This window comes from Dongia sp. (assembly GCF_041910485.1).
Classification (GTDB): Bacteria; Pseudomonadota; Alphaproteobacteria; order Dongiales; family Dongiaceae; genus Dongia.
Genome location: NZ_JAYRQR010000033.1, coordinates 1 through 49,609, shown reverse-complemented (window position 1 = coordinate 49,609; position 49,609 = coordinate 1). Strand labels below are relative to the sequence as shown.

The 49,609-nt window shown below is 62.8% G+C and carries 46 protein-coding genes and 1 pseudogene; 27 read left to right on the top strand and 20 right to left on the bottom strand.

What is annotated here, in order from left to right:
* A pseudogene (locus ACE3PP_RS10080) lies at window positions 1-281 on the bottom strand (hypothetical protein); the annotation flags it as partial.
* Between the two features lie 73 nt (window positions 282-354).
* On the opposite strand from ACE3PP_RS10080, the gene tsaD reads away from it, so the two are divergent.
* From tsaD to acs, 6 genes are all read left to right on the top strand, one after another.
* On the top strand, window positions 355-1,416 hold the full coding sequence (gene tsaD, locus ACE3PP_RS10075) for a tRNA (adenosine(37)-N6)-threonylcarbamoyltransferase complex transferase subunit TsaD (RefSeq protein WP_374381379.1): 1,062 nt from the start codon (window positions 355-357) through the stop codon (window positions 1,414-1,416).
* 24 nt (window positions 1,417-1,440) lie between these two features.
* Window positions 1,441-1,731: a YciI family protein gene (locus tag ACE3PP_RS10070; protein WP_374381376.1), complete on the top strand. Its 291-nt coding sequence runs from the start codon at window positions 1,441-1,443 to the stop codon at window positions 1,729-1,731.
* Window positions 1,728-2,141 carry an EVE domain-containing protein gene (locus ACE3PP_RS10065; RefSeq protein ID WP_374381374.1) on the top strand — a complete coding sequence of 138 codons (414 nt, stop codon included), beginning with the start codon at window positions 1,728-1,730 and terminating at the stop codon, window positions 2,139-2,141. Before ACE3PP_RS10070 ends, ACE3PP_RS10065 begins: the two co-directional genes overlap by 4 nt.
* 98 nt (window positions 2,142-2,239) lie before the next feature.
* On the top strand, window positions 2,240-3,622 hold the full coding sequence (creD, locus tag ACE3PP_RS10060; protein ID WP_374381371.1) for a cell envelope integrity protein CreD: 1,383 nt from the start codon (window positions 2,240-2,242) through the stop codon (window positions 3,620-3,622).
* Between the two features lie 137 nt (window positions 3,623-3,759).
* A complete protein-coding gene (locus tag ACE3PP_RS10055) occupies window positions 3,760-5,835 on the top strand; it encodes a methyl-accepting chemotaxis protein (protein WP_374381368.1) in 2,076 nt (691 codons plus the stop codon).
* 233 nt (window positions 5,836-6,068) lie between these two features.
* A complete protein-coding gene (gene acs, locus ACE3PP_RS10050; protein ID WP_374381365.1) occupies window positions 6,069-8,006 on the top strand; it encodes an acetate--CoA ligase in 1,938 nt (645 codons plus the stop codon).
* A 52-nt stretch (window positions 8,007-8,058) separates the two neighbouring features.
* Here the strand turns inward: acs and ACE3PP_RS10045 are convergent, their stop codons facing one another.
* The 6 genes from ACE3PP_RS10045 to rlmH form a co-directional block, all read right to left on the bottom strand.
* The gene (locus ACE3PP_RS10045) at window positions 8,059-8,547 is read right to left on the bottom strand and encodes an RNA pyrophosphohydrolase (protein WP_374381362.1); all 489 of its coding nucleotides are present in this window, start codon (window positions 8,545-8,547) and stop codon (window positions 8,059-8,061) included.
* An 11-nt stretch (window positions 8,548-8,558) separates the two neighbouring features.
* Complete coding sequence (locus ACE3PP_RS10040) at window positions 8,559-9,668, bottom strand: divergent polysaccharide deacetylase family protein (RefSeq protein WP_374381359.1); 1,110 nt, start codon at window positions 9,666-9,668, stop codon at window positions 8,559-8,561.
* 29 nt (window positions 9,669-9,697) lie between these two features.
* Window positions 9,698-11,125 (bottom strand): S41 family peptidase, encoded by a 1,428-nt coding sequence (locus tag ACE3PP_RS10035; RefSeq protein WP_374381357.1) that lies wholly within the window; start codon window positions 11,123-11,125, stop codon window positions 9,698-9,700.
* Between the two features lie 15 nt (window positions 11,126-11,140).
* Window positions 11,141-12,472: a murein hydrolase activator EnvC gene (locus ACE3PP_RS10030; RefSeq protein ID WP_374381354.1), complete on the bottom strand. Its 1,332-nt coding sequence runs from the start codon at window positions 12,470-12,472 to the stop codon at window positions 11,141-11,143.
* Window positions 12,473-12,474: 2 nt separating this feature from the next.
* Entirely contained in the window at window positions 12,475-14,040 is a 1,566-nt protein-coding gene (gene gpmI / locus ACE3PP_RS10025; protein ID WP_374381351.1) for a 2,3-bisphosphoglycerate-independent phosphoglycerate mutase, read from the bottom strand.
* A gap of 279 nt (window positions 14,041-14,319) precedes the next feature.
* Window positions 14,320-14,790: a 23S rRNA (pseudouridine(1915)-N(3))-methyltransferase RlmH gene (gene rlmH, locus ACE3PP_RS10020; RefSeq protein WP_374381348.1), complete on the bottom strand. Its 471-nt coding sequence runs from the start codon at window positions 14,788-14,790 to the stop codon at window positions 14,320-14,322.
* Between the two features lie 122 nt (window positions 14,791-14,912).
* On the opposite strand from rlmH, the gene ACE3PP_RS10015 reads away from it, so the two are divergent.
* Window positions 14,913-15,602 (top strand): DUF2272 domain-containing protein, encoded by a 690-nt coding sequence (locus tag ACE3PP_RS10015; protein WP_374381345.1) that lies wholly within the window; start codon window positions 14,913-14,915, stop codon window positions 15,600-15,602.
* Window positions 15,603-15,613: 11 nt separating this feature from the next.
* Here ACE3PP_RS10015 and ACE3PP_RS10010 read toward each other — a convergent pair whose 3' ends face one another.
* A complete protein-coding gene (locus ACE3PP_RS10010) occupies window positions 15,614-17,155 on the bottom strand; it encodes a DHA2 family efflux MFS transporter permease subunit (RefSeq protein WP_374381342.1) in 1,542 nt (513 codons plus the stop codon).
* Between the two features lie 27 nt (window positions 17,156-17,182).
* The gene (locus tag ACE3PP_RS10005; protein ID WP_374381339.1) at window positions 17,183-18,283 is read right to left on the bottom strand and encodes an HlyD family secretion protein; all 1,101 of its coding nucleotides are present in this window, start codon (window positions 18,281-18,283) and stop codon (window positions 17,183-17,185) included.
* A gap of 186 nt (window positions 18,284-18,469) precedes the next feature.
* Here ACE3PP_RS10005 and ACE3PP_RS10000 point away from each other — a divergent pair, with 186 nt between their 5' ends.
* Window positions 18,470-19,165 carry a TetR/AcrR family transcriptional regulator gene (locus tag ACE3PP_RS10000; RefSeq protein WP_374381336.1) on the top strand — a complete coding sequence of 232 codons (696 nt, stop codon included), beginning with the start codon at window positions 18,470-18,472 and terminating at the stop codon, window positions 19,163-19,165.
* Here ACE3PP_RS10000 and ACE3PP_RS09995 read toward each other — a convergent pair.
* On the bottom strand, window positions 19,162-19,659 hold the full coding sequence (locus ACE3PP_RS09995) for a PAS domain-containing protein (protein WP_374381333.1): 498 nt from the start codon (window positions 19,657-19,659) through the stop codon (window positions 19,162-19,164). The genes ACE3PP_RS10000 and ACE3PP_RS09995 overlap by 4 nt on opposite strands.
* 268 nt (window positions 19,660-19,927) lie before the next feature.
* On the opposite strand from ACE3PP_RS09995, the gene ACE3PP_RS09990 reads away from it, so the two are divergent.
* The gene (locus ACE3PP_RS09990) at window positions 19,928-22,036 is read left to right on the top strand and encodes a methyl-accepting chemotaxis protein (RefSeq protein ID WP_374381330.1); all 2,109 of its coding nucleotides are present in this window, start codon (window positions 19,928-19,930) and stop codon (window positions 22,034-22,036) included.
* Between the two features lie 72 nt (window positions 22,037-22,108).
* Here the strand turns inward: ACE3PP_RS09990 and ACE3PP_RS09985 are convergent, their stop codons facing one another.
* Complete coding sequence (locus ACE3PP_RS09985) at window positions 22,109-23,278, bottom strand: MFS transporter (protein ID WP_374381327.1); 1,170 nt, start codon at window positions 23,276-23,278, stop codon at window positions 22,109-22,111.
* A gap of 266 nt (window positions 23,279-23,544) precedes the next feature.
* Between ACE3PP_RS09985 and ACE3PP_RS09980 the strand changes: the two genes are divergently transcribed.
* A complete protein-coding gene (locus ACE3PP_RS09980; protein WP_374381324.1) occupies window positions 23,545-24,333 on the top strand; it encodes a substrate-binding periplasmic protein in 789 nt (262 codons plus the stop codon).
* A gap of 26 nt (window positions 24,334-24,359) precedes the next feature.
* On the opposite strand, the gene ACE3PP_RS09975 is transcribed toward ACE3PP_RS09980, so the two are convergent.
* Entirely contained in the window at window positions 24,360-24,875 is a 516-nt protein-coding gene (locus ACE3PP_RS09975; RefSeq protein ID WP_374381321.1) for a PAS domain-containing protein, read from the bottom strand.
* 783 nt (window positions 24,876-25,658) lie between these two features.
* Here ACE3PP_RS09975 and ACE3PP_RS09970 point away from each other — a divergent pair.
* Both ACE3PP_RS09970 and ACE3PP_RS09965 read left to right on the top strand, forming a co-directional pair.
* Window positions 25,659-25,925, top strand: coding sequence for a hypothetical protein (locus tag ACE3PP_RS09970; RefSeq protein ID WP_374381319.1), 267 nt, complete (start codon window positions 25,659-25,661; stop codon window positions 25,923-25,925).
* A 78-nt stretch (window positions 25,926-26,003) separates the two neighbouring features.
* Window positions 26,004-26,654 carry a histidine phosphatase family protein gene (locus tag ACE3PP_RS09965; protein WP_374381316.1) on the top strand — a complete coding sequence of 217 codons (651 nt, stop codon included), beginning with the start codon at window positions 26,004-26,006 and terminating at the stop codon, window positions 26,652-26,654.
* A gap of 6 nt (window positions 26,655-26,660) precedes the next feature.
* Here ACE3PP_RS09965 and ACE3PP_RS09960 read toward each other — a convergent pair whose 3' ends face one another.
* The 3 genes from ACE3PP_RS09960 to betI all read right to left on the bottom strand — a co-directional run bounded on the left by ACE3PP_RS09960 (window position 26,661) and on the right by betI (window position 29,528).
* The gene (locus ACE3PP_RS09960; protein ID WP_320501002.1) at window positions 26,661-27,557 is read right to left on the bottom strand and encodes a LysR family transcriptional regulator; all 897 of its coding nucleotides are present in this window, start codon (window positions 27,555-27,557) and stop codon (window positions 26,661-26,663) included.
* Window positions 27,558-27,659: 102 nt separating this feature from the next.
* A complete protein-coding gene (gene trxB, locus ACE3PP_RS09955; protein WP_374381387.1) occupies window positions 27,660-28,628 on the bottom strand; it encodes a thioredoxin-disulfide reductase in 969 nt (322 codons plus the stop codon).
* Window positions 28,629-28,943: 315 nt separating this feature from the next.
* Entirely contained in the window at window positions 28,944-29,528 is a 585-nt protein-coding gene (gene betI / locus ACE3PP_RS09950; protein WP_374381313.1) for a transcriptional regulator BetI, read from the bottom strand.
* A 237-nt stretch (window positions 29,529-29,765) separates the two neighbouring features.
* Between betI and ACE3PP_RS09945 the strand changes: the two genes are divergently transcribed.
* The 8 genes from ACE3PP_RS09945 (at window position 29,766) to ACE3PP_RS09910 (ending at window position 36,579) form a co-directional block, all read left to right on the top strand.
* Window positions 29,766-30,554 carry an SDR family NAD(P)-dependent oxidoreductase gene (locus ACE3PP_RS09945; protein ID WP_374381310.1) on the top strand — a complete coding sequence of 263 codons (789 nt, stop codon included), beginning with the start codon at window positions 29,766-29,768 and terminating at the stop codon, window positions 30,552-30,554.
* Window positions 30,555-30,567: 13 nt separating this feature from the next.
* Window positions 30,568-31,536 (top strand): thiamine pyrophosphate-dependent dehydrogenase E1 component subunit alpha, encoded by a 969-nt coding sequence (locus ACE3PP_RS09940; protein WP_374381307.1) that lies wholly within the window; start codon window positions 30,568-30,570, stop codon window positions 31,534-31,536.
* Window positions 31,537-31,538: 2 nt separating this feature from the next.
* Window positions 31,539-32,555 (top strand): alpha-ketoacid dehydrogenase subunit beta, encoded by a 1,017-nt coding sequence (locus ACE3PP_RS09935; protein WP_374381304.1) that lies wholly within the window; start codon window positions 31,539-31,541, stop codon window positions 32,553-32,555.
* A gap of 10 nt (window positions 32,556-32,565) precedes the next feature.
* On the top strand, window positions 32,566-33,669 hold the full coding sequence (locus ACE3PP_RS09930) for an acetoin dehydrogenase dihydrolipoyllysine-residue acetyltransferase subunit (protein ID WP_374381301.1): 1,104 nt from the start codon (window positions 32,566-32,568) through the stop codon (window positions 33,667-33,669).
* Entirely contained in the window at window positions 33,666-34,442 is a 777-nt protein-coding gene (locus ACE3PP_RS09925) for an SDR family NAD(P)-dependent oxidoreductase (RefSeq protein ID WP_374381298.1), read from the top strand. Before ACE3PP_RS09930 ends, ACE3PP_RS09925 begins: the two co-directional genes overlap by 4 nt.
* 48 nt (window positions 34,443-34,490) lie before the next feature.
* Window positions 34,491-35,600 (top strand): extracellular solute-binding protein, encoded by a 1,110-nt coding sequence (locus ACE3PP_RS09920; protein ID WP_374381295.1) that lies wholly within the window; start codon window positions 34,491-34,493, stop codon window positions 35,598-35,600.
* Between the two features lie 110 nt (window positions 35,601-35,710).
* Window positions 35,711-35,890 (top strand): arylamine N-acetyltransferase, encoded by a 180-nt coding sequence (locus tag ACE3PP_RS09915; protein ID WP_374381384.1) that lies wholly within the window; start codon window positions 35,711-35,713, stop codon window positions 35,888-35,890.
* A gap of 182 nt (window positions 35,891-36,072) precedes the next feature.
* Window positions 36,073-36,579 (top strand): Lrp/AsnC family transcriptional regulator, encoded by a 507-nt coding sequence (locus ACE3PP_RS09910; protein ID WP_374381293.1) that lies wholly within the window; start codon window positions 36,073-36,075, stop codon window positions 36,577-36,579.
* A 13-nt stretch (window positions 36,580-36,592) separates the two neighbouring features.
* On the opposite strand, the gene ACE3PP_RS09905 is transcribed toward ACE3PP_RS09910, so the two are convergent.
* Window positions 36,593-36,871: a hypothetical protein gene (locus ACE3PP_RS09905; protein ID WP_374381290.1), complete on the bottom strand. Its 279-nt coding sequence runs from the start codon at window positions 36,869-36,871 to the stop codon at window positions 36,593-36,595.
* Window positions 36,872-37,009: 138 nt separating this feature from the next.
* Between ACE3PP_RS09905 and ACE3PP_RS09900 the strand changes: the two genes are divergently transcribed.
* Window positions 37,010-37,603 (top strand): dimethylsulfonioproprionate lyase family protein, encoded by a 594-nt coding sequence (locus ACE3PP_RS09900; RefSeq protein WP_374381287.1) that lies wholly within the window; start codon window positions 37,010-37,012, stop codon window positions 37,601-37,603.
* Here the strand turns inward: ACE3PP_RS09900 and ACE3PP_RS09895 are convergent.
* From ACE3PP_RS09895 to ACE3PP_RS09880, 4 genes are read right to left on the bottom strand one after another with little or no spacing between them, the layout of a single operon-like run.
* Window positions 37,600-39,678, bottom strand: coding sequence for a hypothetical protein (locus ACE3PP_RS09895; protein WP_374381284.1), 2,079 nt, complete (start codon window positions 39,676-39,678; stop codon window positions 37,600-37,602). The two genes, ACE3PP_RS09900 and ACE3PP_RS09895, sit on opposite strands and share 4 nt — an antisense overlap.
* Window positions 39,678-42,449, bottom strand: coding sequence for a DUF4159 domain-containing protein (locus ACE3PP_RS09890; RefSeq protein WP_374381282.1), 2,772 nt, complete (start codon window positions 42,447-42,449; stop codon window positions 39,678-39,680). The genes ACE3PP_RS09895 and ACE3PP_RS09890 overlap by 1 nt, the downstream gene beginning before the upstream one ends.
* On the bottom strand, window positions 42,446-43,375 hold the full coding sequence (locus tag ACE3PP_RS09885) for a DUF58 domain-containing protein (RefSeq protein WP_374381279.1): 930 nt from the start codon (window positions 43,373-43,375) through the stop codon (window positions 42,446-42,448). Before ACE3PP_RS09885 ends, ACE3PP_RS09890 begins: the two co-directional genes overlap by 4 nt.
* Window positions 43,376-43,385: 10 nt before the next feature.
* Window positions 43,386-44,387, bottom strand: a complete 1,002-nt coding sequence (locus ACE3PP_RS09880) for an AAA family ATPase (RefSeq protein WP_374381381.1) — start codon at window positions 44,385-44,387, stop codon at window positions 43,386-43,388.
* 119 nt (window positions 44,388-44,506) lie between these two features.
* Here ACE3PP_RS09880 and ACE3PP_RS09875 point away from each other — a divergent pair, with 119 nt between their 5' ends.
* From ACE3PP_RS09875 to ACE3PP_RS09850, 6 genes are all read left to right on the top strand, one after another.
* Window positions 44,507-45,031: a DUF1285 domain-containing protein gene (locus tag ACE3PP_RS09875; protein ID WP_374381277.1), complete on the top strand. Its 525-nt coding sequence runs from the start codon at window positions 44,507-44,509 to the stop codon at window positions 45,029-45,031.
* The gene (locus ACE3PP_RS09870; protein WP_374381274.1) at window positions 45,031-45,666 is read left to right on the top strand and encodes a CoA pyrophosphatase; all 636 of its coding nucleotides are present in this window, start codon (window positions 45,031-45,033) and stop codon (window positions 45,664-45,666) included. The genes ACE3PP_RS09875 and ACE3PP_RS09870 overlap by 1 nt, the downstream gene beginning before the upstream one ends.
* A complete protein-coding gene (locus ACE3PP_RS09865) occupies window positions 45,666-45,935 on the top strand; it encodes a DUF6111 family protein (protein ID WP_374381272.1) in 270 nt (89 codons plus the stop codon). Before ACE3PP_RS09870 ends, ACE3PP_RS09865 begins: the two co-directional genes overlap by 1 nt.
* A 116-nt stretch (window positions 45,936-46,051) precedes the next feature.
* Window positions 46,052-47,626, top strand: a complete 1,575-nt coding sequence (locus ACE3PP_RS09860; protein WP_374381269.1) for an ABC transporter ATP-binding protein — start codon at window positions 46,052-46,054, stop codon at window positions 47,624-47,626.
* Window positions 47,616-48,692 carry an ABC transporter permease gene (locus tag ACE3PP_RS09855; protein ID WP_374381266.1) on the top strand — a complete coding sequence of 359 codons (1,077 nt, stop codon included), beginning with the start codon at window positions 47,616-47,618 and terminating at the stop codon, window positions 48,690-48,692. Before ACE3PP_RS09860 ends, ACE3PP_RS09855 begins: the two co-directional genes overlap by 11 nt.
* Window positions 48,692-49,609: ABC transporter permease (locus ACE3PP_RS09850; protein ID WP_374381263.1), on the top strand; the 918-nt coding region annotated here is incomplete at its 3' end. The genes ACE3PP_RS09855 and ACE3PP_RS09850, both read left to right, overlap by 1 nt.

Below are 49,609 nucleotides of genomic sequence, written 5' to 3'. Positions count from 1 at the left end.
TCGATCTCCTTGGTGAACAGCCCCTTGCCGCCGATCTCCGACAGCGCCCGGTCCTGGATCCGGTCACCCGTCGTCTTGATGATGACGATCTCTACGGCTCCCGGAGCGGCCAGCGCCGGATGGGCGGCGGCTAGGCCCGCCTTCACCATTTCGGCCTGGGCAAGCGCCAGGGGCGATCCGCGGGTGCCGATCCTGACCGAGGCGGCTGATCCCGGGGCGGCCGATTCCGGGGCGGATTTTTCGCCGCCCGATTGGTTGATCCCTGGTTCCGAACCGGCCATAACTACCTCGCTTTTGCTGGCGCCCTTTCCTAGCTTCCGGGGCGCCTGAATGCAAAGCCGGAATAGGCGGAAAATGGTCGTTTTGGGTATCGAATCATCCTGCGATGAAACGGCGGCGGCGCTCGTGGCCGACGATCGGCGCATCCTGGCCGATACGATTTTCGCACAAATTGCCGAACACACGCCCTTCGGCGGCGTGGTGCCGGAAATTGCGGCGCGGGCTCATCTCGACCATCTCGATGAAACCATTGCCGCCGCCATGCGCCAGGCGGACATGAAATTCGCCGATGTCGATGCGGTCGCCGTGACCGGTGGGCCGGGGCTCATCGGCGGTGTCATCGTCGGCGTCATGATGGCCAAGGCCATTGCGCTTGCGCACAAGAAACCATTCATTGCCGTCAACCATCTGGAAGGTCACGCCCTGACGGCCCGGCTGACGGACGATGTGGCCTTCCCCTATCTGCTGCTGCTCGTCTCCGGCGGACATTGCCAATTGCTGGTGGTCGAGGATGTGGGCCGGTATCAGCGCCTCGGCGCCACCATCGACGACGCTGCCGGCGAGGCATTCGACAAGGCGGCGAAGTTGATGGGCCTGGGTTTCCCCGGTGGACCAGCCGTTGCCGCCGCCGCCGCCCAGGCGACGAACCCGGTCCGCGATCTGCCGCGCCCGATGAAAGGGCGGGACGATTGCAATTTCTCCTTCAGCGGCCTCAAGACCGCCCTGCGGCAGCGGGTCGAGGCGATGCGGGCCGCGGATGCGTTTGACGATGCGACCCGCGCCAATCTCGCTGCCGGATTCCAGGCCGCCGTCGTCGATTGCTTGATCGACCGCACACGGCATGCGCTGGAGATTGCCCGCGCGGCTCATCCGCGTTTGAGTGCGCTTGTCGTTGCCGGCGGCGTCGCCGCCAACCAGCATCTGCGCGGCGCGCTGCAGCAGCTGGCGACGCGGTACGATCTGCCGATCGTGGCACCGCCGCCGCGCCTGTGTACCGACAATGCAGCAATGATCGCCTGGGCCGGCATCGAGCGCCTGCGGCGCGGCGAAACTAGCGGTTTCGACTATGCACCACGGCCGCGCTGGCCGTTGGATTCCACGGCGCCGGCCCTTGCCGGGGCCGGTGTCAAAGCTTGAACCACGAGAACAAGGAAACGCGACATGGCCTTTATGATCTACTGCCTCGACAAGCCCAACAATGTGGAAACCCGCCTCGCCAACCGACCGGCACATGTCGAGCATCTTACCAAGCATGAGAGCGACCTCATCTCCGCCGGACCGCTGCTCACCGACGATGGGCAGACGATGATCGGCAGCCTCCTGGTGGTTGATTTCGCCGAACGGTCCGAGGTCGACGCCTTCCTGGCCGCCGATCCTTATACCAAGGCGGGGCTGTTCCAATCGGTGACGGTAAAGCCCTATCGCAACGTCTTCCCGCGGACAGCGAAATGAATCATTGGCTGGTGAAGTCAGAGCCCTTCAAATATTCCTGGGACCAACTGGTCAAGGACGGCAAGACCTTCTGGAATGGTGTCCGCAATTACCAGGCCGCGGGCAACATGAAGGCGATGAAGAAGGGCGATCAGATCTTCTTCTATCATTCCAATGAAGGTCTGGCGGTCGTCGGCATCTGCGAAGTGGCCAAGGAATATTACCCCGACCACACGGATGAGACCGGCAAGTTCGGCATGGTGGACGTGAAGCCGGTGCGGCCATTGAAGTCGCCCGTGACGCTGGCCGACATCAAGGCGACGCCCGAGCTCGCGGATATCTCGCTCATCCGGCAATCGCGCCTGTCGGTCATGCCGATCACGCCGGCGCATTGGAAGCTGATCTGCAAGATGGGCGGCATCAAGCCCTGATATCCTGAAACGGCCCCGATTCTGCCACCTTGCAGTCGCGGGCCGGCCGCGATCCGGATCGACAAAACCCCTGTTGGACACTGCAACAGGGGTTTTTCATGACCGATACGACAGACATGCCTGCAACCGGACCTTGGCGTCAGCGCTGGCGCGGCTCCGGCTTCGAGGCGGCAAAACGCATCCTTTTTCTCAGCTTTCTCATCCTGGCAATGATGATCCCCCTCGGGATGGTCGAGGGCGTCGTCCAGGAACGCAGCGCCCGCAAGATGGAAGTGGGGGCCGAGGTCGGCGAGCAATGGGGACCCGTCCAGGCCGTGAGCGGCCCGGTCCTGGTCATTCCTTATGATGAACTGGAAATGCGTCCCAATAGCGATGGGACCCAGGCACTGACACGTACCAGGCATTTCGCCACCTTCCTTCCCGCCGAGACGAAGATCGACGCGGCAACCAAGGTCGAAAAGCGGCACAAGAGCATCTACGAAGTCCTGGTCTATGGTGCCGCCATCAAAATGTCGGGACGCTTCGATGCCCCCGATTTCGCCCGCTGGAACATCCCCGAGGCACAGGTGCATTGGGACGAGGCCAGCCTCGCCTTGCTGCTGCCCGGTGCGCGCGCGCTGCTATCCATCGACCTTACGGTGGATGGGAAGGGGCTGGCGGTCGATGCCGGCCTGCTGCCGCAGCATCCGCGTGGCCAGGGCCTGCGTGCCGACCTCAAGCTCGTCGCTGCCAAGCCAATCGATTTCACCATCGACCTCACCCTCAACGGCCGTGATCAGTTGAGCCTGTGGCCGCTGGGCGGACAAAGCGAAATCGCGATTGCCAGCGATTGGCCACACCCCAACTTCATCGGCTCGCCCTTGCCCAAGGAACGCGAGATCCGCAAGGACGGATTCAGCGGCCATTGGTCGATCAATCATCTGGCAACCGGTATTCCGCTCGCTTGGCGGGACGGGGAGTTCAGCCTCGATACCGGCGTGCTCAACGTGGTCGGCGTGGCGCTGACGGAACCGGGCGACGTGCATCAACAGACCGACCGCATCGTCAAATACGGCATGCTGGTCGTGGCCCTGACCTTCGGCACCATCTTCGTCATGGGGCTGCTGAAGCGCGACCGCGTACACCTCGTCCAGTATCTGCTGATCGGCGCGGCGATCGCACTCTTCTATCTATTGTTGTTGTCGCTTGCCGAGCAGATGCCCTTTGGGTTTGCCTATCTCATCGCCAGCCTGGTCGATATAGCGATTGTGGCAATCTATGCCGGCGCCACCATCCGCCGCGCAGTGGGGCTGCTCACCGGCATCGTGCTCGCTGCCTTGCATGGCTATATGTACGTGCTGCTGCAGATGGAAAGCTACGCACTGCTCTCAGGCACGATCGGGCTCTTGGTGATCCTCATCCTCACCATGGTCGCGACGCGCAAGGTCGATTGGTACGCCATTGGCGACGAACCAGGGCTGGTACCCGTCAAAACGGACTGACCGAGGTCAGCCATCGGTCAATGGGGGGCGCCGACCAAAATCGGCGCCCTTTCTCTTTTTGCCGCGGAGTTAACGAAATCGAGAGAAATCGCCCATAGAAATAATCATACGAATTCCTAAAATGCCGGGGATATTGAATGTTTCGTGCATCGATTTCGCGCCTGCTGATCACGCTGCAGATCGTCATCTTGGGTGGTCTGTTGCTGGCCATGGCCATATTCGCTGTCAATGCGTGGCAGGACTATTCGGCTGCGAGTTATGCCCTGCAAGCGGTGAATACCGACAAGGCCGTCTTCCAGGCCATCATCGACGAGCGCGGCCAGATCAGCCCCATTCAAACCGGCATCCAGACCAAAGATGACGTAAAGCCGATCATCGACAAGAATTTCTCCAAGGCGGAGGAGAGCCTGCAGGCCGCGCTCGCCTCTGTGCAGGGGCTGAAACTCGAAGGTAAGGATAAATTCCTGGCCGATGTGGATAGCGCCGTGAAAGCCATGAAAGCGCTTGAGCCGACCCTTCTTGAACAGGCAGCCTTGCCCAAGGATCAGCGCGACCTGAAGAAGACGATGGATTGGCGTGAAGCCGTCTACGGTTCGGTCGACGCCTTGGTTGCGATGTCGACAGCAATGGGCAACCTCGTGCGGACGCAGGATCCCTTCCTTGCCGAGATGGTTCAGGTGCGCCGCTTGGGCTGGTTCCTGCGTGACAAATACGGCCCGCAATGCACGCTGCTTCGCCCCTTCGTTGCCAAAAGCGAAGCCTTGCCAGCAGAAAAGCTCGAGGCATGGCATGCCGGCATTGGCATGTACAAAGGTGGCTGGATTGTCCTGGATGAGTTGCTGGCGCGCCCCGAAACGCTGCCCAAGATTCGCGAAGTGGTCGAAAATGCCCGCGGCTTGATTGACAGTGCCCAGAAGCAAATGAACGAGCTCGTCGCCAAGTTTGACGGCAGCGGCAATCCGGCGATGGAGGCGCAGGCATTCAGCGACCTTTGCAATGGTCCGTTCAGCGCCACGCTTGAGATCAGCCACGAGGCCTTCCGGCAGGCTATCGCGTTCGTCGAGGCCAAGCGCACCCTGGCGCTCACTTATTTGATCATTGCCGTTGTTGGCTTGGGTGTTGCGCTTGTGCTGGCCTTTATCGGCATCTGGTCGGTTCTCAACCGTTTCTCGCGGCCGATCCAAACCTTGATGATTGCCGTGGGTCGTCTGACCGACCGCAATTTCTCCGAACCGGTTCCGGCTCCGCGTCAACCTGACGAACTTGGCAAGCTGTCGAACGCCTTGGAGAGCTTGCGCCTCAGCGCCCAGGAGGCTGAGCGCCTCGAAGGTGAGGCCAAAGCCCGTTCCGCAGCGGAACTGGAAAAGGCGCGCGAATTGCAGGAACTCTGCCGTCAGTTCGAGGCGCAGGTGACACAATCCTTGGTGACCATCGGTCAATCGACCGACACCTTGCGGGAGACGGCCGACACGATGCGCGCGACCGCTTCCGATTCCAGCACGCAGGCCCAGGCGGTCGCCAACGCCGCCAATCAGGCGGCTGGAAATGTGCAGACCGTCGCTGCGGCGACGGAGGAACTATCGGCCTCGATCGCGGAAATTTCCCAGCGCGTATCGACCAGTGCCGATGGATCGAAAGCTGCCGTCAGCAAGGCCGAGGAAACCAACCGTACCTTCGATGCGCTGGCTAAGTCGGCGCAGAGAATCGGCGATGTTCTGGGGCTGATCAGCGAGATTGCCGCGCAGACCAATCTGCTGGCACTCAACGCCACGATCGAAGCGGCCCGTGCCGGCGATGCCGGCAAGGGTTTTGCCGTCGTGGCGTCGGAAGTGAAAAACCTCGCCGGTCAGACATCAAAAGCGACACAGGAAATCTCGGAGCTGGTGAACGAGATTCAATCGACCACCAATCAGGCGGTGACAGCCATTCGCGATATCACGGTATCGATCAACGCCATCAGCGAAGGTGCGACCGCAATCGCCGCCGCCGTCGAGGAACAGGGGGCGGCGACCGGCGAGATCGCCAGTTCGGTCCAGCAAGCCGCGCAGGGGACGCAAGAGGTGACGCATACGATTGCCGTTGTGGCGGAATCGAGCCAGCGGACAGGTTCGGCGGCGAACGATGTCACCCAGTCGCTGGAAGGCATGCTGCGTGAGCAGACCAATCTGCGGCAGGCGGTCGAGAAATTCCTGGCCACCGTGCAGGCGCGCTAGCAACCGCGTCGCAATCGCGATTTGGGGTTTGCGCAGGTCCGACCCTCCTTTTGTAGGGATTTCATTTCAAGCCCAACCGGGGTGCTATCCACCCGGTTGGGCTTTACTGCATTGCGGCAATGTCTTGTAACGGCTGTGCGAACCGACAATAATCGTCATTGATAACAGGTGCACCGCGAAGCCGGGCACTTGATAAATAAGTCAAATTTACGGGTTTGGGAGGCCCGACGCGCATGAGCGAATTTCAGGTTTTCGACGTTCCCCCCGCGGCTGCGTCGCGCGCCCTGGTCAATGCGGCGCAATACGAGGCCATGTACAAGAAGTCGGTCGAGGACAATGCCGGTTTCTGGGGCGAGCAGGGGCGTCGCATCGACTGGATCAAACCCTATACTCAGGTGAAGGATGTCGACTATACGGGCGACGTCCGCATTCGCTGGTATTACGACGGCACGCTCAACGTGGCGGCGAACTGCATCGACCGGCACCTGCCCAAGCGGGCCAACCAGACCGCGATCATCTGGGAAGGCGACGACCCTTCTGAATCGAAGCACATCACCTATGCCGAGCTTGCCGAGCAGGTCGGTCGCATGGCCAACGTGCTGAAGGCGAAGGGCGTCAAAAAAGGCGACCGCGTCACCATCTACATGCCGATGATCCCCGAGGCCGCCTATGCGATGCTGGCCTGCGCGCGGATCGGTGCCATCCATTCCATCGTCTTCGGCGGCTTCTCGCCGGACAGTCTGGCCGGCCGTATCGTCGATTGCGATTCCAAGGTCATCATCACCGCCGATGAAGGTTTGCGCGGCGGGCGCAAGGTGCCGCTCAAGGCCAATGTCGACGCGGCGCTGAAGCAATGCCCGGATGTGACGACCTGCATCGTGGTAAAGCGGACCGGCGGCGGAATCGAAATGAAGGCCGGCCGCGACTGCTGGTATCACGACGAGGCGGCGAAAGTGTCGCCCGACTGCAAGCCGGAGGAGATGAACGCCGAGGATCCGCTGTTCATCCTCTACACCTCCGGCTCGACCGGCAAGCCCAAGGGCGTGCTGCACACGACCGGCGGCTATCTGGTCTACGCCTCCTTCACCCATCAATATGTCTTCGACTACCACGAAGGCGATATCTACTGGTGCACGGCGGATGTGGGTTGGGTGACAGGCCATTCCTACATCGTCTACGGGCCGCTCGCCAACGGCGCCACCACGCTGATGTTCGAGGGCATCCCGAACTATCCCGATGCCTCGCGCTTCTGGGAAGTGTGCGACAAGCACAAGGTCAACATTTTCTACACCGCACCCACCGCCATCCGCGCCCTGATGCGCGAGGGCGAAGCGCCGGTGCAGAAGTGCAAGCTCAACTCATTGCGCCTCCTGGGTTCGGTCGGCGAGCCGATCAACCCAGAAGCCTGGCTCTGGTATCACCGCGTCGTCGGCAAGCATCATTGCCCGATCGTCGATACCTGGTGGCAGACCGAAACGGGCGGCATTCTGATCTCGCCCTTGCCCGGCGCCACTAGGCTGAAGCCCGGCTCAGCCACGCGGCCGCTGCCCGGCATCATCCCGGAGATCGTCGATGCCAACGGCAACGTTCTGGAAGGGGCTTGCGAGGGCAATCTCTGCATCGCCGATTCGTGGCCGGGGCAGATGCGCACCGTCTATGGCGATCACAAGCGCTTCGCCGAGACCTATTTCAGCGCCTATAAGGGCAAATACTTCACCGGCGACGGTTGCCGCCGCGATGAGGACGGCTATTACTGGATCACCGGCCGCGTCGACGACGTGATCAACGTCTCCGGCCATCGCATGGGCACGGCCGAGGTCGAAAGCGCGCTGGTGGCGCACCCGAAAGTCGCCGAGGCCGCCGTGGTTGGCTATCCGCACGACATCAAGGGCCAGGGCATCTACGCCTATGTCACCCTGAAGTCCGGCGTCACGCCGACCGAGGAACTGCGCAAGGAACTGGTGATGTGGGTGCGCAAGGAGATCGGCCCGATCGCGGCGCCGGACCTCATCCAATGGGCGCCGGGCCTGCCGAAGACCCGGTCGGGCAAGATCATGCGCCGCATCTTGCGCAAGATCGCCGAGAACGAGTATGGCGCTCTTGGCGACACCTCGACGCTGGCCGACCCCAACGTGGTAACGGATCTGGTCGACAATCGCATGAACCGCTGAAAAGCCGGTCTTTGATGAGCGGGATGCCCGGCCTTGTGCCGGGCATTTTCGTTCAGCCGACCAGATGCGCGAAAGCCTTCACCACCTGCTCATAGAGCGGGCGTTTGAAGGCGACGATGAGGTCCGGGGTCCGGCGCAGCTCGGCCCAGCGCCAGTCGCTGAATTCCGGATGCTCGCCATTGATGTTGATCTCGCTGTCATTGCCGGTGAAGCGGAAGGCGAACCATTTCTGCTTCTGCCCGCGATAGCGCCCCTTCCAGATATGCGGCACGATCTCCCGCGGCAGGTCGTAGCGCAGCCAGTCGGCGGTTTCCTCCAGCAGCACGGCGGATTTGACGCCGGTTTCCTCATAGAGCTCACGCCAGGCGGCGGCGAGCGGTTCCTCGCCCTTGTCGATCCCGCCCTGCGGCATCTGCCAGGCCGGTTCCGGGCTGTCGAGGCGCTGGGCCACGAAAACCTCGTCTCGGCCGTTGAGCAACACGATGCCAACGCCCTTGCGGTAAGGAAGCTGGTCGATCTCGGCGTCCGTCATGCTGCTCATGGGGCAGGGCCTTATTTCTGCTGCAGGAAAGCGCTCGCCGGGACGAGCGCCATGCCGCGATCCTTGGCGGCACCGGCAAGCGTCGTCAAGGCCGCAAGCGAGGCGGGATAGGATGGAATGACGGCGAGTGCCCGTCCTTGCGCGCGCGCATTGCCGAGCAGCGCCTCGATCTCGGCAGCGAGCGTCTGCCGGGAGGCGTCCTGCGGAAAGGCACGATCGATGCGTGTCAGCAGCGGCGCGTCGCTGATCCCGGCGGCCAAGGCGGGGAGACTTGGCTCCGGCACTGTCGCCACGAAACCGAGGCCCCGCTGGCCGATCTCGGAGAGGATCGGACGCAACGCATCGGCATCGCCGAGGAACCGGTCGCCGAACTGCGTCGCCACCCCGGCCACCCCGTCGGACTCCTTCAACAGTTCGGCCAGGCGGCGGAGATTTTCCTCCTTGTTGAGCGCGGTCAGGAGACCCAGCGGGCCCGGATCGTCCTGCGGATAGTTGCGTGGCTCCAGCGGCAAATCGAGCAGCACCTCGTGGCCATAGGCATGGGCGGCATCGATCCAGGCCGGGAGCTCCGCGGCATAGGGGCTGAAACTCAGGCTGATTTCCGGCGGCAGGTCGGCGATGGCTGCTGCCGTGATGCCGCGGTTGAGGCCGAGCCCCACCACCAGCACGCCGACCCGGGGCTTCTCACCCAGGAACAAAGCAGGCCGTGCGAAACGTTTCACCGGCGGCTGGTCGAACTCGCCGACCGGCAGCCGTAGAGAGCGTGGCGGCGGCCGCTTCGCGATAAGTTGCGCGGGGCTCATCGGCGTCAGCACCAGGGGCTTGACCGGTGCCGACGGTGCGTCGCTCGGTGCCGCGACCATGCTCTGCAGATCGCCGCCATTCTCGGGCGTGCTGCTGTCGAGGGGTGCTGGCGTGGTCCCCAGATGGATCATTTGCCCGCCTTGGGCGAGCATTGATCCCAATTGTCCGGTCGCCTGCAAATAGATGGCACTGCCGGCGCCGATCAGCACCAGCAGCACGAAAAAGATGAAGCCCGGCCCGCCGATCCAGGACCCGCGCCGGTCAGCGACCGGTGCGAAGGGATCGTCGGGGCCGGGCTCATCTCGTGTCGCGCGCATGTCGCGCGTCAACCCGTCCGGGGTGCGGCCTAGTTGGCCGTCGCCGATTTCCCTTGGATGAGGGCGAGGCCGCGCAACAGGTCGAGCCCGCGCGCCAGCTGGAAATCTTCGTCGGGCCGCGCAATCTGCTCACGCTCCGAACCGACGAAGGGGGTGGTGTCTTCCTTCTTCGCACCGTCCTTCTTGGTATCGGTCGCGTCCGCCTGCGGGGCCGGCGTCTCTTCCTTCTTGCCTTCCTGAGGCTCGCCCCCGTTGGATTCCCCATTGCCGGGGTTGGCAAGGGCACCTTTGAGGTCAGCTTCATGCGGCCGGTTCTCGGCGCCGAGCTTCTCGATCTTGGCCTGTTCGACCTTGATATCGGGGTCGATGCCGGTTGCCTGGATCGACCGGCCCGACGGCGTGTAATAGCGCGCGGTGGTGAGGCGCATCGCGCCGTGGCCCGGAATGGCCATGATCGACTGCACCGAACCCTTGCCGAACGACTTCGTACCGATGAGGACAGCCCGGGCATGGTCCTGCAGTGCGCCCGCGACGATTTCCGAGGCCGAGGCCGAGCCGCCGTTGATGAGGACGATCATCGGCTTGTCGCCGATGATGTCGCCGCTTTCGGCATTCCAGCGCTGCGCGTCGTTGGGGTCGCGGCCGCGCGTCGAGACGATTTCGCCCTTTTCCAGGAAATCGTCGGAAACCGCGATGGCCTGATCGAGCAAGCCGCCCGGATTGTTGCGCAGGTCCAGCACCAGGCCGGCCAACTCGCCCTTGGTCGCTTTCTTCAACTGGTCGACCGCGTCGCGCAGGCCGCTGTCGGTCTTTTCGCTGAACGAGGTGATGCGGACATAGCCGATATTGCCGTCCTCAAGCTCCCAGCGCACGGACTTCAGCTGAATGACGGCGCGCTTCAGCGAAACGTCGAACGGGTCCTGGTCGCCACGCAGCACGGTGAGGGTAACGCTGCTGCCAACCTCGCCGCGCATCTTCTCGACCGCTTCATTGAGCGAGAGGCCCTGCACCGGCTGGCCGTCGATCTGGGCGATGAGGTCGCCGGGCTGCATGCCGGCCTTGGCGGCGGGCGTGTCGTCCATCGGCGTCACCACTTTGATGAGCCCGTCCTGCATGGTCACTTCGATGCCGAGGCCGCCGAACTCGCCCTTCGTCTGCACCTGCATGTCCTGGTATTCTTTGGCATTCATATAGCTCGAATGCGGATCGAGCGAGGTCAGCATGCCGTTGATGGCGGCTTCGACCAACTGGTCGTCCTTCACCGGTTCCACATAGGCGGCGCGCACGCGCTCGAACACTTCGCCGAACAGATTGAGCTGTTCATAGGTGTTGACCGGCGGGCTGTCCGTCGTGGTGGCGGTCGATTCCGCCTGCACGAGATGCGGCGCGAAGGCCAGGGTGCCGATGAGCATGCCGGCCGCGAGTGCGGTGGCGACGAGGAGCGATTGGCGGAACATGTGCTTGGATGACCTTCAGTTGCTGTTTTTATCGAAAATCGGCGCCGGATCGAATGGCTGGCCGTTATGGCGCAGTTCTACATAAAGCCGAGGCCGCCCATCTCCCATACCGCCCGCGGCTCCATCGGTGCCCGATTCGGCCGCTTGCGTCGTTTCCAATTTTCCGGCTGCGCCCATGCGACCGATCGGTTCGCCGGCTTTCAGCCACTGGCCGACCTCGACCACCACCCGGTCCAGGCCCGCCAAAATCGTATGATACCCACCCGCATGCTCGATGATCAATATTTGGCCATAGCCGCGGAAAGGGCCTTCGAACACAATCTGGCCATCAAATGTGGCCACAATTTGGGCGCCGGGCCGGGTTTCGACCTCGATTCCCTTCATGCTGCCGGCCGTATCGGTCGGCGCACCGAATTTGGTTACCAGCTTGCCGCTGACCGGGGCTGTCAGCCTGCTGATTTTCTTGGGGAAAGGTGCCAAATCGGCCGGTTTCTTGAAGCTTCGCTTCTTTTCGGCTGCTGCCGGGTCCAGGGCCGCAACCTGGGTCTCGGACCCACCCCCGGACTGGGCAGACTCGGCATCGGCCCCCGCCGTTTCATCGCCCTCAGTCGGGTTTTCCGCCTCGGTCTGTTCCAGGCGCGAGATCAGATCCTGCAGATTCTTTGCCTGGTCGGCCAGGCGCTGCAGCCGCTGTTTGGCGGCCTCGGTCTCCGCCAGGGTCGACTGGCGCAAGCCTGACTTCTTGGCGACAAGATCGGAAAGCCGCTTATTGTCCCCGGCCAATTTGGCCAGCGCCGCCGTGAGGTCGTCGCGCCGCCGCGCCATCTCCTGGCGCAGTTCCTTGATCTCGTTGAGCTCGCTTTGCAGGGCGCGGGCGCGGGCGTCGAGGACCGGTGTCGTGAGGCTGAGGAGCCTCGCCGACCGCGCCATGTCGATGGGCTTCTCGGGCGCAAAGAACAGCGCTTGGCGTGGCATGGTGGATAAGCGCTGCAAGGCGACGAGGGTTGCAGCCAGATCGCCGCGCCCCCTGGTCAGCGCTTGTTCCTTGTCGTGCTCGGATTCCGCAAGCGTTGCCAGCGTATTCTCGATCTCCGTCACCTCACGCTCACGCCGCTGCACATCGGCGGCGGCGGAGATGAGGGCCGTCTGCAGGTCGGAGACTTCCCGGTCGAGAGCCGCCGCCGTCTTCTCCAGCTCGGCGGCTTTCTTCTGGCCGGATTCCAGTTCCTTTTGGACATTCTCCAATTCGCCCGGTTGCGGGGTTTCCGCTTCCTGCGCACGGACGGCATGCGCCGTCCCCGCCGCGATGAGCAGCGCGGCGCCAAGCCGGAGAATGCTACGGCTCACGTTCAATGCGCGGCCGCACCGGCTTGCGGCACAGCGTCCGCCACCAGCGAATGGCCGGTCATTTCCTTGGGCTGCGTAATACCCAGGAGGGCGAGAATGGTCGGCGCCACATCGGCCAGTCGCCCGTCATTGAGCTTGTGTGCCCATTCCGGTGCGTTGACCAGGATGAACGGCACGCGGTTGAGGGTATGCGCGGTGTGCGGCTCGCCGGTCACCGGGTCCTTCATCATCTCGCAATTGCCGTGGTCGGCGGTGATGAGGAGCGCGCCGCCTTGTGCGACCGTGGCATCGCGCACGCGGCCCAGGCATTCATCGACGACTTCGACGGCCTTGATCGCCGCCTGCAAATTGCCGCTGTGCCCGACCATGTCGCCATTGGCGTAGTTGACGACGATGAGGTCGAACGCATCTGATTTGATCGCCTCGACCAGCTTGTCGGTCAGTTCATAGGCCGACATTTCCGGCTGCAAATCATAGGTCGCGACCTTGGGGCTCGGCACCAGGATGCGTTCTTCGCCGGGAAAGAGTGCTTCCTCGCCGCCATTGAAGAAGAAGGTCACGTGCGCATATTTCTCGGTCTCCGCCATGCGCAGTTGCTTCATGCCATGATCGGCGATGATCTCGCCCAATGTCCGCGTCAGTTCGACGGGCGGGAACAGGCACGGCATCAGCTTGGCGAGCTCGGCCGAATATTCGACCATGCCCAGGATCGCGGCAAAGCTCGTCACTTTCCGTCTCGGAAAATCCTTGAAAGCCGGATCGATGAGCGTGGTCAGCAATTGCCGCGCGCGGTCGGCGCGGAAATTGGCCATCAGCAGCCCGTCGCCGTTTCGGAAGCCCGGGAAATTGCCGATGAGGGTCGGCTTGATGAACTCGTCCGTTTCGCCGCGCGCATAGCCTTCGTCGATGGCGGCCTGCGCTGTGGCAACGCGCGGTGCCTCGCCGTGAAAGGCATCATAGGCCAGCGTCACGCGGTCCCAGCGTTTGTCGCGATCCATCGCGTAATAGCGTCCGCCCAGCGTGCCGATGCGCACATTCGGAAGATGCGCGATCTTCGCCTCGAAATCGGCGACGAAGCCCTTGGCGCTTTGCGGCGGCGTATCGCGCCCATCAAGGAAGCCGTGCACGACGACGCCGATGCCGGCGGCCGACAGAATCTTGCACAATGCCACCATATGGTCCTGGTGCGAATGCACCCCACCCGGCGACAGCAAGCCCATCAACTGCACGTCGCCTTTACTGGCGCGCATCTTGGCGACGAATTTTTCCAGTTCCGGAATCTTGGCGATTGATCCGTCGGCGATGGCGCGGTCGATGCGCGGCAAATCCTGCATCACCACGCGCCCAGCGCCGAGGTTCATATGGCCGACCTCGGAATTCCCCATTTGCCCTTCAGGGAGGCCGACATAGAGCTCCGAGGCGTCGACCAGGCTCCAGGGGTAGGTGCTGGTCATCTGGTCCCAGTTCGGCGTGTCGGCGAGGACCACGGCATTGTCTTCATGCGCGTGCCGATGCCCCCAACCATCCAGAATGCACAGGATCACGGGCTTCGGGCGTTTGTCGGTCATCGGGCAGGGGCTCGTCACTGAAAGCGTTGCATCACCAAGAGATGTAACCCGAACCGGCCTGTTTCGCCAGTGCGTTGACGGTGGCAGGAGGCTCGGATGGGTGGATATTTGTCAATTATTTCAGTTGATTGAGCTCCCGCAAACCCCTCATTCGTCATCCCCGGGCTTGGCCCGGGGATCAGGGGCGACTGGGCTCTGTTCTTCAGTTGTGGGCTGATGCCCGGCTCAAGCCCGGGCATGACGAATGGGACGGGGCATGGAGGATGCGGGAAAGGCCGCTCAATCCCGATGATAGGGATGCCCGGCAATGATCGTCTGGGCACGGTAGATCTGCTCCATCAGCAGGACCCGGACCAGCATGTGCGGCCAGGTCATGGCGCCGAACGACAGCAAGAGCCCGGCCTTGTCGCGGATCGTAGGGGAAAGGCCGTCGGCACCGCCGATGATGAAAGTCAGCTCGCTATAGCCCTGGTTGCCCAGCGCCGTGATCCTCTTGGCAAAATCGCGGCTCGCCAAATTCTGTCCGCGCTCATCGAGTGCGATGATGACGCGACTGGCAGCCCCCTTGGCCTGCAGGGCCTTTTCAATGAGGTCCGCTTCCGCCGCCATCAGCTCAGCACCGGCAAGGCCCTTTTTGGCCTCAAGCTCGACGATTTCGACCGGCCAGGGCAGGCGCTTCACATAGGTCTCGACCAGCGATTTCTCTGGGCCGGCCTTGGCACGGCCGAGAGCGATGAGGCGGATCTTCATAAGATGGGCGGCTTTCCGGGCGGTGGAAGGAGCGCGATGCGTACCGCTATAGTGCGACGGTTGCTCTTGAAGCTCAATGTGCCTACTGATCCCAACCGCCTGACCGAATGACAATGCGCCCCTTGCGATATCTACTGCCGCTTCTTCTCTCGCTGCTAGTGACCGCCTGTGCCGCTTCGCTGCCGCCACGGGTCCTGGCGCCACCGCAGGAGGTGCGCGGCAACATCCTGCGCCTTGCCGTCCAGGAGTGGCATGCGTTCGGTAGCCAGGTGATCTACCGCGCGGCGGACGGCCACGAAATCATCGATCCGGTTGGGCTCTGGGAAGATGACAGGGCCGGCTCCGCGCGCGTCGCTGAATACTGGCGGGCGGTCGGCACGGATTGGACGGGCTATGACGGCGACAAGCCTTGGTCGGCTGCGTTCATATCCTGGATCATGGCGAAGGCGGGCGTGCCGGATGGGGAAATGCCGCCGACGGCGACACACGCCCACTATCTGCGCTCGGCCATCGACAGTGCCGGCAAGGGTCATTGGCGGCCGCATCCGCCGGCCGACTATACGCCACGACCGGGTGATCTCATCTGCGCGACCCGGGCCGGGCAGAAGATCGACCGCTACGATCAGGTTCCAACCGGTGCGACGCTCCATTGCGATATCGTCGTTTCGGTCTCATCAAACGAACTGGAATCGATCGGCGGCAATGTGCGCAATTCGGTGACGCGCTCGAAACGGCTGCTCGGGGCCGATGGCCGGCTCGACACGAACCGCGACCGCCCCTGGTTTCTGGTGCTGGAAAACCTTTATCCCTGAAATCGGCGCGATCAGTGATCGGCCGCGGCCGGTGCGCCACGCGGGCGCTTCAGGATCGGCACCAGGATGATGGCGCTGAGGAAGATCGCGCTCAGCAGATATTGCGCGTCGGCCATCGTCAGCACTTCCGCCTGCACATAGACCGTGTTGGCCAGCATTTTGATGGCTGCATTATCGGTCATGCCGCCCATCATGCCGGCGATGCCGTGGCGGGCGTTCTCCAGGAAGCTCTGCACGACCGGATTCCCGGACGGCATGTTCTCGACCAGCCGTGTCCAATGCAGCGCCATGCGGTCATTCAATACCGTGTTGATGGCGGCAAGGCCGATGGCGCCGCCCAGATTGCGCATCAGATTGTAAAGGCCGCTCGCATTCTTGATGCGCTCCGGCGGCAGCGTGCCGAGGGCTGCGGCATTGATCGGGATGAACAGGAACATCAGCGCGAAACCGCGGCAGGCCTGCGGAATGAAGAATTCCCAGAAGCCCCAATCCGCCGTCATCAGCGATTGCAGATGTGTGCCGAGGCCGAACATGCCGAGTCCGAAGGCCAGCATCAGGCGCGGATCCAGGACACTGGCCAGGCGGCCGGCAATCGGCGCCGACATGAACTGGAAGGTGCCGGTCACGAACATGACGATGCCGATGTCGAGTGCCGTGTAATCGCGCACCCGCCCCAGGAACAGCGGCATCAGATAGGTCGACCCATAGAGGCCGATGCCGATGATGAAGCTGAAGGTCGAGCCGATCAGGAAGTTTCTGTTGGCAAAGGCACGGATGTCGACGATCGGCTGGCGATAGGAAAGAACGCGCCAGACGAAAAAGATGCCGGCGACGGCCGCGATGATGGCGAAGGTGAAGATCGTGTCGTCGTCGAACCAATCGTCGCGCGGGCCTTCTTCCAGCACGAATTCCAGGCTGCCGAGGAAAAGCGCCATCAGTGTCAGGCCCAGATAGTCGAAGCCCGGCAGCAGCGACCAATCCGGCTTGTCGAAATCGACCAGGGTCCAGACCGCCACGGTGACGATGGCGCCGGGCAGCAGGTTGGCGAGGAACAGCCAATGCCAACTCGAAATCTCGGTGATATAGCCGCCCAAGGTCGGCCCCAGGGTCGGCGCCATGGTGGCGACGAGGCCCATCAGCACCGACAGCATGTTGCGCTTCGAGGGCGGAAAGACCGTGTAGCAGGCCGCGAACACGGTGGGGATCATCGCGCCGCCGATAAAGCCCTGCAGGGCCCGGAATATGATCATCGAATTGATATCCCAGGCCAGCGCGCACAGCATGCTGGTGAGGGTGAATCCCGCCGCCGACACCGTGAAAAGAATGCGTGTCGACAGGAGGCGCGTCAGGAATCCGGACAGCGGAATCATCACCACTTCGGCGATGAGATACGAGGTCTGCACCCAGCTCGCTTCATCCGAACTGGCAGCGAGGCCCGCCTGGATGTCGGCGATCGAACTCGATACGATCTGGATGTCCAGGATCGCCATGAACATGCCGACGACCATGATCATGAAGCCGATCCAGTCGCGCCTCGTCAGCGGCCTTTCCATGATTCTGCGGGTCCGGCGTTTCGGCGCTTATTCCGGCTGCTTGGCCTTCGGTGCGGCGTTGGCCGCACCGAAGAGCCAGCCACCGGCCTGCGCCAGCGTGGGGGCCGCGACGCTGCCGGTATCGACTGCCACCTCGACCGAAAGGCCGGGGCGCAGCAGACCGTGTAGGGGCGAATTTTCCGGCAGGGCGATGCGCACGGGCACGCGCTGCACGATCTTGGTGAAGTTGCCGGTGGCGTTTTCCGCCGGCAGCAGGCTGAACTCGGCGCCCGAGGCCGGCGAGAAGCTGTCGATCGTGCCGGTCAGTTCCTGGCCCGGATAGGCGTCGATCTCGACCTTCACCTTCTGGCCCGGCTGCATGTGGCCGATCTGCGTCTCCTTGAAGTTGGCGACGACATGGACGTCGTTGGGAACCAGCGACAGAAGCTGCGTGCCGGGGCTCACGAACTGGCCGACGCGGACGGCCCGGTTGCCGATGACGCCGTCGATCGGCGCGCGGATGACGGTCTTTTCCAGATCGTTCTGCGCCAGCATCAAGGCGGCCTTCGCTTCGGCCAGCTTGGCGACCGCTTCGGCACGGTTGGCATTGAGGACGCCGATCTGCGCGCGTTCGGCCACCAGCTCGGCGTTGATGCGGCTCGATTCGGCTTCGGCTTTCAGCTTGTCGGCGGTGGCGTCGTCCATTTCCTGCGTGCCGATGATCTTGCCTGAGACCAGCTTCTTGTAGCGGTCGTACATTTGCTTGGCACGGTTGAGCTCGGCGCCGGCCGAGCCTTGCGCCGCCACCATCTGCGCGATGCGGGCGTTCTGATAGGTGATCTGGCTGTCGATCGTGGCGAGGCTCGCCTCGGCGCCGGCGACATTGGCTTCCGACTGCGCGACCTTGGCGCGGAAGTCGGAATCCTCGATGGTGATCAGCACGTCGCCCGCACGGATGGCCTGATTGTCACCGACGGCCACGGTCGCCACATAGCCCTCGATGCGGGGGCTGATGATCGAGATGTCGCCTTCGACATAGGCATTGTCGGTCGATTCGATGAAGCGCGCCGTCTGCCACCAATACCAGCCGCCCGACACCGCGGCGAGGGCGGCGAGGCTGACGACGGATCGCAGGATGAGCTTGCGCATGGGGTGATTCCTCATTCAAATTCGTGCCGGAAGGGGCCCGGAAAGGCCCTTTTCGACCGCCGGAATCGCCCCTTTTCAAGTGTTGAACTAGACTGTCCAGTTCAATTTTCATTGAAAATGGCTTGCCCTAGATTATCTGTCAAGGGTAAACTGAACCGATCAGTTTAGTTTTTGAGAATGAGCCGCATGACCAGCCAAATTGCCACACTCGCCGAAACTGATCCCGCCGGAAGCTGCTTCCAGCACCCGCGCGACCCAGAGACCGGCGAGGAGCTGCCGCAAAAAGCGGCCCAGGTCATGGAGGCGGGCTCCAAGCTCTTCACCGAGCATGGTTTTGCCGCCGTCAGCATGGATCAGGTGGCCAAGGCGGCCGGTGTGTCGAAGGCCACGGTCTATGCCCATTTCCAAAGCAAGGAGCAGCTGTTCATCGCCATCGTGCGGGCAGCCTGCCTCTCCTATGCCGAGAACGTCATGCCGGAGGTGCGTGACGCCCCCGACATGCGCGCGGCTTTGACCCGCATCGGCTATTCGATCGCCGGCTTCCTCACCGCCCCGCGTACATTGGCCGTCTACCGCGTCATCGTGGCGGAAGGTCCCCGTTTTCCCGAGCTGGCGCGGAGCTATTACGATATCGGGCCGCGCACTTTCAAACGCCTGCTCGCCAACTATCTCTTGGAGGCCCAGCAAAAGGGGCTGCTGAAAATTGAGAACGCGCGGCTGGCGTCCGATCAATTCTGCTCGATGGTGCGCGGTCCTCTTTACATGCCATTCCTGCTAGGTCTTGGCGACGATCCGGAAACGCTCCGGACCGATACTGTCGTCGAGGGCGCTGTCGAGGTGTTTCTGCGTGCCTATGGTCCCGATGTGAGGCCAGCGGCTTAGACTTGCTGCCGCAAGGTGTCCGGATCTAGGACCTTGAAGAAACTGTCAATCTTCTGACCATCCCGAGACAGCGGTGCGATCAACCTGACATAGGACCAAAGGCTGCCGTCGAGGTTGACATAGGTCCTTTCCGCGAGGCTCGGCAGGCCGAGCCGCGCAACCGTGAGCGCCGCGTCGACGACGTGACGAGCGTCGGCCGGCTCGAAGAAATCATCCGTCGTCCGGCCCTTCAATTCTCCACCATATTTCGCGCAGACTGCGGTTCCCGCCAGCCTTACCCTGAGCCTTAGCGGTGCTTCCTCGAGGTCAAGCAGCATCACGTAGGGCAGAAGACCCTTTGGCAGGGCGATCGGGTCGATCGAACGGGGCGCACGCGACCCGCGCGCTTGCAGCCATGTTTCGAGGGCGTCGGCAAGCGCCGGGTATTTGTTGATGTCGGTAAGCGCGATATCTCGGTGCTGACGCACGGATCGGCCGAATTCATACAGAGACATTGGGGGATCACTTTATAAGTTGACTCCACGATACGCTCACGGTTTCCGGCTGGATCAAGTTCTGGGACACATGATGGTGATATCTTCAAAGGAAAGAGCCTGTCGGTCCCAAATGCATCCAGCGGCGCTTTCAGGCTAGTGGTGTGTCGGCTTAGCGTTGAAATATGTCGAAAGATAAGTGGGCGGCTGTCAGGAATAAACTCTGTTAATCATTTGCGGCTAGCGTCGTGACCCGACTTGCAATTGCAACCGGAAGGTCTGTGAACTGATGATCGAGTGGCTGGCGCACGTTCATATCCGCACTTGGCTGCTGCTGGGATTCAGCAGCGTTTCCGCGCTGCTTGTCTTCGTGATCGCCGTCAATTTCTGGCAGGTGCGCAGCAGCGCCGACATCACCCAGCGCATGGTAGCGGAACGGCTGCCGACGACGATCGGCGGGAATGCTCTGGTCGGCAATGTCCAGAATTCACTGACGGCCTTGCGCGACTGGATGCTGACCGGCAACGAGACCTTCAAGAGTGACAGAGCCGACGTCTGGGTGCAGATCAAGGCCAACGTCAAGCAGGTCGACGCGCTGGCCGCCACTTGGCAGAACGCCGCCGACCGCAATGACTGGGACGCCGTCAAGAAACTGCTGGTGAGTTTTGCCGAGGCGCAAGGCAAGGTCGAAGCGCTGGCCAACAGCCAGGACGAACAGCCGGCCTTGAAGCTGATGAATGAGCAGGGCGAGAAGCTCATTCAAACCATCGTCAAGAGCGTCTCCGGCATGATGAATGAGGAATTCGCGCAAGCCGCCACGGAAGAGCGCAAGGAATTGCTCATCGCCCTTTCCGATTTGCGCAACGCCTTCTCGCTCGCACAAGCATCCTTGCGTGCCCTGGTGATGACGGGCAACGAGCAATTCCAGAAGGAGTTCGACAAGAATTTCAAAGTGACGGGGAGCCGCCTCAAGACCATCGAGAAGATGCAGGCACTCTTCACCGTCGGGCAGAAATCGGCCTTCAATACGCTGAAGTCCAACTACGACAAGTTCACGCCCCTGCCGGCGCAGATGATCGAGATCCGCAAGTCGCCATCCTGGAATCTGGCGCAGGAACAGCTCAACGGCACTGTGACGCCGCAGGCCAACCAGATTCTCGATCTTCTTTCGGGCCCGCGTGGCGAAGATGGTGTCCGGCGCGGTGGCCTTGTCGACCGGCAGCTGACTTTGCTGTCCGAGGACGGCAGCAGCGCGCTCAATTCGGCGCGCAATCTTGAGATCGTCATGCTGGTGCTGCTCGTGGTGGGCCTCGGCGCTGGTTCCGGCATCGCCTTCTGGGTCATCCGCGTCACCTCGCGCCCCATCGCGCGCATGACGAAGGTGATGGAAGAATTGTCGACCGGCAATCTTGAGGTCGCGGTGCCGGATACCGAACTCAGGAACGAGATTGGGGCCATGGCGCAGGCCGTCAGCGTCTTCAAGGACGGCATGATCCAGGCGCGCGACCTTGCAGCCCGGGAAACGGCGGCACAGGAGCGGCGGGAGGCACGTGCCAAGCGCATCAACAGCCTGACCCACGATTTCGAGGCCGCGGTGAGCGGTGTCCTGGAGACCGTCGCCAGCGCCGCCGAACGCATGCAGGGTACCGCCAACTCGATGACCGAAACGGCGAGCGACACCTCGGCCCGGGCTGGTGCCGTGGCGACGGCTTCGGCTGAAGCGACGACCAACGTGCAGACGGTGGCATCGGCCACAGAAGAATTGAATGCGTCGGTCGCCGAGATCTCGCGCCAAGTCAATGAATGTTCGCGCATCGCCAGTGACGCGGCGACCCAAGCCGAAGCCACGAATAAGCTGGTCGAAGGACTTTACGCGGCAGCCGACAAGATCGGTGCCGTCGTGCAGCTTATCAACGACATCGCCGGGCAGACCAATCTTCTGGCCCTCAACGCGACCATCGAAGCGGCGCGCGCGGGGGACGCCGGCAAAGGCTTTGCGGTGGTGGCAAGCGAGGTGAAGAACCTTGCTACCCAGACAGGCAATGCGACCGACGAGATCGCCGGCCAGATTCAGGCCGTGCAGAGCGCCACTTCGGAAGCGGTAGGCGCCATCCGTTCAATCGCCGGAACCGTTTCAAGCATCAACGAGATCGTCGGTACCATTGCTTCGGCGGTGGTGGAACAAGGTGCCGCGACCCAGGAAATCGCGCGCAATGTCCAGGAAGCTGCGGACGGGACCAACCAGGTCAACTCCAACATTTCCGGGGTCAATCAAGCGGCGGACATGACCGGCGTCGCGGCGCAGCAGGTGCTGAGCGCCGCCAAGGAGCTGACGCAAAAGTCGGATGAGCTGCGCCGCTATGTGCAGGACTTCCTGGAAGGCGTGAAGAGCGCCTGACCCAACTGACCAGATCCACTGCGTCCGCAGAATGAATTCTGGGGCGGAAACGAAGAGTCTTTCGGTTTGCGCCTAGGCGACGACCCGCCCGGCTTGGCGGTAGCTGCGTACTGCCTGCGCGGCGATGAAAACCACGAAGACTGCGAACAGTACGGCGGGGAAACCGTGCGGTCCGAAGAGATCCATGGCGGCGCCGCAAATGACGGAGCCGAGCAGGGCGCCAAATCCCCACATGGTGGAAAAGGCCGAGGTGCCGGCAATGAGATCGGGGCCGCGAAAGCGGTCGCCGAGTTCGGAGAGACCGACCGTGTAAATGCCAAAGCCGGCGGCACCGCTGACCAATATGAGCGGCCAGACGAAGATCGTGGTGATGGCAAACGGGAGCAGCGCGAGACACAGTGCTGCAACCAGGAAGCAGCCGATCATCGTCTTGCGCTTCGAGGTATGATCGGCGATCCAGCCGATCGGAATCTGGAAGAAGACGTTGCCTAAGGAAAGGGCGGTGATGGTGAGGGCGGCAACTCTCTCGCTCATGCCCATCTGCGCGCCGTAGACAGCGAGAAGGGCCAGCATGCCGCCGTCGAACATCGCGTGGACGCCGATGGCGACCAGCAACAGCGGCGCCTTCGCAAAGAAGGCGAAGATCGAGACGTGCGGGTCGTCTTCATTGCCGCCGGTGGCATCGGTCGACACGCGTGAAATCGGGATCGTCGCCAGGCACAGGACGACCGCCCCGATGATGAAGGGCAGATAGCTGCCGATACCGGTCCAGGCGACGATGATGGGGCCGACACCGAAGGTCGCTGAAATGCAGGTCGCATAGATGCCGACGACGCGCCCGCGGGCGCGACCCGATGCATTGGCGAGCACCCAGGCTTCACTCAAGGCAAAGAGGGTGGCGACGAAGACGCCCTGCGCCAAGCGGAGCGGAAACCAAGCGAGCAGACTGGGGAAAGTGGGATAGAGCAGGAAGACGGTCGCGGTGGCGAGGGCCATAACGATGGCGACGGGCTTGGCGCCGAAGCTGTGCGACAGCTTCGGGATGATCAGGCCGGCGATGAGAATACCGACCGGTGCCATCGCGGCGTTGAGGCTATTCACAGTCTCGCTGACGCCCCAACTGCGCATGGTAAGGGCGAGAAGGGGGAACATCTCTCCCAGCGAAAAGGCGAAGACGCACACGGCCGCGCAGGCGGCGATAAGATTGCGCCAGTTGATATTGTCTTCCGTATGGGTGTTCACGCGATGCTGCCCCTTTGATGTCGGGCGCACAGTGCCTGAAGCGTGAATCCGGTGCCAGCGCGATCCGCGCAATGCTACCCAGACTTGGCAGCAGCGCTCGCAATGCAATCACGGGCTGAGAAATCAGGTCATCTGGGGCTTATCTTGCACTGCACTGAGGCGCCAAACGCGATTGGCGCTGCACCCTGCGACGGGAAATTGCTACAATCGCGCGTCAATCCGATGGGGGTAAGATGATCGAGCGTCAATCCCGGGGCAGACATTGCGTGGCAAGTCTGCCTCTCATGCTTGCCTGCGTCGTTGCTATCGGTGCCGCTCTCGGTCCTGCGCCGGCGCGTGCCGCCTGTGCCAAGCTAATCGCGTCGGGCAATCCGGAATATCCACCCTATCTGTGGCGCGACAGCAGCGACGGCGCACACCTGGTCGGTGCCAATGCCGCCTTGATGCGGAAATTGTCCGAGCGAATCGGCTTGCCGATCGAAATGCGCTATATCGGCTCGTGGGCGCGCGTGCAGGAGGAGATGCGCAGCGGCCGCATCGATCTCATCGCAGGTGCGTTTCTGACCCGCGAACGGCTCGATTATATGGACTATGTCCATCCCATCATCGCGACGACACGTTCGGTGGTGATAACCGCACCGGGTGCCTCGTTCGGCTACAAGGAATGGTCGGATTTGGTGGGCAAGAAAGGCGTCACCGTCGTCAACAACAGTTTCGGCGAAGCCTTTGATCGATTTGCCGAGCAGAGTCTGACGATCGAGGAAGTGGCCAAGCTCGACAACGCGCTGCAGATGGTGGCGCACCATCGGGTCGACTATCTGGTCTATGAGGATGCACCAGCCCGTGCCTTTGCGGCGAGGCTCGGTATTACCGATCTCAAGGAAGCGGAAAACGCGATCAGCAACGAGGATCTCTATCTGACGCTGTCGCACAAATCCGCCTGCAACAGCGGCGCGTTGCGCGGAAAGCTCGCCAAGGCCATGCAGGATCTTGCTGCCGAAAAGACGATGGATGAGCTGATTGCCGCCGCCATCAAGGATTGGCAGCTGCACTGAGAATTTCTGGCGGAATTGAAAGCCGGTCAGCGCAATCTGGCGATCGGCAAGATATCGAGCGTGATGTCTTGGCCGAGTTGGAAATCTTCCAGCACGATGCATTTTGAAAGAGCCCCCTCGGTATCCAGCAGGGGACAAATGACGTATTCCGTCCGCAGGGCGCGCTTGCCCTGGATCTCGTATTCCGCGATGCCGGCGCCGGGCTGCCGATGATCCCGCACCTGCCGATAGAATGAGAGCAGATCGTCTTCGGCAAATTTGTCGAGTTCAATCTCATCGAGATAGCGTCCGGTGATCTCCAGTCCCGTGAAGCGGACGACCTCGGTTCCCACCAGCCGGTAGAACACGCGCAAAGGCTCAGGCGTCAGATCCACCAGCATCAGGTAGGGTAGCAGCGGCTTTAAGTCGGCCGGTTCGATTTGGGTGCGGAAGGGCACGCCTTCCCCGGCAAGTCGTCGCCAATAGTCCAGCAATTGGCGGAGACGTGGGGAGGTCAGGCTGGAATCGATCTGCGTGCCGACGAGACGGAACCAACTGCCCATGATGTTGCGAGTGTACCCGGATCCTGGCGCCCCACCAGTGCAGAGCCGAAGGACAGCGTCCGGAAATTCAGACAGGGATAAAGTCCCCAGCCGGCTCGGGGCGATCCGACCGAAAGTGTCCAAGATGCCGGCCCAAAAGAAAATCGCCGGGCCACAAGGGCCCGGCAAGTTAAACAGGGAGGCTTTACGTCTGGGAGACGTAGGGTCCGAAGACCCCATCCGGGCATCGCGCCCGAATTCAATGTGAAGCTATCGCTTCGAAACTCGTTACCGGATCACTCTGTCAGCCAAATATGGCGCCATCGTGACCATTTCAACCACCCCGGGGATTAATCGGACCCCTGTCTCTTTTGTGCAACAGTGTGGCTGACCGGCACGGGCGCAGAATAGAGGATTTGCCCGAGCCCACCAGAGTCAAATTCACAGACGGGTTATGCAGCGACTGCATATCGCTTGATATCAAATATTTCAAATAGTTATCATCAATGCTGCATCGCGGAATGTGAGCTCGTGCGAATCTGTCGCAGGCCCCGTGATTGCACCTTTCGCGGGTTTCTGACAGCGCAAGCACTGTTGCACCGGGATTTCTCTAGCGAGTCGGCAGGGTTTGCAAGGCGCGACGTGCATGTCGCGAAAGGGCAGAAATGCCTGAAATTGCTGCATTGCGGTGCCGCTTTTGCGGGCGCGATAACGCGTGCTTGCGGTAACCCTGGCATTGCCAGCGGATCGCCCAATCCTATCTTTAGAGGGCGCCAATACCTGACATCGCGGGAGCTGCTTTCAATGATCTACCTTGTCGCCCTCGTCTTTCCGCCGCTGGCGCTCTTGCTGTATGGGAAAATTTTCCAGGCCATTCTCAACCTCCTCATCTATGTCCTGGCCTGGGTTGTGTTCATCTTCAGCCTTTTCCTTGGCGGATCGCCAGGCTTCGTCCTGTGGATGATCGCGGCGCTGCATGCGATTCTCGTCGTCAACGATGCGCGCAAGAATGCGCGGGCCGCCGCCTTGCTGGCCGGCGGGCGGTCGCCATCCACTATTTCGGAGATCTGACCCCGAAGTGTCAGGCAGCGGTCACATCGTTCGGCTAGGAACACGGGCTTAAGCGAGCCCGATTTTTCCGAGATGTCCATGCGTTCGACTTCCATTTGGGTACGACGCTGCCTGCCCCGTACTTGGCAAATCGCTCTCTTGCGCAGTATCGCCGGCATTGCCGGTGTCCTCGCTCTGGCCTGCGCTGCAATGGCCATCGATGAAGAGTTGGATGAAGCACAGGCTATTCGCGCTCTGCAGGAGGGCGGGCATATCGTCTATCTGCGGCACGCGGCCCGCAGCGGCGGGCCGCGCGAGAACCTTGATCGATGGTCCAGCGCCGCCCAGTTCGCCGATTGCAGCCATCAGCGCAATCTGACACCGGAGGGCCAGGACCAGGCGCGGCAGCTCGGCGACTTTTGGCGACGCCTGCATATTCCCGTCGAGCGGGTGATCGCCAGCGCGCAGTGCCGCACGCGCGATACGGCGATCCTTGCCTTCGGTGCCGCGGAAACCGACCCGCGGCTGTTCGACCTCGATTTCGTGCGTCGTTTGTTGGCGGAGCCGGCACCGGCCGGCAAGAACAGGATCGTTGTCGGGAGCGATGCCCAACTTCGCGAACTCACCGGGGTTGAACTCGGATATGCCGAGGCAGCGTTGGTGAAGGGCGACGGTAAGGGCGGTATCAGCGTGGTGGCGCGCCTCGAACTCGACGATTGGGCGGATGCGGCCGAACCCGGTTGGTGGTGAGCCGCTTCAGCTCTGCATCTTGCTTTCGGCGACTTTCCTCAACAGGAAGTCACGGAAGACCTGGATGCGCTTTGAATTGCGAAGCTCTTCCGGATAGACGAAATAGGCGTCGATGCGCGGACCCTGGAGTTCGGGGAGGACGCGCACGAGGCTGGTCCCTTCCGTGATCATGAATTCCGGCAGGCTCGCGAGCCCCAGGCCCGACTGCACCGCACGCAGGATCGCGTAGACCGAATTGACGCGCAGAATCGGCCGGCGCGGCTTGTCCTTGCGGGTGCCGGCACGCAGCAGCCAATCGATATCCTCGACCGGCGGGCGCATGTCGTTGCCGTAGACGATGACCCGATGCTGGTCGATATCTTCTGGTACTTTCGGAATGCCGTGGCGCTTCAGATAGGAAGGCGCGGCATAGATGTTGAGATGCACCGTCATCAGATGGCGCTGGATGAGTTCCGGCTGGCGTGGCGGTGCCATGCGGATGGCGACATCGGCCTCGCGCATCGAAAGATCGAGCTCGCGGTCCTCCAGCACCAGATCCACCTCGACATCCGGATAGAGGTCGATGAATTCGAGCAGGACGGGGGTGAGCCAGGATGAGCCGAAAGCCTGCGTCGCCGTCACCTTTAGCTGGCCTTTGGGGCGGTCCTTCGATTCAGCCAATTGCGCTTCGGCCATCGCGAGCTTCGAGAACACTTCATGAGCGGTGCGATAGAGCAATTCGCCCTGTTCGGTGAGGATGAGGCCGCGGGCATGGCGGTGGAAGAGGGCGACGTTGAGGCTCTCCTCGAGCGAGGAGATCTGGCGCGAAACAGCCGACTGGCTGAGGTTCAGCACCTCACCGGCATGGGTGAAGGAGCCGGCCTCGGCCACGGCGTGGAAAATTCTGAGCTTGTCCCAATCCATCGACATCTGATTTCACCGGTGGCGGTTGTCCGCAATGTCCGGTGTCCCCTTTCAAAGCTATGTCAGCGGCCCCCCGGCCGCTGTCTGGCAGCCGCCTTCGCCCTATTCGGCAGCTTGTGCAGTCTCATGTTCGTGGGCGGCGATGAAGCGTTCGGCTTCGAGCGCCGCCATGCAGCCCATGCCGGCGGCCGTCACGGCCTGGCGGAAGACCTTGTCCTTCACATCGCCTGCGGCAAAGACGCCTGGGATGTTGGTCGCCGTGCTGTCCGGCTTGGTGATGAGATAGCCTTCGCCATCCAATTCCAGTTTGCCCTTGAAGAGCGAGGTCGCCGGCGAATGGCCGATCGCGACGAAGAAACCGTCGGCGGGGATGGTCGAGACCTCGCCGTTGACGATGTTCTTCACCTTGACTCCCGTCACGCCGACGGGATCGCTGGTGCCGACCACTTCCTCGACCACCGAATTCCAGACGACCTCAATCTTCGGGTTGCGGAACAGGCGGTCCTGCATGATCTTCTCGGCGCGCAAATGGTCGCGGCGATGCACCAGCGTCACCTTGCTGGCGTGATTGGTGAGATAGATCGCTTCCTCGACCGCGGTATTGCCGCCGCCGACGATGACGACCTCCTTCTCGCGGAAGAAGAAGCCGTCGCAGGTGGCGCAAGCCGAGACGCCGAAACCCTGGAACTTCTTTTCCGATTCAAGGCCCAGCCAGCGCGCCTGCGCACCGGTCGCGATGATGAGCGTGTCGGCGACATAGGTATCGCCGGAATCGCCCACGGCACGGAACGGGCGGCGCGAGAAATCGACCTCAAGGATCGTGTCGAAAATGGTCTGGGTGCCGACATGCTCGGCCTGTTTCTGCATCTGCTCCATCAGCCACGGGCCCTGGATGACGTCGGCAAAGCCCGGATAGTTCTCGACATCGGTGGTGATGGTGAGCTGCCCGCCCGGCTGGATGCCCTGGACCAGGATTGGTTTCAGGTTCGCACGCGCGGCGTAGATCGCGGCGGTATAGCCGGCCGGGCCGGAGCCGATGATGAGGACTTTCGTCTTGATTTCCTGGGTCATGGCGCGCGTTCCTTGGGCAAAATCGACGGCAAAACCGACTTTCGCCATATGTCAGGCGCCAGACTCGGGTTTCTTGCCGGTAGATGACCTTAGAATAGGGGGTGGCCCCCTCGATTCCAAGCCATGCGTGGGCGTCATGGGGCAAAAACAGGGCCGCTAAGCTGCGGAAATTCCCCCGAAATCAGCTATGTCATTGGTGGATAAGGGCGCGTTGGATTGCCAGCATTTTATCGATTTCAGAAATCGATCCGGCCGATGCGGTCATGTGCCTCTGGCGGTGCTTGTGTCGTCTTCGCCGGGCGGTCGCGACCGCATTCAGGCGGCTCGCTGCGCCAGCAACGCCGCGAGGGTCTGGTTCACTAGGGCAAGGGCCGCAGGCTTTTCCGGATAGTTGCCGGTGACACCCATGCGGGTCCACATGCCGTCCATCAGCATGCTGATGATTGCCGCGATTTCTGCGGCATGCGCCGCATCGGTAAGTTGCTTCAATTCATGCATCAGATTGCTGTGCATGCGGGCGTTCTGAATCCGGATCAGCCGGCTGAAGCGGTGCGAGAAGGTCGCTTGCGCGCAATACGAAACCCAGTATTTCGCGCGTTCCGCCAAGTAGATCGACTCATCGAAGTTCCCGGCAAAGATGATGCCGAGCCGCTCCTGTGGCGTCCGGCATTGCCGCAGGCGTTCGGCGACATCTTCCGAGATCATGCGGTTGCCGAAGCGCACGGCGGCTTCCAGCAACTCGTCCTTGTCGGCGAAGTAATGGTGCAGCAGGCCGCGCGACATGCCGAGGCGCTCGGCGACCTTGGCAAGGGTCAGGCCGTGGAAGCCTTCCTCGGCCAGGATGTCGAAGGCCGCACGCTGCATGTCGCGGCGACGGACGTCCCGGATGCGCGTCTTCATGGCAAATCCTCTCCGCCCCTATGCGGCTTTTGATCGGTCGCTATGCCGATGGCGCCGTTTCCCACGCAGGGATAGGCCCGTCAAGGGCACTCGATGCCTGCAGCCAATAAATTGGCTTAATGCCAAAAAATTGGCAGGCAGCCAATTTTTTATTGACAGCCAGGGTGGGGCGCCAGCATCCTCACCCCCACGAACGGGCCGGCTACAGAGCCCGGAAAGCCAAATACGGGGACGGATATGAGTCGGCTGAAGGACAAGATCGCCCTCGTCACGGGTGGCGCGTCGGGAATCGGGCGCGAAACCGCGCGGCTGTTCGCGGCCGAAGGCGCCTCGGTGATCATCGGCGATCTCGATGTGGCCAAAGGCAAATCCGTCGCTGCCAATCTTGGCGGTCGCTTCTTGAAACTCGACGTTACCAGCGAGACCGATTGGGCCACCGTCGGCGATGAACTGAACGGCGCCTATGGCCGCCTCGATATTCTGGTGAACTCGGCCGGCATTGCCTGCAATGGCGACACGATCGACGGACCCGTCGATATCTGGCATCGCACGATGGCGGTCAATGCCACCGGCACGTTCCTTGGCTGCCGCGCGGCAGTCGCCATGATGCGCGAGAAGGGGAATAGCGGCGCGATCGTCAATATCTGTTCCTTCTACGGCAATATCGCCGGCGATGACGTGATCGCCTATGCCGCCAGCAAAGGCGCCGTCCGGCAGCTGACCAAGGGTGTCGCCTTGGCGTGCGCGGCCGCCGGTCTGCCGATCCGCTGCAACTCGGTGCATCCGACCTTCGTCGATTCGGAACTGATCCAGGGCTTCGCTGATGCAATCGGCGGCCGCGAAGCGATGCTTGCCGCCCTCACCCCACTCATTCCCATGCGGCGGCTGGCACGACCTGAAGATGTGGCGCGGGCGATCCTGTTCCTTGCCTCCGATGAGGCGGCGATGACGAACGGCGCCGGTCTCCCGGTCGACGGTGCGATGCTCGCCGGGATCGTGGCGCCGGTCGTCGCGGCCGCTAGCTGAAAAGGCGCATGCCATGCAGATGAACCGCGAAACGCTGCGCGCCGCCTATCGGCAAATGCGTACCATTCGTACCTTCGAGGAAAATGTCGACCGCGCCTTTTCGAATGGCGAGATCCCGGGCTTCGTCCATCTCTATAGCGGGCAGGAAGCGATTGCCGTTGGTGTGTGCCAGCATCTCGACGACCGCGACTATATCGGCTCGACCCACCGCGGCCACGGCCATTGCATCGCCAAGGGCTGCGATGTCGAAGGCATGATGCTGGAAATCTTCGGCAAGGCGGATGGCCTGTGCGGTGGCAAGGGCGGATCGATGCATATCGCCGACCTCGATCGCGGCATGCTGGGTGCCAATGCCATCGTCGGCGGCAGTCCGCCGCTCGCCGTTGGCGCGGCGCTCACGGCCAAGACATTGGGTACGGACCGGATCGCGGTCTCCTTCACCGGTGATGGCGGATCGAACCAGGGCACCATGTTCGAAGCCATGAACATGGCCGTGGTGCTGAAGCTGCCGGTGGTGTTCGTGGTCGAAAATAACGGCTATGGCGAGGCAACCGGCGTCGAATACGCCGTCGGCACCAAGGATATCGCGGCACGCGCCGCCGGCTTCGGCATGCCGGCGATGACGGTCGATGGGCTCGACTATTTCGCGGTTCATGCTGCGATGGAAGAGGCGGTCGCGCGAGCACGGTCCGGTGCCGGCCCAACCTTCATCTTGGCGCGCTGTGTGCGTCATCACGGCCATTACTGCGGCGATCCGCAGACCTACCGATCCAAGCAGGAACTGGAAAAGGTGCGGGCGGAAAGCGATCCGCTTATGGCCTTCCGTCGCCGTGTCACGGAAGCCGCTTTGCTGGACGCGGCCGAGCTCGATGCCATCGATGCGGAGATCGATGCCGCGATTGTCGCTGCGGTAACGGCGGCACGTGCCGCCGCGGAACCGGCGCCTGCTGCCCTCCTCAGCGACGTTTATGTGAGTTATTGACCATGCCGCGCAAATCCTACCGACAGGCGATCAATGAAGCGCTCCACGCCGAAATGCGACGCGATCCGCGCATCGTCGTCATGGGTGAAGATGTGGCGGGCGGCGCCGGCGGCACCGGCATTGATGACGCCTATGGTGGTATCATGGGGGTCACCAAGGGACTAGTGGGTGCCTTCGGCCGCGGCCGCGTGATTGATACGCCGATCACCGAGAGCGCCATCATGGGCATGGCGGCGGGTGCGGCCGTCACCGGCTTGCGCCCGGTCGCCGAATTGATGTTTGTAGATTTCATTGGTGTCTGCTTCGACCAGATATTCAACCAGGCCGCCAAGTTCCGCTATATGTTCGGCGGCAAGGCGAAGACACCGCTGGTGATCCGCGCCATGTTCGGGGCGGGCTTCAACGCCGGCGCCCAGCATTCGCAATGCCTCTATTCCTTCTTCACACATATTCCGGGTCTCAAGGTCGTCATTCCGTCGACGCCGTACGATGCCAAGGGCCTGCTGATCGAAGCGATCCGCGACGACGACCCCGTCATCTTCTTGGAGCATACGAAACTCTACGATCTCGAAGGTGATGTCCCTGATGCGGCCTATACCATTCCCTTCGGTGAGGCAGCGATCCTGCGTGAAGGTGGCGACGTGACCATCGTTGCCATCGCGCGCATGGTGCAGGTGGCGCTCGAAGCTGCGCACCATATGGCATCCGCCGGCATCCAGGCGACCGTGATCGATCCGCGCACCACCTCGCCGCTCGATGAGGACACGATCCTCGACAGTGTTGCCGAAACCGGGCACCTGGTCGTGGTCGACGAAGCCAATCCCCGCTGCAGCATCGCCAGCGAAATCGCTGCGATCGTTGCCGAGAAGGGGTTTGCCGATCTGAAGGCGCCGGTTCAGCGGGTGACCGCGCCGCATACGCCGGTACCCTTCGCCGCAAATCTCGAGGCGCTCTATATCCCGGATGCGGGCCGCGTAGAACAGGCCGTGCGCGCCACGCTGGCGCGTGCTGTTGCTTAAGGAATTCACCATGTCGCAGATCACCCCCGTCACTATGCCCACCTGGGGCCTTTCCATGGAGGAAGGCACGCTGGTCAAATGGCTGGTGCCGGAAGGATCGAAAATCGCCATCGGCACCGAGATTGCCGAAATCGAGACCACCAAGATCACCAATGTGCTGGAAGCACAGGAAGCCGGAATCTTGCGACGTCATGTCATCGGCGAGGGAGAAACGCGCAATTGCGGCGCGCTTATTGCCGTCATCGCGCCAGCCGCGACCGATGATGCAGCGATTGACGCCTTCATTGCCGAAGCGGCCATTGCCGGCGCTGCGGATGTCGTGCCCGTCCGGCCACAGCCGCAGATGGTCGATATTGGCGGGGGCGCCGCCCTGCGCTATTTCAAGCTGGGCGACGGTGGTGTGCCCGCCGTACTGCTGCATGGCTTCGGCGGCGATCTCGACAATTGGCAGCTCAATCATCCGATTTTGGCGGCAGACCGCGCGGCCTTTGCGATCGATCTGCCGGGCCACGGCGAAAGCACCAAAGAGCTGACGCGCGGTGATCTCGGCGATCTGGCTGCTTTGGTGACGTCCGGCATCGATGCGCTGGGCCTGGAGCGTTTTCATCTTATCGGCCATTCGCTGGGTGCCGCCGTTGCACTGGCGCTGGCATCCGCGGCGCCACAGCGGATTGCCACTCTGTCGTTGATCGCGCCCTATGCCGTCGGTGTGCCGATCGAGCCGAGCTATGCGCCGGACTTCATCGCAGCGCGCAAGACGCGCGACCTTCAGAAGGTGCTGGCACGCCTATTTGCCGATCCATCGCGCATGAGCCGCGACATGGTCGAGGGCGTTGCGCGCGCCAAACGTCTCGACGGCGCCGAGGCAGCACTGTCGGCTATTGCTGCTACGAATTTCACGGGCACGATGGCGCGTATCGATATTGCCACTTTGGCAGCAGAGATTCCGGTGGCCGTGATCTGGGGCGAAAGAGATGCGGTCATACCGCCGCCGGCCAAGGATATCGCCGGTGTCGCCATGCACTATCTCAGCGACATCGGACATATGCCGCATCTTGAGGCGGCGGAAGCGGTGAATGCAATTCTCTCTGCACAAATGGGAGACGCCAAATGAGCGCTCGCTTGGCGGGTCGTGCCGCCTACGTCACCGGCGGCGGCCAGGGCATCGGCCAGGGTATTGCGCTGGCATTGGCTGCGGAAGGTGCTGCGGTATTGGTCGGCGATATCGACCTCGCGGCGGCGGAGGCATGCGCAGCCGACATCCGCGGCAAGGGTGGCAGGGCCGAAGCGATGCGGGTCGACGTCACCAAGGCGGCGGATACCGAGGCGCTCGTAGCGCGGACGGAAGCGGCCTTTGGCGGCATCGATATCGCCGTGCATTGCGCCGGCATCGTCAGCGTCTGTGAGGTCGCGGATCTTGCGGAAACCGAATGGGATCGCGTCATGAACGTCAATGCCAAGGGCGTATTCCTAGGCTGCAAGGCGGCTGTCCCGGCGCTGCGCCGACGCGGCTTCGGGCGCATCATCAATATCGCGTCGGTCTCCGGGAAAGATGGTTATCAGGGCCTCGCCCACTACAGCGCATCGAAATATGCCGTCATCGGCTTCACGAATTCGCTCGCCAAGGAAGTGGCACAGCAAAACATCACGGCGAACGCCATCTGCCCAGGAATCGTGCGGACGGCGATGTGGGACATCCTTGCGGACGAATACAAGGCGAGCGGCGAGACGCGCGAGCAATCGTGGCAGCGCCAAGTCCTGGCCTTTGTGCCGCAGGGTCGCCCGCAGACGCCGGCAGAGATCGGCGATCTCGCGGTCTATCTCACGCTGGCACCCAGTGTCACGGGGCAGGCGATCAATATAGACGGCGGTCTTACCTCACATTGATTTTTAGGATCACAAGAGCCGTACATGGCCAACAGGGAGGGTATGGGAATGAAGAAGATCATCAAGTCACTGACCGGGGCGGCACTTGCCGCCGCGTTGTCGGTGGGAGTGACAGGTGCGGCGCACGCCGATGAAGAACCGGTACTCTACGTCTATAACTGGGCCGATTACATCGGCAAGGACGCACTCGCCAATTTCGAAAAAGAAACCGGCATCAAGGTGGTGCTGAGCATCTTCGACAGCTATGAGACGCTGGACAGCAAGCTGCTGACCGGTGGCAGCGGCTACGACATCGTCTTTCCAGACAATACGCTGGCCTACCATCACATCAAGGCGGGTCTCTATTACCCGCTGGATAAGGCACAACTCACCAATTACGGCAATCTCGATCCGTCGATCGTAAAGCTCTATGCCGAGGTCGATCCCGGCAACCAGTTTGTCGTCCCCTATATGTGGTGGACGAACGGCTTGGCTTTCGACGTCAACAAGATCAAGGAACGCATGCCGGATGCGCCGATCGACAGCCTCGACTTGATCTTCAAGCCGGAAGTCGCCGCGAAGTTCAAGGATTGCGGCATCATGCTGCTCGACTCACCGGTCGATGTCATGGGCCTGGCGCTGCGCTATATCGGCAAGGACCCCAACAGCAATGACGAGGCGGATCTGAAGGCCGCCGCCGACATGCTGTTGAAGATTCGCCCGCTGGTGAAGCAGTTCGAGAATTCCGGCCTCGTCAATATGCTGGCGACCGGGGAAGCCTGCCTCACCACCAACTGGTCCGGATCTACCGTGCAATCGCTTAACGCGATCAAGGAGGCCGGCTCGCCGGTCAAGCTTGATTATGTGGTGCCGAAGGAAGGGGCCAATATCGGCTTCGACGGTATGGCGATCCCGAAGGACGCGCCGCATCCGCAGAATGCGATGAAGTTTCTCAATTACATGCTGCGGCCGGACGTGATTGCGGCGACCACCAACGAAATCGGTTATGCCAGCGCCAATGTGAAGTCATGGGAGTTGGTGAAGCCGGAATTGCGTGGCCTGAGCGCGCTTTTCCCCAGCGAGGAAGCCCGCAAGAATCTGTATTCGACCATCCCGCGGGATGCGGCGGGTCTGCGTGCCCTCACGCGGGAGTGGATGCGGGTGAAAACCGGCAACTAAGCGCCTGCCCTGGCGGGTGATACTGACAGAATACCCCTGGCCCGGTGGTTCCTTGCAAAGAACCACCGGGCATTTTCTTTGCGCCGCGGCATTGACGCAGCGCGCCGAACATCGGAACGATCGATCCAGCGGATTTCGGTCTGGCCAATTGGTACGTTTCGACCCATCCGGGTTCGTCCTTCACCCAGCAGATGATCGTCGCACGACCCTTTGCCGAGGGGCGCCAGATCCCCCAAGAGCGGATGGCGACGGGCGGGCCCTTGATCGCAGCGAGGATGTCAGCCTGCTAGCGGGCCGGCAGGATCTGGCCGAGACGTCACGGGCGAGGTTCGGCCTGCATGTGCCGGAAGCGGATATCGCCCGGCTGTGGGCTCGGCTGGGGGTGATTTAGGCTCTTGCACGCTGCACTAGCGAAATAAAATGACCTGCAATATAATTGCGCGATCTACGTCGATTCGAAGGGGATCGTTTCATGCGCCGCGCAAAGCTCGACAAGATCGACCTGAAAATCCTGGCCGATCTGCAGGCAGACGGGCGTATGACCAACGTGGACTTGGCCAAACGCGCCGGTATTTCGGCGCCACCCTGCCTGCGCCGGGTGCGCGCGCTGGAAAAGGCCGGCTTCCTGAAGGGCTACCATGCCGACGTCAATGCCGAGGCGCTGGGCTTTGGCGTGACCGTCTTCGCCCAGGTCGGCCTCTCAAGCCAGGCCGAGGCGGACCTCAAGGCCTTCGAGGCGCGGGTCCTCACCTGGCCGCAGGTGCGCGAATGCCACATGCTGGCCGGCGAGACGGATTTTCTCCTCAAGATCGTCGCCCATGATTGGGACTCGTATCAGCGCTTCCTCACCACCTGCCTCACGGCGGCGCCCAATGTGAGCCACGTGAAATCCGCCCTCGCCATCCGCACTGCCAAGAACGAGCCCGGCGTGCCGATCGACATCGAAGGTGGGGAGGAACCGCGCGGTGAAGATATCTAAGGGATGGAGCTATCTAGGACGCACTCTCGAAGCCGAATTCGGCGAGGTGCTTGCGGCCGTGGAAGACGCCGCCAAGGTCGATCAGCGACCCGTCGGGAAGGGCTGCCTGGGTGTGGCAGTCGATCCCCTGGAATAGGCGGACATCGCATCCGTCGATGAAGAAATCGGCGAAGCGCAGGATGGCGCTAGGCTTTGCGGCCGGCGGCAACGCCGACAGCGTGGCATTGAGCCCGGCACTGGCGCTGGCCCGCGAGATGCGGGGATCGGACATGAAATCGATTGCCGCGGCCATAACTCACTTCCCTTGATTTGCCGCCGCCCCCAGCCTTTAGTGCCGGGGGTCTCGGCAGCGCGAACGACTTGTCAGTGAGTGGCCGGAAGGCGCCTGCCGGTTTGTGACCGGCTTCACAGAACGGACCTGGAGCGGAAAATGGCGAGCGCCTGGATTGATCTGCTGGACGGGATCAAGCGACGCCTGGAAAACCAAGGGCTGGGTGGGCGTGTGGGATTTGGGGCGGATCTGGTCGCCCTCGGCCAGCTCTCACCCCGAACGACGGCCGAGACCGGTCGACCATTGCCGGTGCAGCGCCATTGGCCGGCGGCAGGTGCCGGCGATGAGCTGGGCCGATGGATCGCCGAAATCGGGCAAGATCTCGGCACCGCTTGGCGCCAGAATCCCAACTATCGGGCAGCCCCGCCCAGCACGGGCTTCCTCGACAATTACGGCTATCTCGAATGTGCCGGACCGGAGGCGCCCTATTGTACACCGCACTTGCGCCTGGGCCTGCTGCTCCTTGGGCCGCGCACGCTCTATCCGCAGCATCATCACCCGGCCGAGGAAATCTATCTGCCGCTCGGTCCTGGGCGATGGTGGAAGGACGGTGAGGGTTGGCAGGCGCGTGTTGCCGGCGATGTCATCCACCACCCACCCATGTGCGGCCATGCGACCGAGAGCGGCGACGCACCCTTGGCCGCGATCTATCTTTGGCGCGGTGAGATTGCTCGTGCGGCGGAGATCGGCTAACGCCCCTCGCGACGCCACGCGGCAAGGACAAGGCCGATGGACAAGGCAAGGGCCGCCCAGGCGGGCAGGAGCGGCGCCTGGGTGATCCCGGTCACGACGTAATCCTCGTTGCGGGTGAAGCCCAGCCAATTGCTGCCGGCGCGATCGCCCTTCTTGCCGACGCGCCGCAATTCGGGAACGCCATCGTCGGGCAGAACGGTCACGCCGCCGCCGGATTCGTCGATCAGGCTCTGAAGCGCCAAGGGGCTGGCGCGGGGGTCGCTGAATTCCTTTGAATTGACCTCGCCCAGGGCGGCGAAGGCGTCGCGTGTGCCGTCATTGACACGGTAGAGACCCTGGTCGGCCGCCGGCAAGGTTGCCGTGGCGCGGCCGCGGCCGATGTCCTTCAGGGTCACAGTCTCGGTCCGATCGTCGGGCCGGGTTACTGTGACGCTGACATTGTCCTGTGAACTGAGGCTGCGTCGCTCGATTTCCAGTTTGCCGTCGATCGCCACGGCGCGGAGATCTTCTTCCTCGAGATCCGGTTCCTGCATCAGCCAGTGCGCCGTGCGACGCACCAGTTCGGCCTGCGGACCGCCACCCTCGAAGCCCTTGGACCATAGCCACAGATGATCGGAGAATATCTGCGCCACGCGGCCCTTGCCGACGCGGTTGAGGACGAGGAGCGGCATCTCACCGGCACCGTTCATCAACACCTCGCCCGCCGCATTGGTCGCGGCGATCTGTCGGAACCAGCGGCCCCAATTGGGGGCTGCGTTGGGATCGCTGAGTAGGTCGGCTGTCACCGGATGCCGCTTGCCGGTATCGCTCAGCACAGGCTTGAAACCCTGGTTGATGATTTCGCCCGTGGGCTGGGCGGCGAAGATGGGCGAGAGCGGCGTGCGATAAAGGCTGAACTGACCGACGGCCGTCGGACCGGCGGATTCCAGCACGGCGCCGCCGCCGGCAACATAGTCGGCGATGTGCTGGAAATATTCGTCGGGCAGGATGCCGAGATGCTCGAACCGATCGAAGATGATCAGATCGAACTCGCGCAGCTTCACGTCGAACAATTCGTCATAGGGAAAGGCTATGAGCGCCAATTCGTTGATCGGCGTCGCATCCTGCTTGTTCGGCGGCCGCAGGATGGTGAAGTGGATGAGGCTGACTGACGGGTCCGATTTGAGGAGATTGCGCCAGCTACGTTCACCCGGATAAGGCTCGCCGGAAATGAGCAACACCTTGAGTTCGTCACGAACGCCGTTGACCGAGATCACGGCGCGGTTGTTGATGCGGGTCAGCTCCTGCGGGCCGTCATCGGTTTCGATCTCAAACACCGTCTGACCGCCATGCTCTAGATCGAGCGACAAGGTCGCCTCGCGCCCCGTGACGACGGGAACGGGATCGAGCGGCACACCGTCGCGCTTGATGTGCACCGTGGCCGGGGCCCCCGGATTGCCACCAAGATCGTCGACGCGCAGCTTCACTTCGACCGGCTTGCCGACCAGGCCGAAGCTGGGCGCCTCAACAAGTTCGATGCGCCGGTCACCCTTCGCGGGATCGTCGCTGAGCAGCAAATGGATCGGTGCATCGATGCCAAGATCTGCAAGTGCCTTGGGTGCATCGTGAATCTGGCCATCGCTGACCACGACGATACCGGCAATGCGGGCAAGCGGCAGGTCGGCCAGGCCGCGGCGGAGCGCGTCGAAAAGCTGCGTGCCCTTCTCGGCTGTATCAGGCCCGGCGCCGGCATCGATCACCTTGATGTCGATGTCGTCGAGCTTGCCGAGCGCTTGGTTGAGAGTGGCGGCCGCGCGTGCCGTGACGGCGTCGCGATCGCCGATCGATTGCGACGGCGAGCGGTCGATGAGGATGATCGCGATATCCTTCTGATAGGTGCGTTTCTCCTGCACCATGCTGGGATCCGACAGGGCGGCGAGCAGGCTTAGGCCCGCCAGCAGACGCAGAACGGCACCACGCGCGCGGCGCCACAGCGACAAGGCGAAGAGCAGGACGAAAAGAGCAAGCAGCCCGAGGAGTGCTGCTTTGGGCAGCAGCGGGTTGAAGACGATCGAAAGGCCGTTCCAAAGATCCATTATTGCCCGAGCCTTTCCAGAATGGCGGGGACGTGGACCTGATCCTCTTTGTACTTGCCGGTCAGGGCATACATGACGAGGTTGATGCCGAACCGGTACGACATCTCGCGCTGTTTCTCGCCGCCCGGCGTCACCGGGAACATCGGCTGGCCGTAATTGTCGATGGCCCAGGCGGCGGCATAATCGTTGCTGCCGACCAGGACCGAGGCGACGCCGTCATTGAGGCGGCTTTCGGAATTGTCGATCCAGAGCGTGCCGCCGAGCCAGCGGCCCGGAAAATCCTTGAGGAGGTAGAAGGAACGAGTCAGCACATGATCGGCCCCGACCGGTGCCAAGGGGGGAATTTCGAGACCGCCGGTCAGTTCCTGCAGCCGCATGGCCCCTGGGCCTAAGCCACCGGTGATGCCGACAACATTCTGGTCGGCTGTATCGAAAAGGATCATGCCACCGCCGGCAATATAACGGTTGATTTCGGTGACGGCGCGGTCGCTCAGGGTGCCGCTCGATCCGGCGACCGGCCAATACAGAACCGGATAGAAATCGAGCGTGTCGACATCGAGGTCGACGCCGACGGGATCGCCCATATCCGCCGACGTCCGTTCCAACAGCCGGGTGGTGAGGCCGTAGAGCCCGGCGCGGCTGGTTGCGTCGACACTCGGTATGCCGGTACGGACATAGGCGAGGTGCGTGGTGTCGGCCGCTGTGATGATCTCGTCATCGCTCATCGGCTGGACGAGCGTGGGTGGGTTGTCGCCTTCCTGCGCACGGGCCGGGCTGGGCAGCAGGCCGCCAGCCAGCGCGACGACGAGCAATGCGGCGGCCCCTGTCGCCACGTTGCGGCGATGTCCGAGCAAGCCGCGCATGGCAAGGCCGATCAACATGTCGGCTGCCAGCAGCAACGTCGCGAACAGCAGCAGCCAGGGCTTCCAATCGATCGCCGACGCGGGGGTCAGCGGTTCCAGCTTCAGATCGATGGGTGCAACCGCCGCCAGATTGGCGCTGAGATTGAGTGCGCGGCGGCCGTCGCTGGGGCCGTAGAAGCCGGCCGGGTGCTGCGGTCCGGTGACCTGCTTTCTGAGATCCTCGGGCGCGAGCGGTGTGAGGCTGCTCGGTGCTGGACCGAGACGGCCGAAACCGTCGAGGATCTGGCTGGGCGGCAGCGGTGTCTTCTTGTCCTGCGCCACGCTGGAAATGCCCGAGGCCAGCATCAGCAGGCGATTCAGCATGTCGACATAGAGACCGGAGATGGCGAGGTTCGACCAGGTCGTATTGGCGCTGACATGGAACAGCACGACATAGCCTTCGCCGCGCTTGGCGCCGGTCACCAAGGGCGTTCCATCGCTGAGGCGCGCCCAGGTCTTGTTGCCGAGGTCGATGTCTGGCTGTGCCAGCACCTGCCGGGCAACGGTCACGTCCTTGGGGATGTCCAGACCGACAAAGGGCGATGCGGCGGGGAAGGGCGCAAGGCGCGCCGGTTCCGACCAAGAGAGCGCGCCGCCCAGCACGCGGTCGCCCTGGCGCAGGCGCACGGGCAGCAGATCGTCATCGACATTGAGGGCGAGGCGATCGCCGGCAAAGCGGATCAGCATGCCGCCATCCTCGACCCAACCGGCGAGGGCCGCGCGCTCGCCATCGCTGATCTTGCTGCCGTCGGGCAGGATCATCACCGACAAAGGCTGCTTGACCAGGGTCGTCACCGTGCCGACGCGCAGTTCGTTGACGGGCTGCAGCGCGCGCTCGACGTAATACAGCTCGCCCAGCAAGGGCTGGCGTGCAGCGGCGGCATTGTCGGTGATGACGCCGATCGGCTTGGCACCAGCCATGTCGTCGAGAAGGACGATGCCGCCGGCATCGCCGCTTTCGGCGCCGGCCGCCGGCTGCAGCGATACCGCGCTGACGCGGCTGCGCAGTTCCAGCGGCAACGGGATCGATGCCTCGACCAGGTTCTGGCTAGCGGCAAACTGCGCCTTGCCCAAGCTGATGGCGCGGCCATCGCGATCGAGCACGCGCAGGTCGATGGCCTGGGCAGCGCCGGTCATCGGGCGCTCGACCTTGGTCTTGAGGCCCGCAGCATCGATCTTCGCCGGACGCAGGATGGTGGGGAGATCCCGAGGACCCGCCACGCGCAAGCCGCCGCGTTTTTGCAGGCTATCGGCCAGCGCCGCATCGATCTTGGCATCGCCGGCCACACCATCGCTGAGCCAAACGGTATTCAGCTCTGTCGGCAAAGTGAGGCCGTCGAGCATGGATTTGACGAGATCACGCCGTGCCGGCCAGGGCATCGGCGTGAGATTGGCGACGAAGGTCTTTGCTTGGGCCGGTGCCAGACTATTGGGAGGCATCAAACCGATCTGCCCCAAGGCCGGTGCCGTCGGTACGACGAAGACATTGCGCCCTTCGCGGGCAGCCTGGTCGATGAGGCTCTCCGCCATGCCGTTGGTTTGGCGCCAATGCGCGGCGGACGGCCACCCATTGTCGATGACGAGGAGCAATGGCCCTTTGCGCGCCAGCCCCTGGCCGGCATTCCAGACCGGGTGCGAGAGTGCGGCGATGACGAGGGCGGCGATCACGATACGCAGCAGGATGAGCCACCAGGGCGTCCGGTGCGGTGTTTCCTCGCGCGGGATCAGGCCGAAGAGCAGGCGGATCGCCGGGAAATGGATGCGTTTGGGACTGGGTGGGGTGATGCGCAGCAACCACCACAGGATGGGGAGGGCGAGGAATGCCAGCAGCAGCGCGGGGGTGAGGATCGAGAGATTGCCGATATTCATCGTCGCAACCTGCGATCCGCCGCGAGCCATTGATAGAGTGCCAGAACCGCGGCCGCCGGTGGTGCATCGGTTACATGGACGGTCATGCTCCAGCCGGCATGGCGGGCGAGATCGCGCAAGGCATCTTGATGTGCCGCGAGCCGGTCCAGATATTGGGTGCGGATCGATTCGGCGCGACTCATCAGCACGTCGCCTTCCCGTTCAAGTCCCAGGAAGCGGACGCGACCAGTGAAGGGCATGGATTGTTCGGCTGGATCGAGCACCTGCAGCAGATGGCCATGCACATTGCGCCCGGCAAAGCGGGCGATGACGTCCTGCCAATCCTCGATCGGCGACAGGAAGTCGCTGACGAGAAGGGCATGGGAATGGGCGGGAAGATCGGCCGCCGGCGGCAGGCTGGGTGCCAGCGCCGGGTTGCGCGCATTTATGTAAAGCCTTTCCGCCAATCGTTCGGTCACGAAGCGACCGGCGCTCGGCGGCTCCGGATTGCCGAGAAGGCCGACGCGTTCGCCGGCGCGCGACAGGACGCTTGCCAAGGCAAGGGCCAGGACCTGCGCGCGCGATGCCTTGGTCGCGAGATCGCGCTGACTGGCATAGGTCATGGATGGCGAAAGGTCACACCACAGATAGACGCTTTGCGACGCCGACCATTCGAGCTGGCGCAGATAAAGCCTGTCGGTCTTGGCCGATGCGCGCCAATCCAGGCGTTTAAGCTCGTCGCCGGGATAATAGGGCCGGTATTGCCAGAACACTTCGCCCGGACCCGTGCGCCGCCGGCCGTGGACACCTTGCTCGACCGTGGCGGCGATGCGCTCGGCTGCGAGCAGCAGCGGCGGCAGGCGTTCCGCAACCGCCGCCGCTTCCGCCTTCTGGCGGTCGCGGGCGATTTGCGCCTCGGTCGGTGGGGTGGTACTGCCGATGGCCACGCGCTGACGCTCAGTCCAATTGTCCGATGAGGCGGTCGATAATGCTGGTCAAGGTGGCGCCCTCGGCACGCGCGCTGTAATTGAGCGCGATGCGATGGCGCAGCACGGGATGGGCGAGGGCGGCCACGTCGTCGATCGACGGGCTGAACCGACCCTGCATCAGGGCGCGGGCGCGACTTGCCAGCATCAGGGCTTGGCCGGCACGCGGCCCCGGACCCCAGGCAAGGCTCGAGCGCACGGCGTCGATCTCGCTTGTCTCCGGCCGGCCGGCGCGGACCAGGCGCAGAATCGCCTCGACCACCTTGTCGCCCACGGGTACGCGCCGTACCAGGCGTTGGGCGGCCATCAGTTCAGCGGCACTCAGGACGGCGGCGGGTTCCGCCTCGGCCGCACCCGTGGTGACGATCAGCATCTGCCGTTCAGCGTCGACGGTCGGGTAATGCACGTCGATTTGCAGCAGGAAGCGGTCGAGCTGCGCCTCGGGCAGCGGATAGGTACCTTCCTGCTCAAGCGGGTTCTGTGTCGCCAGCACGTGGAAGGGTTGCGGCAAGGCGTGGGTTTGCCCGCCCACCGAAACCTTGTGCTCCTGCATCGCCTGCAGCAGCGCCGACTGGGTGCGGGGGCTGGCGCGGTTGATTTCGTCGGCCATCAGCAATTGGCTGAAGACTGGCCCCTTGATGAAGCGGAACGTGCGTCTGCCGTTGTCGCTTTCTTCCAGCACTTCGGAGCCGATGATGTCGGCCGGCATCAGGTCGGGCGTGCACTGGACGCGCTTGGCATCGAGCCCCAGCACCTTGCCGAGGCAATCAACCAGTCGTGTCTTGGCGAGGCCCGGCACGCCGACGAGAAGGACATGGCCGCCGGCCAGCAGGCTGACCAGCGTTTGTTCAACCGTTTCTTCCTGACCGAAGATGATTTGGCCGATATTGGTGCGGACCTGGGCAAGGCGCCGGCTGAGACTTTCGATATCGGCGCCGAGGTCTCCGCCTTCGGCAGCAATGCCCCCCGGAATTGGGCCGGACGGGGCGGAATGGCTGGATTCGATACTGGCCAAGGCGGCCTCCTTGCACTCGTCTGGGAATAGCTTATCTTTTCTTTAGATTTCAGAAGCGTAGCGCCAGGTATAGGGCGATGTCCAACCACGATTTGACCAACGTCGATTTCAGCAAGCTGCCCTCCTGCGGGGATTTCGATTTTCGCATCGCCCGGGACGGCACCTGGTTCTATCGCGGCTCGCCGATCGGTCGTAAACCCTTGGTGCGCCTATTCTCCACGGTATTGCGGCGAGAAAATGACGGTTCCTTCTGGTTGGTGACGCCAGTCGAGCGTGGTCGGATTACGGTCGACGATGCCCCCTTTGTGGCAGTGGAGTTGCAGGTGACGGGTGCCGGATCCGCGCAGAATCTTGCCTTCCGCACGAATGTCGAGGATTGGGTGACGGTGGATGCCGACCATCCGCTCAGGGTCGAGCAGCGGCCGGGGGGCGAGCCCAGCCCCTATGTCAGGGTGCGCGGTGCCCTTGATGCGCTCATCGCGCGACCCGTCTTCTACCAGCTCGTCGATTTGGCCGAGTCGCGCGTGAGCGAGAAAGGTGAGGAATTGGGCGTCTGGAGCGGTGGCGCCTATTTCCCCCTCGGCATGGCGGAGGCCGCGTGATGGCACGTGATCTGGTTTTGTCGCGGTTCCGCGATCTTGTCCCCGGCCGCCGCGGGGCGCCTCAGCCACGGGGCGATGACGATCTCAACCCCGACATGCGCGCTGACATGGTGGGCAAGAAGCTTGTTCCCGCAGCCGTCCTGGTGCCGCTGGTCGACCGGCCGGGTGGGATGACCGTTCTTCTCACCAAGCGGACCGATCACCTTCACGACCATGCCGGGCAGATCAGCTTTCCCGGCGGTCGGGTCGATGCCGGCGATGCCGATGCCATTGCCGCTGCCCTCCGCGAGACGGAGGAGGAAACCGGGCTGGACCGCGCGCATATCGACACGATCGGCCAGCTCGACATCTATGTGACGCGGACCGGGTTCGAAGTGACGCCGGTCGTTGGCCTTGTGCGGCCGGGCTTTTCGCTCAACCCAGATTCATTCGAAGTGGCGGAGGTTTTTGAAGTGCCGCTCGCCTTCTTCCTGGCGCCGGACAGCCGGCGCATGGAAAGCCGCGTTTGGCAGGGGCACACGCGCTATTTCTATGTCTACCCCTACGGCAAATATTACATCTGGGGGGCTACGGCCGGCATGCTCAACAATCTGGCCGAGGTGCTGGCCGGGCCGGACAGCGTGGCCGTCGCCTGATGCGCGCGATCCTTGAAATCGTCATTCCGCTGCTGCTGCCGGCGTTGGTCTATTGGCTCTATCTCAGAATTCAGGAGCGGCGCGGCCGTGAGGTGCATGATGTGCCCGTCTCGTGGCTGGCCGTCGCCGGTGTCTTCCTGGTGGCGATGGTGCTTGTTGCTTCGTGGCTGACCGGCAGCGAGCCGCCCAGCGGGAAATATATCCCACCCGCCGTCATCGACGGCAAGCTCGTGCCCGGCCATTTTGAAGACCAGCCGCCATCGCCCTGAGGCCCTGTTCCAGACCCTACGGGGGTGCAAATGGACGGGCAATCTTCTATAAGATCGCCACAGCTTCAAAAGTCCCGGGCGGGCCTTGGCCTTGCGAATCGGGCGGAGGATCGGGGATGGCACTGACGGGAAGAGAGGCGGTCGCGGGGCCGACGGCGCAGCCGTTGCTGAGGCTCAACGGCATCGTCAAACAATTTCCCGGCTGCCGCGCCAATGACGCGGTCGACCTTGCCGTCATGCCCGGCGAGATTCATGCCCTGCTCGGCGAGAACGGCGCCGGCAAGTCCACCCTGGTCAAAATCGTCTACGGCGTGCAGCAGCCGGATGCCGGCAGTATCGTGTGGCAGGGCGTGCCTCAGTCGATCGCCAGCCCGTCGCATGCGCGCGACCTCGGCATCGGCATGGTGTTCCAGCATTTCTCATTGTTCGAGGCGCTGACGGTTGCCGAGAACATCGCGCTCGGCATCAACGACAAGGCGCTGCGCAAGGATCTCGTTGCCCGCATCGCCGAGGTTTCGGAATCCTACGGTCTGCCGCTCGATCCGACGCGTGTTGTTCATGATCTGTCGGTGGGTGAAAGGCAGCGCATCGAAATCGTGCGCTGCCTGTTGCAGAGGCCCAAGCTTCTCATCATGGACGAGCCGACCTCGGTGCTGACGCCGCAGGAGGCGGAGAAGCTTTTTGCGACCCTGCGTCGCCTCGCCGGCGAGGGTTGCGCCATCCTCTATATCAGTCACAAGCTCAACGAAATCCGCGCTCTGTGCGAGAGAGCGACGATTATGCGTTTGGGGCGCGTCGTTGCCGAATGCGATCCGCGGCAGGAAAGCGCCAAGCATCTGGCCGAATTGATGATCGGCACCACTTTGAGGGCCCCGATCCACGATCGCCGGCTGGACGAGGCGGCGGCAACGCGCCTCTCTGTGCGCAACCTCTCGGTTCAATCGGAGCAGCAGTTCGGCGTCGACCTGCGCGATATCAGCTTCGAGGTGCGCGCCGGCGAAATCCTCGGCATCGGCGGGATCGCCGGCAACGGCCAGAACGAGTTGATGTCGGCCCTTTCCGGTGAGTCGCTTTGCAACAGTCCGGAGACGATCCTGCTCGACGACACACCTGTCGGGCGCATGGGGCCGGAAGGGCGGCGTCTCTGCGGCGGTAGCTTCGTGCCGGAGGAACGCAACGATCACGGTGCCGTGCGCGAAATGACGCTCGCCGAGAACGCGCTGCTTTCGGGCTATGGCCGGCGCGGGCTGGTGCAGCTCGGCATGGTCGACATGAAACGCATCGCGGCCTTTGCCGGCGAGGTGATCAAGCGTTTCGACGTGCGCACCACGGGGCCAAAGGCCGAGGCGCGGTCGCTGTCCGGCGGCAATCTGCAGAAATTCATCGTCGGGCGCGAAATCATGCAGGAGCCGAGCGTCCTGGTCGTGGCACAGCCGACCTGGGGCGTCGATGCCGGTGCCGCCGCAGCGATCCACCAGGCACTTCTCGATCTTGCCACCACGGGTGCGGCAATCGTCATTATCTCCCAGGATTTGGACGAGATCATGCAGATTGCCGACCGCATTGCCATCATCGCCCGCGGGCGACTGTCGCCGGCCCTGCCGACCGCTGCCGCGACAATCGAAGAGATCGGCACGCTCATGGGCGGCGTTCCGGCGGCCCCCGGCGCCGAGGTGACGCATGCGTATTAGCGTCGTCCCTCGTGGCGAGCGATCACGGGTCTGGACCTATGCCTCGCCCTTGCTGGCTATCCTGCTGACACTGGTCACGGCGGCAATCGTCTTTGCAGCACTCGGCAAGGAACCGTTTGAGGCGCTCCGCGTAATGTGGCTCGACCCGCTTCTTGGCAAGCGCGGCTTTTCCGAACTGTTCATCAAGGCCGCGCCGCTCATCATGATCGCGGTCGGTCTGTCGCTGGGCTTCCGTGCCAATGTCTGGAACATCGGCGCCGAAGGGCAATACATCATGGGGGCGATCTTCGCGACCGGCGTCGCACTCTTCTTCTATGATGTCGAGAGCTTTCCTGTTTGGCTGCTGATGATCCCGGCAGGCATCCTCGGCGGCATGTTCTGGGGCGCAATCCCGGCCCTCCTCAAGACCCGTTTCAATGCCAGCGAAATTCTCACCAGTCTGATGCTGACATACGTCGCCAACCTGGGCCTCCTTTATCTGGTGGTGGGGCCGTGGAAGGATCCGGACGGTTACGGCTTTCCACAGACCCGGCTGCTCACGGCGGCAGCAAGCTCGCCGCATCTCGTGCCGGGCACGCGCATCCATCTGGGCGTCGTCGCCGCCCTCATCGTCGTGGCGCTCGGCTGGTTCCTGCTGTCGAAATCTTTGCTCGGATTCAAGCTGAAGGTCGTGGGGCAGGCACCGCGCGCCGCTGCCTATGCCGGCTTCTCGACACGCGCTCTCACCTGGCTTTCCATGCTGGTGGGTGGGGGCCTCGCCGGGCTCGCCGGCATGTTCGAGGTGGCCGGTCCCATCGGCCAGCTGACACCGGCCCTCTCCACCGGCTATGGCTTTACGGCGATCATCGTCGCCTTTCTCGGCCGCCTGCATCCGGTCGGCGTTCTGTTCGGTGGTCTCGTTCTGGCGCTTTCCTATCTCGGTGGCGAAAAGGCGCAGATCGCGCTGGGCCTCCCCGCGGCCGTCACCAAGATCAATCAAGGCATCCTGCTTTTCTATCTGCTGGCCTGCGATCTCTTGATCCGCTATCGGCTGTGCGTCAGCCTCGCGAAGAAGGAGGCCGCCTGATGGACAGCGCCGTTCTCGTTTCCGTCATCCTGTCGATCATCTCGGCGGCAACGCCGCTGCTGCTCGCGGCAACCGGCGAATTGGTGACCGAGAAATCCGGCGTCCTCAATCTCGGCGTCGAAGGCATGATGCTGGTGGGTGCCGTTGTCGGTTTCGCGGTGACGCTGACGACCGGCAGTGCCGTGCTGGGGATCGTCGCGGCCGCACTTGGCGGCGCCTCGATGGCTCTCATCTTCAGCGTTCTCACCTTGACCTTGCTGGCCAACCAGGTGGCGACGGGACTTGCACTGACCATCTTCGGCATCGGACTTGCCGCCATGATGGGAGCGGCCTATGTCGGGCAACCGATCGAGCGCCTGCCCAGTCTCTATATTCCGGGTCTCACGGATCTGCCCTTTGTCGGGCGCATCCTCTTCGGTCAGGACGGGCTGGTTTATCTTTCATTCATCGCTCTCTTCGGGACGATCTGGTTCCTGTTCCATACCCATGCCGGCCTCGTGCTGCGGGCGGTGGGGGATTCGGCCGAAGCCGCGCATGCGATCGGCTATCCGGTCATCGCCATCCGCTATGGCGCGGCGCTCTTCGGTGGCGCCATGAGCGGGCTGGGCGGGGCCTATCTGTCCTTGAGCTATACGCCGATGTGGGCCGAGGACATGACGGCCGGTCGCGGTTGGATTGCGCTGGCCCTGGTCGTCTTCGCCACTTGGCGGCCATTGCGGGTATTGCTCGGTGCCTATCTGTTCGGCGGCATCACCATCCTGCAGTTCCATGTGCAGACGCTAGGTCTCGGCATACCGGCCCAGTTCGTCTCGATGTTGCCTTATCTTGCGACCATCTTCGTTCTGGTGGCGATCTCGACCGACCGCACCAAGATTCGCCTGAATGCACCGGCTTGTCTGGGCCGACCGTTCCACGTC

Coding starts and splice junctions, on each gene's coding strand:
- ACE3PP_RS10055 (WP_374381368.1), top strand. CDS start 3,760: ATGTTTCGTGCATCGATTTCGCGCCTGCTGATCACGCTGCAGATCGTC.
- ACE3PP_RS09875 (WP_374381277.1), top strand. CDS start 44,507: ATGTCCAACCACGATTTGACCAACGTCGATTTCAGCAAGCTGCCCTCC.
- tsaD (WP_374381379.1), top strand. CDS start 355: ATGGTCGTTTTGGGTATCGAATCATCCTGCGATGAAACGGCGGCGGCG.
- ACE3PP_RS09910 (WP_374381293.1), top strand. CDS start 36,073: ATGCGCCGCGCAAAGCTCGACAAGATCGACCTGAAAATCCTGGCCGAT.
- ACE3PP_RS09970 (WP_374381319.1), top strand. CDS start 25,659: ATGATCTACCTTGTCGCCCTCGTCTTTCCGCCGCTGGCGCTCTTGCTG.
- ACE3PP_RS09940 (WP_374381307.1), top strand. CDS start 30,568: ATGCAGATGAACCGCGAAACGCTGCGCGCCGCCTATCGGCAAATGCGT.
- creD (WP_374381371.1), top strand. CDS start 2,240: ATGACCGATACGACAGACATGCCTGCAACCGGACCTTGGCGTCAGCGC.
- ACE3PP_RS10010 (WP_374381342.1), bottom strand. CDS start 17,155: ATGGAAAGGCCGCTGACGAGGCGCGACTGGATCGGCTTCATGATCATG.
- ACE3PP_RS09975 (WP_374381321.1), bottom strand. CDS start 24,875: ATGGGCAGTTGGTTCCGTCTCGTCGGCACGCAGATCGATTCCAGCCTG.
- rlmH (WP_374381348.1), bottom strand. CDS start 14,790: ATGAAGATCCGCCTCATCGCTCTCGGCCGTGCCAAGGCCGGCCCAGAG.
- ACE3PP_RS09870 (WP_374381274.1), top strand. CDS start 45,031: ATGGCACGTGATCTGGTTTTGTCGCGGTTCCGCGATCTTGTCCCCGGC.
- trxB (WP_374381387.1), bottom strand. CDS start 28,628: ATGACCCAGGAAATCAAGACGAAAGTCCTCATCATCGGCTCCGGCCCG.
- acs (WP_374381365.1), top strand. CDS start 6,069: ATGAGCGAATTTCAGGTTTTCGACGTTCCCCCCGCGGCTGCGTCGCGC.
- ACE3PP_RS10045 (WP_374381362.1), bottom strand. CDS start 8,547: ATGAGCAGCATGACGGACGCCGAGATCGACCAGCTTCCTTACCGCAAG.
- ACE3PP_RS10005 (WP_374381339.1), bottom strand. CDS start 18,283: ATGCGCAAGCTCATCCTGCGATCCGTCGTCAGCCTCGCCGCCCTCGCC.
- ACE3PP_RS09860 (WP_374381269.1), top strand. CDS start 46,052: ATGGCACTGACGGGAAGAGAGGCGGTCGCGGGGCCGACGGCGCAGCCG.
- ACE3PP_RS09960 (WP_320501002.1), bottom strand. CDS start 27,557: ATGGATTGGGACAAGCTCAGAATTTTCCACGCCGTGGCCGAGGCCGGC.
- ACE3PP_RS09900 (WP_374381287.1), top strand. CDS start 37,010: ATGGCGAGCGCCTGGATTGATCTGCTGGACGGGATCAAGCGACGCCTG.
- ACE3PP_RS10000 (WP_374381336.1), top strand. CDS start 18,470: ATGACCAGCCAAATTGCCACACTCGCCGAAACTGATCCCGCCGGAAGC.
- ACE3PP_RS09905 (WP_374381290.1), bottom strand. CDS start 36,871: ATGGCCGCGGCAATCGATTTCATGTCCGATCCCCGCATCTCGCGGGCC.
- ACE3PP_RS09965 (WP_374381316.1), top strand. CDS start 26,004: ATGCGTTCGACTTCCATTTGGGTACGACGCTGCCTGCCCCGTACTTGG.
- ACE3PP_RS09865 (WP_374381272.1), top strand. CDS start 45,666: ATGCGCGCGATCCTTGAAATCGTCATTCCGCTGCTGCTGCCGGCGTTG.
- ACE3PP_RS09890 (WP_374381282.1), bottom strand. CDS start 42,449: ATGAATATCGGCAATCTCTCGATCCTCACCCCCGCGCTGCTGCTGGCA.
- ACE3PP_RS09920 (WP_374381295.1), top strand. CDS start 34,491: ATGAAGAAGATCATCAAGTCACTGACCGGGGCGGCACTTGCCGCCGCG.
- ACE3PP_RS09930 (WP_374381301.1), top strand. CDS start 32,566: ATGTCGCAGATCACCCCCGTCACTATGCCCACCTGGGGCCTTTCCATG.
- ACE3PP_RS09895 (WP_374381284.1), bottom strand. CDS start 39,678: ATGGATCTTTGGAACGGCCTTTCGATCGTCTTCAACCCGCTGCTGCCC.
- ACE3PP_RS09925 (WP_374381298.1), top strand. CDS start 33,666: ATGAGCGCTCGCTTGGCGGGTCGTGCCGCCTACGTCACCGGCGGCGGC.
- gpmI (WP_374381351.1), bottom strand. CDS start 14,040: ATGACCGACAAACGCCCGAAGCCCGTGATCCTGTGCATTCTGGATGGT.
- ACE3PP_RS09935 (WP_374381304.1), top strand. CDS start 31,539: ATGCCGCGCAAATCCTACCGACAGGCGATCAATGAAGCGCTCCACGCC.
- ACE3PP_RS09855 (WP_374381266.1), top strand. CDS start 47,616: ATGCGTATTAGCGTCGTCCCTCGTGGCGAGCGATCACGGGTCTGGACC.
- betI (WP_374381313.1), bottom strand. CDS start 29,528: ATGAAGACGCGCATCCGGGACGTCCGTCGCCGCGACATGCAGCGTGCG.
- ACE3PP_RS09945 (WP_374381310.1), top strand. CDS start 29,766: ATGAGTCGGCTGAAGGACAAGATCGCCCTCGTCACGGGTGGCGCGTCG.
- ACE3PP_RS10070 (WP_374381376.1), top strand. CDS start 1,441: ATGGCCTTTATGATCTACTGCCTCGACAAGCCCAACAATGTGGAAACC.
- ACE3PP_RS09990 (WP_374381330.1), top strand. CDS start 19,928: ATGATCGAGTGGCTGGCGCACGTTCATATCCGCACTTGGCTGCTGCTG.
- ACE3PP_RS10065 (WP_374381374.1), top strand. CDS start 1,728: ATGAATCATTGGCTGGTGAAGTCAGAGCCCTTCAAATATTCCTGGGAC.
- ACE3PP_RS10040 (WP_374381359.1), bottom strand. CDS start 9,668: ATGCGCGCGACACGAGATGAGCCCGGCCCCGACGATCCCTTCGCACCG.
- ACE3PP_RS09995 (WP_374381333.1), bottom strand. CDS start 19,659: ATGTCTCTGTATGAATTCGGCCGATCCGTGCGTCAGCACCGAGATATC.
- ACE3PP_RS10035 (WP_374381357.1), bottom strand. CDS start 11,125: ATGTTCCGCCAATCGCTCCTCGTCGCCACCGCACTCGCGGCCGGCATG.